Annotated in this window: 53 protein-coding genes, 2 rRNA genes and 1 pseudogene (2 of these 56 running past the window's edge); 25 read left to right on the top strand and 31 right to left on the bottom strand. The window is 67.9% G+C overall.

Annotated features, from left to right (window positions below; all coding sequences use genetic code 11):
- Together IGS68_RS02990 and IGS68_RS02985 are read right to left on the bottom strand one after the other, a co-directional pair.
- Window positions 1-277: the 5' portion of a carboxymuconolactone decarboxylase family protein gene (locus IGS68_RS02990; RefSeq protein ID WP_201077208.1), read on the bottom strand. Its footprint begins 254 nt before the window's first position; 277 of the gene's 531 nt are visible here — the first part of the coding sequence; the start codon lies at window positions 275-277; the stop codon falls past the left edge of the window.
- Between the two features lie 117 nt (window positions 278-394).
- Window positions 395-934, bottom strand: a complete 540-nt coding sequence (locus IGS68_RS02985) for a peroxiredoxin (protein WP_201077207.1) — start codon at window positions 932-934, stop codon at window positions 395-397.
- 110 nt (window positions 935-1,044) lie between these two features.
- Here IGS68_RS02985 and IGS68_RS02980 point away from each other — a divergent pair, with 110 nt between their 5' ends.
- The gene (locus IGS68_RS02980; protein WP_201077206.1) at window positions 1,045-1,965 is read left to right on the top strand and encodes a LysR substrate-binding domain-containing protein; all 921 of its coding nucleotides are present in this window, start codon (window positions 1,045-1,047) and stop codon (window positions 1,963-1,965) included.
- 40 nt (window positions 1,966-2,005) lie between these two features.
- Here IGS68_RS02980 and IGS68_RS02975 read toward each other — a convergent pair whose 3' ends face one another.
- Window positions 2,006-3,364 (bottom strand): TldD/PmbA family protein, encoded by a 1,359-nt coding sequence (locus IGS68_RS02975; RefSeq protein WP_371821879.1) that lies wholly within the window; start codon window positions 3,362-3,364, stop codon window positions 2,006-2,008.
- Between the two features lie 281 nt (window positions 3,365-3,645).
- Here IGS68_RS02975 and IGS68_RS02970 point away from each other — a divergent pair, with 281 nt between their 5' ends.
- A complete protein-coding gene (locus IGS68_RS02970) occupies window positions 3,646-3,837 on the top strand; it encodes a hypothetical protein (protein WP_201077202.1) in 192 nt (63 codons plus the stop codon).
- Between the two features lie 255 nt (window positions 3,838-4,092).
- On the opposite strand, the pseudogene IGS68_RS02965 reads toward IGS68_RS02970, so the two are convergent.
- The 4 genes and pseudogenes from IGS68_RS02965 to IGS68_RS02950 form a co-directional block, all read right to left on the bottom strand.
- Window positions 4,093-4,655: pseudogene (locus tag IGS68_RS02965) on the bottom strand (DDE-type integrase/transposase/recombinase); the annotation flags it as partial.
- Window positions 4,637-4,810, bottom strand: a complete 174-nt coding sequence (locus IGS68_RS36250; RefSeq protein ID WP_371821904.1) for a CcdB family protein — start codon at window positions 4,808-4,810, stop codon at window positions 4,637-4,639. The gene IGS68_RS36250 and the pseudogene IGS68_RS02965, both read right to left, overlap by 19 nt.
- A 96-nt stretch (window positions 4,811-4,906) precedes the next feature.
- A complete protein-coding gene (locus IGS68_RS02955; protein WP_201077200.1) occupies window positions 4,907-5,158 on the bottom strand; it encodes a type II toxin-antitoxin system CcdA family antitoxin in 252 nt (83 codons plus the stop codon).
- Between the two features lie 150 nt (window positions 5,159-5,308).
- Window positions 5,309-7,387 carry a sensor histidine kinase gene (locus tag IGS68_RS02950; protein WP_201077198.1) on the bottom strand — a complete coding sequence of 693 codons (2,079 nt, stop codon included), beginning with the start codon at window positions 7,385-7,387 and terminating at the stop codon, window positions 5,309-5,311.
- Window positions 7,388-7,645: 258 nt separating this feature from the next.
- Between IGS68_RS02950 and IGS68_RS02945 the strand changes: the two genes are divergently transcribed.
- Complete coding sequence (locus IGS68_RS02945) at window positions 7,646-8,710, top strand: NAD(P)/FAD-dependent oxidoreductase (protein ID WP_201077196.1); 1,065 nt, start codon at window positions 7,646-7,648, stop codon at window positions 8,708-8,710.
- Between the two features lie 15 nt (window positions 8,711-8,725).
- Window positions 8,726-8,905, top strand: a complete 180-nt coding sequence (locus IGS68_RS02940; protein WP_201077194.1) for a DUF1289 domain-containing protein — start codon at window positions 8,726-8,728, stop codon at window positions 8,903-8,905.
- Window positions 8,906-8,919: 14 nt separating this feature from the next.
- Here the strand turns inward: IGS68_RS02940 and IGS68_RS02935 are convergent, their stop codons facing one another.
- The 4 genes from IGS68_RS02935 to IGS68_RS02920 all read right to left on the bottom strand — a co-directional run bounded on the left by IGS68_RS02935 (window position 8,920) and on the right by IGS68_RS02920 (window position 11,690).
- Entirely contained in the window at window positions 8,920-9,114 is a 195-nt protein-coding gene (locus IGS68_RS02935; RefSeq protein WP_158043779.1) for a hypothetical protein, read from the bottom strand.
- Window positions 9,115-9,213: 99 nt separating this feature from the next.
- On the bottom strand, window positions 9,214-9,666 hold the full coding sequence (locus IGS68_RS02930; RefSeq protein WP_201077192.1) for a ferritin-like domain-containing protein: 453 nt from the start codon (window positions 9,664-9,666) through the stop codon (window positions 9,214-9,216).
- A gap of 84 nt (window positions 9,667-9,750) precedes the next feature.
- On the bottom strand, window positions 9,751-10,335 hold the full coding sequence (locus IGS68_RS02925; RefSeq protein WP_158043777.1) for an ActR/PrrA/RegA family redox response regulator transcription factor: 585 nt from the start codon (window positions 10,333-10,335) through the stop codon (window positions 9,751-9,753).
- 14 nt (window positions 10,336-10,349) lie between these two features.
- The gene (locus tag IGS68_RS02920; protein WP_201077190.1) at window positions 10,350-11,690 is read right to left on the bottom strand and encodes an ActS/PrrB/RegB family redox-sensitive histidine kinase; all 1,341 of its coding nucleotides are present in this window, start codon (window positions 11,688-11,690) and stop codon (window positions 10,350-10,352) included.
- An 87-nt stretch (window positions 11,691-11,777) separates the two neighbouring features.
- On the opposite strand from IGS68_RS02920, the gene IGS68_RS02915 reads away from it, so the two are divergent.
- Window positions 11,778-12,548, top strand: coding sequence for an ABC transporter ATP-binding protein (locus IGS68_RS02915; protein WP_201077187.1), 771 nt, complete (start codon window positions 11,778-11,780; stop codon window positions 12,546-12,548).
- A 5-nt stretch (window positions 12,549-12,553) separates the two neighbouring features.
- Window positions 12,554-13,363, top strand: coding sequence for an ABC transporter permease (locus IGS68_RS02910; RefSeq protein WP_201077186.1), 810 nt, complete (start codon window positions 12,554-12,556; stop codon window positions 13,361-13,363).
- A 6-nt stretch (window positions 13,364-13,369) separates the two neighbouring features.
- Here the strand turns inward: IGS68_RS02910 and IGS68_RS02905 are convergent, their stop codons facing one another.
- On the bottom strand, window positions 13,370-13,582 hold the full coding sequence (locus tag IGS68_RS02905) for a DUF1127 domain-containing protein (RefSeq protein ID WP_201077185.1): 213 nt from the start codon (window positions 13,580-13,582) through the stop codon (window positions 13,370-13,372).
- A 95-nt stretch (window positions 13,583-13,677) separates the two neighbouring features.
- On the opposite strand from IGS68_RS02905, the gene gcvA reads away from it, so the two are divergent.
- Entirely contained in the window at window positions 13,678-14,583 is a 906-nt protein-coding gene (gene gcvA, locus IGS68_RS02900; RefSeq protein WP_247881148.1) for a transcriptional regulator GcvA, read from the top strand.
- Window positions 14,584-14,839: 256 nt separating this feature from the next.
- On the top strand, window positions 14,840-16,516 hold the full coding sequence (locus IGS68_RS02895; protein WP_201077182.1) for a methyl-accepting chemotaxis protein: 1,677 nt from the start codon (window positions 14,840-14,842) through the stop codon (window positions 16,514-16,516).
- Window positions 16,517-16,535: 19 nt separating this feature from the next.
- Here the strand turns inward: IGS68_RS02895 and IGS68_RS02890 are convergent, their stop codons facing one another.
- Together IGS68_RS02890 and cobT are read right to left on the bottom strand one after the other, a co-directional pair.
- Entirely contained in the window at window positions 16,536-16,958 is a 423-nt protein-coding gene (locus IGS68_RS02890) for a DUF2141 domain-containing protein (protein WP_201077180.1), read from the bottom strand.
- A gap of 2 nt (window positions 16,959-16,960) precedes the next feature.
- Window positions 16,961-18,013 carry a nicotinate-nucleotide--dimethylbenzimidazole phosphoribosyltransferase gene (gene cobT, locus IGS68_RS02885; RefSeq protein WP_201077178.1) on the bottom strand — a complete coding sequence of 351 codons (1,053 nt, stop codon included), beginning with the start codon at window positions 18,011-18,013 and terminating at the stop codon, window positions 16,961-16,963.
- Between the two features lie 131 nt (window positions 18,014-18,144).
- On the opposite strand from cobT, the gene cobS reads away from it, so the two are divergent.
- Together cobS and IGS68_RS02875 are read left to right on the top strand one after the other, a co-directional pair.
- Window positions 18,145-18,936 (top strand): adenosylcobinamide-GDP ribazoletransferase, encoded by a 792-nt coding sequence (gene cobS, locus IGS68_RS02880; protein ID WP_201077176.1) that lies wholly within the window; start codon window positions 18,145-18,147, stop codon window positions 18,934-18,936.
- A complete protein-coding gene (locus IGS68_RS02875) occupies window positions 18,933-19,547 on the top strand; it encodes a histidine phosphatase family protein (RefSeq protein WP_201077174.1) in 615 nt (204 codons plus the stop codon). Before cobS ends, IGS68_RS02875 begins: the two co-directional genes overlap by 4 nt.
- A gap of 137 nt (window positions 19,548-19,684) precedes the next feature.
- Here IGS68_RS02875 and IGS68_RS02870 read toward each other — a convergent pair whose 3' ends face one another.
- The 6 genes from IGS68_RS02870 to IGS68_RS02845 form a co-directional block, all read right to left on the bottom strand.
- On the bottom strand, window positions 19,685-20,671 hold the full coding sequence (locus IGS68_RS02870) for a cobalamin biosynthesis protein CobD/CbiB (RefSeq protein WP_247881147.1): 987 nt from the start codon (window positions 20,669-20,671) through the stop codon (window positions 19,685-19,687).
- A 34-nt stretch (window positions 20,672-20,705) separates the two neighbouring features.
- Entirely contained in the window at window positions 20,706-21,263 is a 558-nt protein-coding gene (locus tag IGS68_RS02865; RefSeq protein ID WP_201077172.1) for an ankyrin repeat domain-containing protein, read from the bottom strand.
- Window positions 21,264-21,371: 108 nt separating this feature from the next.
- Entirely contained in the window at window positions 21,372-22,550 is a 1,179-nt protein-coding gene (locus IGS68_RS02860; protein ID WP_201077170.1) for a multidrug effflux MFS transporter, read from the bottom strand.
- 62 nt (window positions 22,551-22,612) lie between these two features.
- Window positions 22,613-23,314, bottom strand: a complete 702-nt coding sequence (locus IGS68_RS02855) for a M48 family metallopeptidase (protein ID WP_201077168.1) — start codon at window positions 23,312-23,314, stop codon at window positions 22,613-22,615.
- Entirely contained in the window at window positions 23,311-24,528 is a 1,218-nt protein-coding gene (locus tag IGS68_RS02850; protein ID WP_201077166.1) for a multidrug effflux MFS transporter, read from the bottom strand. The genes IGS68_RS02855 and IGS68_RS02850 overlap by 4 nt, the downstream gene beginning before the upstream one ends.
- Before the next feature lie 29 nt (window positions 24,529-24,557).
- Window positions 24,558-25,340 (bottom strand): terminase small subunit, encoded by a 783-nt coding sequence (locus tag IGS68_RS02845; protein ID WP_201077164.1) that lies wholly within the window; start codon window positions 25,338-25,340, stop codon window positions 24,558-24,560.
- 273 nt (window positions 25,341-25,613) lie between these two features.
- Here IGS68_RS02845 and IGS68_RS02840 point away from each other — a divergent pair, with 273 nt between their 5' ends.
- Window positions 25,614-25,895 carry a hypothetical protein gene (locus tag IGS68_RS02840; RefSeq protein WP_201077162.1) on the top strand — a complete coding sequence of 94 codons (282 nt, stop codon included), beginning with the start codon at window positions 25,614-25,616 and terminating at the stop codon, window positions 25,893-25,895.
- 197 nt (window positions 25,896-26,092) lie between these two features.
- Here the strand turns inward: IGS68_RS02840 and IGS68_RS02835 are convergent, their stop codons facing one another.
- Window positions 26,093-26,938 (bottom strand): hypothetical protein, encoded by an 846-nt coding sequence (locus IGS68_RS02835; RefSeq protein ID WP_201077160.1) that lies wholly within the window; start codon window positions 26,936-26,938, stop codon window positions 26,093-26,095.
- A 311-nt stretch (window positions 26,939-27,249) separates the two neighbouring features.
- On the opposite strand from IGS68_RS02835, the gene bla reads away from it, so the two are divergent.
- On the top strand, window positions 27,250-28,146 hold the full coding sequence (gene bla, locus IGS68_RS02830) for a class A beta-lactamase (RefSeq protein WP_247881146.1): 897 nt from the start codon (window positions 27,250-27,252) through the stop codon (window positions 28,144-28,146).
- Between the two features lie 23 nt (window positions 28,147-28,169).
- Here bla and IGS68_RS02825 read toward each other — a convergent pair whose 3' ends face one another.
- On the bottom strand, window positions 28,170-28,370 hold the full coding sequence (locus IGS68_RS02825; RefSeq protein ID WP_247881341.1) for a HigA family addiction module antitoxin: 201 nt from the start codon (window positions 28,368-28,370) through the stop codon (window positions 28,170-28,172).
- 786 nt (window positions 28,371-29,156) lie between these two features.
- Between IGS68_RS02825 and IGS68_RS02820 the strand changes: the two genes are divergently transcribed.
- The gene (locus IGS68_RS02820) at window positions 29,157-30,419 is read left to right on the top strand and encodes an IS110 family RNA-guided transposase (protein ID WP_201070323.1); all 1,263 of its coding nucleotides are present in this window, start codon (window positions 29,157-29,159) and stop codon (window positions 30,417-30,419) included.
- Window positions 30,420-30,650: 231 nt separating this feature from the next.
- Here the strand turns inward: IGS68_RS02820 and IGS68_RS02815 are convergent, their stop codons facing one another.
- The 3 genes from IGS68_RS02815 to acnB form a co-directional block, all read right to left on the bottom strand.
- A complete protein-coding gene (locus IGS68_RS02815) occupies window positions 30,651-31,070 on the bottom strand; it encodes a hypothetical protein (RefSeq protein WP_201077156.1) in 420 nt (139 codons plus the stop codon).
- Between the two features lie 276 nt (window positions 31,071-31,346).
- Entirely contained in the window at window positions 31,347-34,055 is a 2,709-nt protein-coding gene (gene acnA / locus IGS68_RS02810; protein ID WP_201077155.1) for an aconitate hydratase AcnA, read from the bottom strand.
- A gap of 258 nt (window positions 34,056-34,313) precedes the next feature.
- Complete coding sequence (gene acnB / locus IGS68_RS02805; RefSeq protein ID WP_201077154.1) at window positions 34,314-36,902, bottom strand: bifunctional aconitate hydratase 2/2-methylisocitrate dehydratase; 2,589 nt, start codon at window positions 36,900-36,902, stop codon at window positions 34,314-34,316.
- Window positions 36,903-37,200: 298 nt separating this feature from the next.
- Here acnB and IGS68_RS02800 point away from each other — a divergent pair, with 298 nt between their 5' ends.
- The 8 genes from IGS68_RS02800 to IGS68_RS02765 all read left to right on the top strand — a co-directional run bounded on the left by IGS68_RS02800 (window position 37,201) and on the right by IGS68_RS02765 (window position 45,386).
- Window positions 37,201-38,031, top strand: a complete 831-nt coding sequence (locus tag IGS68_RS02800; RefSeq protein ID WP_201077153.1) for an ABC transporter ATP-binding protein — start codon at window positions 37,201-37,203, stop codon at window positions 38,029-38,031.
- Entirely contained in the window at window positions 38,031-39,983 is a 1,953-nt protein-coding gene (locus IGS68_RS02795) for a long-chain fatty acid--CoA ligase (protein ID WP_201077152.1), read from the top strand. Before IGS68_RS02800 ends, IGS68_RS02795 begins: the two co-directional genes overlap by 1 nt.
- A gap of 322 nt (window positions 39,984-40,305) precedes the next feature.
- Window positions 40,306-41,199: a branched-chain amino acid ABC transporter permease gene (locus IGS68_RS02790; RefSeq protein WP_201077151.1), complete on the top strand. Its 894-nt coding sequence runs from the start codon at window positions 40,306-40,308 to the stop codon at window positions 41,197-41,199.
- Between the two features lie 16 nt (window positions 41,200-41,215).
- Window positions 41,216-42,283 (top strand): branched-chain amino acid ABC transporter permease, encoded by a 1,068-nt coding sequence (locus IGS68_RS02785; RefSeq protein WP_201077149.1) that lies wholly within the window; start codon window positions 41,216-41,218, stop codon window positions 42,281-42,283.
- A gap of 76 nt (window positions 42,284-42,359) precedes the next feature.
- Window positions 42,360-43,628 (top strand): ABC transporter substrate-binding protein, encoded by a 1,269-nt coding sequence (locus IGS68_RS02780; RefSeq protein ID WP_371821902.1) that lies wholly within the window; start codon window positions 42,360-42,362, stop codon window positions 43,626-43,628.
- Between the two features lie 133 nt (window positions 43,629-43,761).
- The gene (locus IGS68_RS02775; RefSeq protein WP_201081028.1) at window positions 43,762-44,544 is read left to right on the top strand and encodes an ABC transporter ATP-binding protein; all 783 of its coding nucleotides are present in this window, start codon (window positions 43,762-43,764) and stop codon (window positions 44,542-44,544) included.
- A 9-nt stretch (window positions 44,545-44,553) separates the two neighbouring features.
- Window positions 44,554-44,874 (top strand): hypothetical protein, encoded by a 321-nt coding sequence (locus tag IGS68_RS02770; protein ID WP_201077145.1) that lies wholly within the window; start codon window positions 44,554-44,556, stop codon window positions 44,872-44,874.
- Window positions 44,875-44,912: 38 nt separating this feature from the next.
- Window positions 44,913-45,386, top strand: coding sequence for a hypothetical protein (locus IGS68_RS02765; RefSeq protein WP_201077144.1), 474 nt, complete (start codon window positions 44,913-44,915; stop codon window positions 45,384-45,386).
- Window positions 45,387-45,391: 5 nt separating this feature from the next.
- Here the strand turns inward: IGS68_RS02765 and IGS68_RS02760 are convergent, their stop codons facing one another.
- Complete coding sequence (locus tag IGS68_RS02760) at window positions 45,392-45,628, bottom strand: hypothetical protein (RefSeq protein ID WP_201077143.1); 237 nt, start codon at window positions 45,626-45,628, stop codon at window positions 45,392-45,394.
- A 155-nt stretch (window positions 45,629-45,783) separates the two neighbouring features.
- Between IGS68_RS02760 and IGS68_RS02755 the strand changes: the two genes are divergently transcribed.
- The 3 genes from IGS68_RS02755 (at window position 45,784) to IGS68_RS02745 (ending at window position 49,944) form a co-directional block, all read left to right on the top strand.
- A complete protein-coding gene (locus IGS68_RS02755) occupies window positions 45,784-47,019 on the top strand; it encodes a phenylacetate--CoA ligase family protein (RefSeq protein ID WP_201077142.1) in 1,236 nt (411 codons plus the stop codon).
- Window positions 47,020-47,108: 89 nt separating this feature from the next.
- Window positions 47,109-49,412 carry a histidine kinase dimerization/phosphoacceptor domain -containing protein gene (locus IGS68_RS02750; protein ID WP_201077141.1) on the top strand — a complete coding sequence of 768 codons (2,304 nt, stop codon included), beginning with the start codon at window positions 47,109-47,111 and terminating at the stop codon, window positions 49,410-49,412.
- Window positions 49,413-49,419: 7 nt separating this feature from the next.
- A complete protein-coding gene (locus IGS68_RS02745) occupies window positions 49,420-49,944 on the top strand; it encodes a response regulator (RefSeq protein WP_201077140.1) in 525 nt (174 codons plus the stop codon).
- A gap of 160 nt (window positions 49,945-50,104) precedes the next feature.
- On the opposite strand, the gene mtnA is transcribed toward IGS68_RS02745, so the two are convergent.
- From mtnA to IGS68_RS02730, 3 genes are all read right to left on the bottom strand, one after another.
- On the bottom strand, window positions 50,105-51,193 hold the full coding sequence (gene mtnA, locus IGS68_RS02740) for an S-methyl-5-thioribose-1-phosphate isomerase (protein ID WP_201077139.1): 1,089 nt from the start codon (window positions 51,191-51,193) through the stop codon (window positions 50,105-50,107).
- Window positions 51,194-51,236: 43 nt separating this feature from the next.
- Window positions 51,237-51,569 (bottom strand): hypothetical protein, encoded by a 333-nt coding sequence (locus IGS68_RS02735; protein WP_201077137.1) that lies wholly within the window; start codon window positions 51,567-51,569, stop codon window positions 51,237-51,239.
- Between the two features lie 71 nt (window positions 51,570-51,640).
- The gene (locus IGS68_RS02730) at window positions 51,641-52,246 is read right to left on the bottom strand and encodes a transcriptional regulator (protein WP_201077135.1); all 606 of its coding nucleotides are present in this window, start codon (window positions 52,244-52,246) and stop codon (window positions 51,641-51,643) included.
- 394 nt (window positions 52,247-52,640) lie between these two features.
- Here IGS68_RS02730 and IGS68_RS02725 point away from each other — a divergent pair, with 394 nt between their 5' ends.
- Window positions 52,641-53,240 (top strand): phasin family protein, encoded by a 600-nt coding sequence (locus tag IGS68_RS02725; RefSeq protein WP_201077134.1) that lies wholly within the window; start codon window positions 52,641-52,643, stop codon window positions 53,238-53,240.
- 124 nt (window positions 53,241-53,364) lie between these two features.
- Here the strand turns inward: IGS68_RS02725 and rrf are convergent.
- Together rrf and IGS68_RS02715 are read right to left on the bottom strand one after the other, a co-directional pair.
- Window positions 53,365-53,479 (bottom strand): 5S ribosomal RNA (gene rrf, locus IGS68_RS02720).
- Between the two features lie 105 nt (window positions 53,480-53,584).
- A 23S ribosomal RNA gene (locus tag IGS68_RS02715) occupies window positions 53,585-55,312 on the bottom strand; it runs 1,036 nt beyond the window's last position.

Genomic DNA, 55,312 nt, shown 5'->3' with positions numbered 1-55,312 from the left:
TTGCGGACAGGTGGACGAAGCGATAGTAGATATTGTTCATGCCCATGATCGCCGCGGCGGCCTTGGCACCGTTCAGCGCCGCCGGCTCGAGGTGCTGCCCGGCGTCGGCGACGATGGCACGGATCACTTCGGGCTGGCGCGATGCGAGGGCGGACGCGACGGCGGTACCCCAAGCCTGCTGCGGTGTCAGGTTGGGCGTGTTGAACACGCCGGACAGGTTCAGCTTCAGGTCCTTGGCGTAGTCGGGCAGCTTGCCCTTCAGCGCATCGATCGACATGGCAGGCAATTCCTAAGTGCGGACAGGTGAATGCAGATCAGGCCGGTACGGGAACCGGCGCCGGCACGATGGGCGCCCTTCGGCGCCCACCATGGCGAGTCCCTTCGGAAAGCGGGATCAGGCGGCCTGCAGGGTGTCCTGGCCCTTCTGCCAGTTGCAGGGGCACAGCTCGTCCGTCTGCAGGGCGTCCAGGACGCGCAGGACTTCCTGCGGGTTGCGGCCGACCGACAGGTCGTTGACCGAAACGAAGCGGATGATGCCCTCGGGGTCGACGATGAAGGTGGCGCGCAGCGCCACGCCCTCGGCCTTGTCCAGGATGCCCAGCTCGGTGCTCAGCTCGCGCTTGATGTCGGCCAGCATCGGGAACGGCAGGTCGCGCAGGTCGTCGTGGTGGACGCGCCAGGCGTGATGCACGAACTCGCTGTCGGTCGAGGCGCCGAGGACCTGGACGTCACGGTCGGCGAACTCGCCGTTCAGCTTGCCGAACGCGGCGATCTCGGTCGGGCACACGAAGGTGAAGTCCTTCGGCCAGAAGAACACGACCAGCCACTTGCCCTCGAAGGAGCGGTCGGTGATCTGGGCAAAGGCTTCCTTCATATCGGTGGAAACGACGGCCTTGAGGTCGAAGGCGGGAAACTTGTCGCCGACAGTAAGCATGAAACTCGCTCCGTATGCTGCAGTGCACTAAATTCGAACAGTTCCAAAACTGGCGGCAGCCCTATGATAAATCCAATCGCATTTTCCGAACGCAGTGATAGGAGAGGCCGATGAGTCAGGCCGTCACGCTCAAGCACCTGCGCTATCTGGTGGCGGTCGCGGACACCCTGCATTTCGGCCGGGCGGCGGATGCGGCCAACATCAGCCAGCCCAGCCTGTCGGCCCAGATTCAGCAATTGGAAGAAGCACTTGGCACCCAGCTGGTAGAGCGCACGAAACGCCGCGTGATGCTGACCCCGATCGGCACCGAGGTTGCCGAAAGGGCGCGCCGCATCCTCGCCGAAGTGCGCGACCTGGCCGACAGCGTGCAGGGCGTGGCGGCTCCGCTGGCGGGCGACCTGCGACTAGGTGTCATACCCACGGTCGGCCCCTACCTGCTCCCCAGGGTCCTTCCTTCGCTGCGCCGCACATATCCGGACCTGCGACTCTATCTCCGGGAGGACCAGACCGGGCGACTCGTGGAACGGCTCAAGGGCGGCGACCTGGACACGCTGATGCTCGCCATGCCGGTGGCCGAGCCGTCCTTCGAGGCCGAACCCCTGTTCGACGAGACCTTCGTGGTCGCGCTGCCCGCCGGCCACCGGCTGGCGGCGCGCAACCAGGTCAGCGAATCGGACCTGGCCGACGAGCAGGTCCTGCTGCTGGAGGACGGCCACTGCTTCCGCGACCAGGCGCTGGCGGTCTGCGGCCATGCCAGGGCGCGCGACCGCGAGAGCTTCGCCGCGACGTCGCTGGACACGCTCCGCGAGATGGTCGCGAGCCGCATCGGCATCACCCTGTTGCCCGCGCTGTCGGTGACCGGCGCCTCCGCGCCGAACGGGTCGGTGGAGATCCGTCCCTTCGCCCCGCCCTGCCCGTCCCGCCGAATCGCCCTGGTCTGGCGGCGCGAGGCCGCCCGCAGCCGCGAGTTCAGGGAATTGGCTCAGTTCCTGCGCGACAATCTGCCGCTGGGTGCCCAACCGGTCGGCTGACCGGGCCCCCGCTTCGCGGCGGAGGCCCGGCGGGACCTGATCAGGTCCCGGCGACGGTCATGCCCTCGATCCGGATCGTCGGGGCGTCCATGCCGTAGCGGAACTCAAGGTCGCTGGCCGGCTCCAGGACCTTGAACATCTCCTTCAGGTTGCCGGCGACCGTCAGCTCGCTGACCGGATAGGCGATCTCGCCGTTCTCGATCCAGAAGCCGGCGGCTCCCCGGCTGTAGTCGCCGGTGATCCCGTTGATGCCCATGCCCATCAGTTCGGTGACGTAGAGGCCCTGGCCGATGTCGGCGATCAGCTCCTCCGGCGAGCGGGTGCCCGGCGCCATGTAGAGGTTGCTGGGCGAGGGCGACGGCGGGCCGGAGGTGCCGCGCGAGGCGTGCCCGGTCGAGGTCAGGCCGAGCTGCCGGGCCGAGCGCAGGTCGAGCAGCCAGGTGGTCAGCCGCCCCTCCTCGATGATGTTGCGCCGGGAATTGGCGACGCCCTCGCCGTCGAACGGCTTGGAGCGCAGGCCGCGCCGGACGTGCGGGTCGTCCACGATGGTGATCTCGGGCCGGAACAGCTGCTCGCCCATCTTGTCCTTCAGGAAGCTGGTGCCGCGCGCGATCGACGGCCCGGTGATCGCCCCGGACAGGTGGCCGATCAGGCCGCGCGATACCCGCGGGTCGTAGACCACCGGCACCTGGCAGGTCCTGACCTTGCGCGGGTTCAGCCGGCGCACCGCCTTCTCGCCGGCGCCCCGGCCGATCTCCTCCGCCGAGGCCAGGTCCTCGGCGAAGACCTTGGAGCTGTACTCGTAATCCCGCTCCATCCCCGTGCCCGTCCCGGCCAGCACCGACACCGACAGGCTGCGGCGCGAGATGGAATAGGCGCCGGCAAAGCCGTTGCTGGCGGCGATGGCGACGTGGGATCGGCTCCAGCTCGCCTCCGCCCCTTCGGAATTGGTGACGCCCTGGACGGCCAGGGCGCTCTCCTCGGCGATCCGCGCCTGCTCGATCATCTGCTCGGCCGACGGCTCGGTCGGGTCGTCCATCTCCAGGTCGGTCGGCCAGCCGCGGGCGAGCTGGTCGGGATCGGCGAGGCCGCTGAAGGGGTCCTCCGGCACGTTGCGGGCCATGGCGACCGCCCGCTCGACCAGGGCCGCCAGCGTGTCGGCGCTGCGGTCGGTGGTCGAGACGATCGCCTGGCGCTTGCCGACGAAGACGCGCAGGCCCAGGTCGCCGGCTTCCGCCCGCTCCAGCCGCTCCGGCTGGCCCAGCCGCTGCGACAGCGACAGGGAAGCGCCGTCGAACAGCACCGCGTCGGCGGCGTCGGCACCGGCGGCCTTGGCCTTCCCGATCAGGTCTTCCAGCAGCGAGAGGGAGGCGTTGTGGGAATCAGCAGGCATCGACATCTCCGGTCCATTTCATTTCGCGCACGCTCTTTCGGACGTCCCTATCAAGGTGGGCCGTGTCGGCGAAAGATGGCAGGGGAGAGATGGGCCTGTCCCGCATTTTTCGCACCCCGCCTGCGGCGGCCGCCGGCAGGCATCCAGGGAACGCAGGGCTGATCTACATTTCTGGTATACAAAATACGGCATACCGTATTTGACATCCAAATCGATCGGAAGCATCTTCCTTCCAACGCAACCCAGCAGACACCCTGCCGCACTTCCTACCGAACCGGAGCCGATCCATGCTGACTGGGACCAATTTCGAAGCCATCGCCATCCTCGCCCTGGTGGCAGTCGTCCACACCGTGGTCAGCATGGTCATCACCCGCAAGCTGACCGGCTCCGAGCAGGTTTCCACCCGGCCGGCCGCTTCGATCATCCAGGGTGCCGTGGCACCGACGCCGGCCAACGACGGCCTGCGGAACGCCGCCTGATCCGGGACCGACGCAGGCCGAACAGCCCCGTCGGACCCCATCGGTCGAAAGTAGGATGGGAAAAAACGGTGTTTGCGCTTGCGATGTACTGAACCGTACATTACATTTTGCACTGCAGCAGAGATGTTGCGACGCCTCTTTGGGCGTTTCCTCCCTAGACTTCGGGCCGCCTTCATGGCGGCCTCTTTTTTGTCCGTTTGGCGGGACAGACGAAAGTGAACCGCACCGAGTTTTCCGGAGGCAATCTGGCTTGAGTCACGCCGCCCTGGCGATGTCCTCGGTTTGAGCATAGTAACGCGCTTCGGCCTCGGCGGGCGGGGTATTGCCGATGGGCTCGAGCAGGCGGCGGTGGTTGAACCAGTCGATCCGTTCCAGGGTGCGCCATGGCCCGCGGCGCCGGATCACCTCGGTCTTGTAGAGGCCGTTGATCGTCTCGGCCAAGGCATCGTACCGCCTGCGGCGGTAGCTGAAACTCCATAGGAGTCGCCGACGCTTCCCACGGAGGGCTCGACGCCCGCGTCGGTGAGACGCCCGGTGTACTTGATAGCGACATATTGCGACCCGCGGTCGGAATGATGAATGAGACCGCTGCCTTTTGCAGGCCGGCGGTCGCGGAGCGCCTGCTCAAGGACATCCAGCACGAAGCCGGCGTGAGCGGTGCGCGACACCCGCCAGCCGACGACCCGCCGGGCACAGGCGTCGATGACGAAGGCCACGGAGACGAAGCCCTGCCAAGTCGCCACATACGTGAGATCCGCGACCCAAAAGGCGTTCGGGCAGGACGCCCGGAACTGGCGGTTCATCCGGTCGGCAGGGCACGATATCCAAGCGTTGCTACCGGGCTTTTCAGTGCAGAGATCGGGACGGCAGTGATGTACTGGGTGACCATGACGACTTCAAGATCCCCAATGACAAACACTGGGTTCAGCCGCTTTGCTGGTTTCGGAGCCTGCTGTCTTTCCATCAGAGGGATGATTACTCTGGTGTTCAGGCTGTCCGATACGTTGGCCTGGATGTCGATCAGGTATCCGGATACCTTCAGGATTCAGATAAACATCGTATCAATCAATCAGAATTGCCGGTATTTCGCAAGCGGCAGCCCATGCTTCTCGACATCCTCATTCGAACTGACCAGTGCTTCCCGGTTTTCTTCCACCCAAAATTCAGCCCGCTTCTCAGCAATCGCCTGCATGAGACCGAACTCGGCGGCACGGGACACATTCACCTGAAGTTCCTTGGGTTCCTTCAATAGCATTTCGTCGATCGAAACGTTGGTCGCCCACTTCGGCGTTTCGGCGAGATAGCGCGTTGCCTTGCCCATTTATCCCTTCATCAACGGCGGCGACTTTCACCACGAAGGCACGCCGGAATCAATGCGCATGCTCATGTTGCCTTTGCGACGGCGCTCCGGACCAGCCCCCCGCTCGGCAACGGCTGTCCGACCGGCCGGGCGACTTCATCGTCACCGACGTCAGGCGACCTTGCGGATCACCCGCTCGGACGGCAGGCGGACGGTCACCGTGGTGCCCCGCCCCGGTTCGCTCTCGATCGACAGGGTCCCGCCGTGCAGCGCCGCGAGCGACCGGGCCAGCGGCAGGCCGAGGCCGGTTCCCTGCGTCTTGTTGCTGAGGGAGCTGTCGATCTGGCCGAAGGGCGCCAGGGCCTTCTCCATGTCTTCCGGCGCGATGCCGATGCCCGTGTCGGCCACGGCGACGGCAAGGCCGCCGTCCGGCTCGATGTCGGCCGAAACACGCACCCTGCCGCCCTTGGGCGTGAACTTGACCGCGTTGGTCAGCAGGTTGGCGATGATCTGCTTCAGCGCCAACTCCTCCGCCCGGACGGGCGGCAGGTCCGGCGGCAGGTCGACCGCGACCGCGACGCCGCCGAACTGGGCGCGCGCCTCGACCAGCCGGACGCAGTTCCGGGCGACCCGGCCGATATCGACCACCGCGTCCTGAAGCTCCTTCTTGCCGGCCTCGATCTTCGACATGTCCAGGATGTCGTTGATCAATGCCAGCAGCTGCGTGCCGCTCTCATGGATGTCGCGGGCATACTCGACATATTCGGGGCGGCCCGCCGGACCGAACATCTCGTTCTTGATGATCTCGGAGAAGCCGATCACGGCGTTCAGCGGGGTGCGCAGCTCGTGGCTCATGTTGGCCAGGAACTCGGACTTGGCGCGGCCGGCGAGCTCCGCCTCCTCGCGGGCGAGCCGCTGAAGCTCCTCGGCGGCACGGCGGTCGGTGACGTCCTCGACCTTGCCCTCGTAGTAGAGCAGCCGGCCGGCGGCGTCGCGCACGGCGCGGGCGGTTTCCGAGATCCAGATGACGCTGCCGTCCTTGCGGCGGATCTCCGACTCGAAGCCGTGGATCGTGTCGTACCGGTCCAGCAGGCGGGCGAACTGGTCCCGGCGCCTCGGATCGACGTAGAGCTGGTGACGGATGTCCTGCAGGGCTTCCAGCACCTCGCCGGGCGTCCCATAGCCGTAGATCCGCGCCAGGGTAGGATTGGCGCTCAGCATCCGCCCCTCGGGCGAGGTCTGGAAGATGCCCTCGGCGGCGTTCTCGTAGATCTCCCGGTACTTGCGCTCGCTCTCGCCCAGCGCCGCGGCAGTCCGCTCGTTCTCCCGGATGCGGTGCTCGAGTTCGCGGTTGATCCGCTCCAGGCGCCCGGCCAGGGCGCCGACATCGGCGGCCCGGCGCTGCGACGCCGTCAGATAGGCCGCCAGCATCGCGGTCAGCACGAGCCCGCCCAGCAGCGCTCCGGCCGGGGCCAGGGCCAGCGCCGGCGGCAGGCCGAGCATGACGGCCCGGAATTCCGCGATCCAGATACGGTCGGCGACCACGATGCGGGTGCTTCGGACCACCGGGCCGACGAGGGTCAGCAGGCCTAGGCTGGGCGCGTAGTCACGGCTGTAGAGCGGCTCTTCCGGATGCTCCGGGTCGAACACCCGCAGCGAGAGCGGCATCGATCCGTTGCCCTGCTCGCCCTGGACCTCGCGGAAGAGCCCACTGAGGGTGGCCAGGGCCACGGCGGCTCCGTTCACCGCCCCGTCCTCCCGCCGCCGCGTCGGCACCGCGACGGCCAGCCGGTAGCCGGTCCCGTCCGTGCCTTCCAGGTCGCGGACCACGCCGGTCGCCATGGGCAGCCCGGCCAGGGCAGCCGAGGCGAGGCCGCGCAGGTCCGAGCTGGCCTCCACCGCGAGTTCCTCCGCCCGGCTCCCCGGGGTCGCGATGGCGTAGCGGGCGACGATGCGGTCACCGGCCGGCGGCGTCCAGAACAGCAGGTCGACGCCGTCGCGTTCGGGCAGGATATGGTCGATGAAGCCGGCGAACTCCCCGGACGTCACCATGCCCGACGCGCTGAACAGGGCACTGGTCGCCCTGACGGTATCCTCCAGCACGCGGACGCGGCGCTGGATCGTCTCGGACATGTGGACCGCCTGCACGTCCAGGATCTCGGCGATCTGGGCGGCGGTCTGCTGGCGCACCACCTGGAACATGGAGACCGACAGCAGCAGCCCGCACAGGACGACGCAGGCCAGCGTCATCCGGCGGTCGTGCCTGCGGCGTTCCGGAGCCAGATCCGGAGCCCGGTCCCGGACCCTGGGTCCTCCCGCTGTTTCCGCGCCCACACGTCCCAACACCGACCTGCCAGCAAATAGTTACAGATGCATTTTAGCGGTATTATCTCCGAATCAGCCTAACTGACAATGGCCCATCCGGCATGTGCCATCCGTAAGCCTGGATGAATAGCCGCACCGGGCTACTTCTCATCCCCGATGGCAAGGAGCGTCGAGGAGGCATCCATGGGCGACGGGACGGTGATCGGGTTTCCGGGGGGATCCGCCCGGGGTGGAATTCCCCGGGTCGCCGTGATCGGAGCCGGGCTTTCCGGCCTGGCCTGCGCGGAGCGGCTGATCGGCCGGGGCTGGCCGGTGACCGTCTTCGACAAGGGGCGCGCGCCGGGGGGCCGGATGGCGACTCGCCGGGCGGACGCCGGCGGCGGTGCGGAAGACGCCGGCCCGCGGTTCGACCACGGCGCCCAGTACTTCACCGCCCGGGACCCCCGCTTCCGCGGCCGGGTGGACGGCTGGGTCGCCCAAGGCGTCGCCGCGCCCTGGACCGGGCGGATCGTCCGGATCGGAAAGGACGGCAATGTCGAGGAATCGCCGGGCGAGCGCTTCGTCGGCACGCCGGGCATGACCGCTCCCGCCCGCCTGCTGGCGCGATCGGTCGCTCCCCGCAGCGGCGTGCGGGTAGCGGAGGTAATTCCGGGAGACGACGGATGGCGGCTGCGGGACGAGGCGGGACGGGACCTGGGAAGCTACGGCCGGGTGGCGGTCGCCGTGCCCTCGCCCCAGGCGGTGCCCCTGCTGGCCGAGGCGCCGGATCTGGCCGCGGCGGCGGCCGACGCGGTGATGGCGGGATGCTGGTCGGTGATGGCCCGCTTCCCGCAACCGCTCGGGCCGGACTATGACGGGGCCTTCGTCACGGACTCTCCGCTGTCCTGGATCGCCCGCGACAGCTCCAAGCCGGGCCGGGATGCCGGAGGGGGCGAGACCTGGGTGCTCCATGGCTCGCCCGAATGGTCGCAGCGCCATATCGAGGACGACCCGGCCGAGGTGATCGCCCGGCTGACGGCGGCGTTCCGGGAGCTGGCGGGAATCGGGCCGGCCGAGGCGGACCATCTCGCCGCGCACCGCTGGCGCTTCTCGATCCCGGTCCGGGGACTGGATCGGGAATGCCTGTACGATCCGGAGCGCGGCCTGGGCGCCTGCGGCGACTGGTGCCTGGGCGGCAGGGTCGAGGGCGCGTTCCTCAGCGGCCTGGCCCTGGCCGATCGGATCCTGGCGGACGCCGGGCCGGTCTGATACCGTCCCGCCGCCATGTCATTCGATGAAAACTACGTTCCGTCACCCTGCACGCGGGTCTGCGTGATCGATCCGGCCTCGGGCTTCTGCCGGGGCTGCCTGCGGACCCTGGACGAGATCGCCGGCTGGGGATCCAAGCCGCCCGGTGAGCGCCGCGAGATCCTCGCGGCGCTGGAGGAGCGGAGGCGGCGCTAGGGCCGTCCGGAGCCTCAGGCGTCCGGCCCGCGCTCCGCCAGGTCGAACTGTGCGGTCGGCTCCGTCTCGACCAGCCCGGCTATGGTCTCGTACGCCTGGGCGTTGGTGTCCATCTGTTCCCTGATCGGATCGTTCTGCTCCCCGACATGCCGGAAGAAGGATGCGGCATCCCTCAGCAGCTTGGCGGCGATCTCGGCGTTGGTTGCCATCGGCGGTCTCCTGGTGTGAGGGGTCTGGACGAAAGGCGTATTCGGTCTCCAACACGCCCCCGCCCGTTCCGTTGCGACCGCCCGCTCCGATTCGACGGCTCAGGAAGCCTGCTTCGAGCCCTGCTTGACCGTCGCGAGACGGTCGCGGTCGGAGCGGATCCGCGCGAGATGCTGGCTGATCACGCTGGCGAGATGGGTGGGAAGATCCTTGTCGAGCGCCTGTTCGTACCGGCGGGCCGCCTCGGTCTCGCCCCGCTCCACCTCCTGGATGATCGCAGCCGGGTCACGGCCCACGACGGCGGACTTGAGGTCGACGAAGAACCGGTGGGCGCCTCCCAGCATGGTCCCGCTGGCCTCCGGCGCCCCGCCCTGCTCCGCCACATGCTTCTGGAGGTCGCGGACCATGGCGCCCCGCTGGGCGGAGAGATCGTTGAACAGGGTCTTCAGATCGGGGTCCTGGGCATCCTCGGCGGACTTCCGATACCCTTCGTGGCTGTCCTCGGTGATCTGAATCAGGTCGTTCAGGGTATCGACGATCTCGTCCTTGGTCATGGCCAGCTCCACCGGTGTTTCACACCGGCGATAACGGGAAGCTCACTGACTTGGTTCCCATCCCCGGACCAGCGGCCGGCCGCCTCATCCCCGGGGGGCGTGCTTGTTCAGGATGCGCTGCAAGGTGCGGCGATGCATCTTCAGGCGGCGCGCCGTCTCCGACACGTTGCGGTCGCACTGCTCGAACACCCGCTGGATATGTTCCCAGCGGACCCGGTCGGCCGACATGGGGTTGTCCGGCGGCGGGGGCAGCGGACGGCCGTCCGCCAGCAGCGCCGCCTCCACCGCGTCGGCGTCGGCCGGCTTGGGCAGGTAGTCGACCGCCCCCGCCTTGACCGCCGCGACGGCGGTGGCGATGTTGCCGTAGCCGGTCAGGACCACGATCCGGCTGTCCGGACGGGCGTCGCGCAGGGCGGCCACCACGTCGAGCCCACTGCCGTCGCCCAGCCGGAGATCGACCACGGCGAACACGGGTGCCGATTCCTGGGCGACCTCAATCCCCATCGCGACGCTGTCGACCGCGACGACGTCGAAACCGCGTTTCTCCATCGCACGGGCCAGGCGGTTGCGGAACGGGGGATCATCATCGACAACCAGGAGGCTGCGCGAGGCGTCACCGGAGAAAGTGAGTTTGGCTGCTTCGCCTGTCGGACCGATGTCGGAAGTCATTCGCGTTCCCGTCCTCAGCCTTTCGTGTCGAAAATCGGTGGATTCCACCGTACGACAACTTGCGCCCCGCCGCTACGACTATTGGCAAACATGACTTCCGCCCCGGTACGCTCCAGCAGGGTCTGCGCGATGAAGATGCCCAACCCCATATGCGAGCCGCCCTCGGCCCGGCCGCCCTCGACGCGGGTGGAGATGTAGGGCTCGCCTATCCGGTTCAGCAGGCTCTGGGGAAAGCCGGGGCCGTCGTCGCCGACGGTGATGGTCAGCGCCTCCTCGTCCCAGCGGGCGCGCACGGTGACCGTGGACCGGGCGAACTGGGTGGCGTTCTGGATCAGGTTGCCCAGGCCGTGGATGATCTCCGGGCTGCGCCGGATCATCGGGACGGGCGGGCCGGCCACCGGCTCGGTCTCCAGCAGGTACTTGATGTGGCCCAGCCGGTGCGGCGCGCCGGCGGCCTCGATCAGCGCCGGGACGGTCAGCCGGTCGAACGGCTCGCCGCCCTCCGCCTCGGGCTTGCGGGACAACTCCGCGAGGATGTCCCGGCAGCGCAGGCTCTGGCTCTGCAGCAGGGCGATGTCCTCCGCCAGCGGGCTGTCCGGCGGGATCTCGCTCGCCAGTTCCTTGGCGACGAGGTGGATGGTGCCGAGCGGGGTGCCCAACTCGTGGGCCGCCGCCGCCGCCAGCGCGCCCAGCGCCGACAGCCGCTGCTCGCGTTCCAGCGCCATCTGGCTGGCGGCCAGCGCGTCGGAGATCGAGCGCGCCTCCTGCGCGACGCTCCAGACATAGGCGGTGATGAAGATCGCGGACAGCGACAGCGACAGCCAGATGCCGAGCAGGTACAGCGGCGGCAGCCCGACCGCGCCGTTGGCCCAGGGCAGCGGGAACTGCCACAGCGCCAGCCCGGTCAGGCAGCACAGCGCCAGCACGGTCAGCGCGATCACGCTGACCCGGGACAGGATCGTGCCGGCCACGGTCAGCGGCGCCAGGATCAGGATCGCGAAGGGATTCTGGAGGCCGCCGGTCAGGTAGAGCAGCAGCGTGAGCTGGAGCGTGTCGTATCCCAGGTACAGGGCGGCGTCCCTGTCGGCCAGCCGGGGGCGGGTGCCGCGCTGGGCCTGCGCCGCCAGGTTCAGCAGCACCGACGCCCCCATGGCGGCCAGCGCCGGCCCGAGCGGCAGCTTGAAGCCGAAGCCGAAATGGACGGACAGCACCGCGGTCAGCTGTCCCACGACGGCGATCCAGCGGATCAGGATGAGGGTCCGCAGGGTCACCCGGCCGTCGATCGCCGTGGCGATCGGCGTGACGACCGGGGGAGAGGCTGGACCGGAACGCGGCGGCGGTGCGGCTTCGATCATGATGGGCTGCCGGGTGTCGGGCTGGGACGGGGGGCACGGTGCCGAGGGGGTGGTCAGCGGCCGAGCGCTCCGCCATATAGCCTGCTTATGTCCCAGCCTGTCATCAAAGTCGATCACCTGACCAAGCGGTTCGGCGCCATCACGGCGGTCGACGGCATCGGCTTCGCCGTGCCGGCCGGCACCGTCGCCGGCCTGCTCGGCGGCAACGGCGCCGGCAAGACCACGACCATTTCCATGCTGCTGGGCCTGCTGCTGCCCACGTCGGGCACCATCGAGGTCCTGGGCGAGGACATGCTGCGCCACCGTCACCGGGTGCTGCCGCGGATGAATTTCTCGTCGCCCTATGTCGACTTGCCGCACCGGCTGACCGTCGCCGAGAACCTGACGGTCTACGGCCATCTCTACGGCCTGGCGGGCGGGCTTTCCGGAGTCCGGCGCCGGGTCGCCGAGATCGCCGAGGCGCTCGACGTCGCGCGCTTCCTGAAGAAGCCGACGGGGCAGCTCTCCGCCGGGCAGAAGACCCGCGTGGCGCTCGCCAAGGCCCTGCTCAACCGCCCCGACGTGCTGCTGCTGGACGAGCCGACCGCTTCGCTGGACCCCGACACCGCCGACTGGATCCGGACATACCTGGAGACCTACCGCCGCGAGACCGGCGCCACGATCCTGCTGGCCTCGCACAACATGCTCGAGGTCGAACGGCTCTGCGGCCTGGTGCTGATGATGCGCGGCGGCGCCATCGTCGACCGCGGCACCCCGGCCGAGCTGCTGGAACGCTACGGCCGCGACACGCTGGAGGACGTCTTCCTGGACATCGCGCGCGACCGCCGCCGGGGCGGCGTCGCCGACGCGGCGGAGTGAGCGCGATGGCGGGTTCCGCGGGAGGGTCCGTCCGCCGGGTCTCGGCCATGGTGCTGCGCTACTGGTATCTGCTGCGCGGATCCTGGCCGCGCCTGCTGGAGCTGGCCTACTGGCCGACCGTGCAGATGATCCTGTGGGGCTTCATCAGCCAGTTCATGGCGACCAACAGCACCTGGGTGGCGCAGGCCGCGGGCGTGCTGATCGCCGCCGTGCTTCTGTGGGACGTGCTGTTCCGCGGCCAGCTCGGCGTATCGGTGTCGTTCCTGGAGGAGATGTGGTCGCGCAACCTGGGCCACCTGTTCGTCAGCCCGCTGAGGCCGGGCGAATGGGTGGCGGCGCTGATGACCATGAGCCTGATCCGCACGCTGCTGGGCACCATCCCCGCCGGCCTGCTGGCGATCCCGATCTTCGGCTACTCGATCTTCGACATGGGCCTGCCGCTGGTCGGGTTCTTCGCCAACCTGATCGTCATGGGCTGGTGGCTCGGGCTGCTGATCGTGGCGCTGATCCTGCGGCACGGACTGGGCGCCGAGAGCCTGGCCTGGGTCGCGGTCTTCCTGCTGGCGCCGGTCAGCGCGGTCTATTACCCGGTCGCCGTGCTGCCGGGCTGGCTCCAGGCGGTTGCCTGGGCGCTGCCCTCGGCCCATGTCTTCGAAGGCATGCGGGCGCTGATGTTCGAGGACGCGATCCGCTGGGACCACCTGGCCTGGGCCGTCGGGCTGAACGCCGCCTACATGGCCGCGGCGGCGGCCGTCTTCCTGCATTATTTCAACGTCGCCCGGGTGCGCGGCTCGCTGCTCCAGACCGGGGAGTAGGGTTTCTCATTCCCGCCAGAACGGTTTGGAGACCTCCGCCAGGGCCTGCTGCTCGGTCAGGCCGATGTCGGACAGCAGGTGGCGGTCCATGCGGGCGAGGTCGCGGCGGGTCAGCGCGCGGCGGCGCCACAGGGCGGGCAGCTCCACAAGGCTGGCCAACGGCATGGCGGGGAGCGCGACGGGCAGCGCCGGCGCATGCCTGGTTTGAGTCCTGATCATGGCAGCCTCCTCGGCGTGCGGTGCGGGGTTTCTTCGATAGCCATGATCTATGGCGCCGGGCGCTTGCGCACAAACCATGAGTTCTCATACTCTGCATGAGCGAAACTCATGCATGGGCCGCCATGTCCCGCCGCCTGCCGCCGCTCAATTCGTTGCGCGCCTTCGAGGCCGCGGCCCGCCATCTCAGCTTCACCGTGGCCTCGGAAGAGCTGCACGTGACCCAGGGCGCGGTCAGCCGGGCGGTCAAGGGGCTGGAGGACCATCTGGGCGTGACGCTGTTCCAGCGCCTGCCCCGCGCCCTGGCCCTGACCGACGAGGGCAAGGTGCTGCTGGCGGGGGTGACCGAGGGGCTGGACCGGATCGCCCAGGCGGCGGCGCGGGTCGAGGCGCGGGCCCACGACCTCCAGGTCAAGGTGCCGCCGACCTTCACGATCCGCTGGCTGATGCGCCGGCTGATCCGCTTCCAGACCAGCCGTCCCGACATCCGGGTCAGGCTGAACACCGGCTGGGAATGGGTCGATTTCGACCGCGACGATTTCGACGCCGGCATCGTGTTCGGGGTCGGCCCCTGGCCGGGGCTGCGCGCCGACCCGCTGTTCGAGGAACGGCTGACCGCGCTGTGCGCGCCGTCCCTGCTGGACCGGCTGAAGGCTCCCGCCGACCTGGCGCGCTGCACGATCCTCCACCCCGACCCGCACCAGAGCGAGTGGCGGGCCTGGCTGGAGCTGGCGGGCATGCCCGACCTGGACGTGGACCGCAACTGCCAGATCTTCGACACCCAGGACCTGGCGATCCAGGCCGCGGCCGACGGACACGGCGTCACGGTGGCCGACCTGTCGCTGGTCCAGGACGACATCGCCGCCGGCCGCCTCGCGGTGCCCTTCCCCGGCTTGGAGGCACGGCTCGGCAGCTATCAGCTCGTCAGCCCGAAACACTTGGCCGACCGCCCGGCGCTCGCGGCGTTCCGCGACTGGCTGCTGGAAGAGGCGCGCGGGGTATGACGCATTTTGCGAATCCCCGTCGCTTCTCCTTGGCGATCTGCAAAGGACGCGCAGACCAGCGCCTATGCCATCGAACATAGGCGCCGGGCGGTGGCGGCAGGAAACGCCCGGCAAGCGCGGGAGGCGTCGCCCACCCGAAAGTGGTATTCGAAGTTCCCGATCCTGGCACCCCGCATGCTTGAGGAGGTGCATGACGGACCGAAGGCGGTAACGGGCATCGGCCGGATCAAGTTCTGCAAGCCTCGTCGGGAGCATCATGAAAAACTGGACCTTGCGCGCGCAGATGCGCGCCGCCCTGGCAACCCTCGCGTTGCTCGTCATCGCGCTGGGGATCTTCTCCCTGGACCGGATGGCGGCGGTCAACGACCAGTCGACGCTGATCGCCCGCACCTGGATGGTGCGGGCCAACCTGCTGAACGCGGCCAACACGGCGACCTCGGACTACCGCATCGCCGAGGCGACGCACATCCTCTCGAAGTCCGATGCCGCCATGGCGCAGGCCGAGCGCGACCTTGATCGAATCAGGAAGGACATCGACCAGCGGTTCGACAGCTACCTCAAGTCCGACCTCCATCCCGAGGAACGCGAGATCATCAACCATGTGGTCGGGGAATGGCGGGAATACCTGGAGAAGAGCCGGGAGGTGATCACGATCTCCCGAAGGAACGAGAACGAGGCGGCCGCCCAGCATTTCATGTCGACCAAGACCACCTTCGACGACTTCTCCGAGGGTCTCCTGAAGCTGGTGACGCTCGACACCCGGTTCGGCGAAGAGGCGAGCGTGGAAGGCGACGCCATCTACGCCTTCTCCCGCGCCGTCGTGGTGTCGATCCTGGTGCTGGTGATCGCCGCCCTGGCCGGCGTCGTCCTGTTCTTCGAGAAGGCGGTCGCCGCCGCCATGGTCCGCATCACCGGGACCATGACCCGGCTGGCCGCCGACGACCTCGCGGTCGAGATCGCCGGCCGCGAGCGCAGGGACGAGATCGGCGCCATGGCGAAGGCCGTGCAGGTGTTCAAGGAGAATGCCGAACAGCGGCGCTTGCTGGAGGCCCGCGAACGCGAGGAGCAGGCCGCCCGGCAGAAGCGGATGGAGACGATCGATCGGCTGATCGCCGGGTTCGACAGCTCCATGGGCAGCATCCTGAGGACCGTCTCGTCCGCCGCGACCGAACTGGACAGCACGGCGCAGAGCATGGCGGCCATCGCCGAGGAGACCAGCCGCCAGGCCGGCGCGTCCGCCGCGGCGGCCGAGCAGACCTCCGCCAACGTCCAGACCGTCGCGGCGGCGGCCGAGGAAATGGCCGGGTCGCTGCAGGAGATCTCCCGCCAGGTGTCCCGGTCCACCGGCATCGCCAACCAGGCGGTCGCCGAGGCGGAGCAGACCAACGCGACCATCCAGGGGCTGGCGGAAGCCGCCAACCGGATCGGCGAGGTGGTCGACCTGATCGCCGACATCGCGAGCCAGACCAACCTGCTGGCGCTGAACGCGACGATCGAGGCGGCCAGGGCCGGCGAATCGGGCAAGGGCTTCGCGGTGGTGGCGTCCGAGGTGAAGAGCCTGGCGACCCGCACGGGCAAGGCGACGGAGGAGATCTCGGCCCAGATATCGTCCATGCAGGCGGCCACCGGCGGCGCGGTCGGCGCGATCCGGGGAATCGGCACGACCATCGGCTCGATCAACGAGATCACCACCGCGATCTCGGCGGCGGTCGAGGAGCAGACCGCCGCGACCTCCGAGATCTCCCGCAACGTCACCCAGGCCGCGGCCGGCACCCAGGAGGTATCGTCCAACATCGTCCAGGTGACCGAGGCGTCCGGCCAGACCGGGACCGCGGCGACCCAGGTCCGGAGCGCCGCGGGGGAGCTGTCGCAGCAGTCGGAACTGCTCCGGGCCGAGGTCGAGCGGTTCCTGGCCGGCATCCGCGCGGCGTAGCCGCCGGGACGGCCGGGGATCAGCGGCGCAGCGTGACCGAGGTCTCCACGGTCCCGGCGCCGACCGTGACGGCCATGTCGGCGAAGTCGGGCGGCGCGAAGTTCACCTTCGCGTCGTTGCCGAAGCCGAAGGGCTCGGTCGGGACCCCCAGCAGGTTCGAATCGAGCTTGCCGTTGCCGTTGATGTCGTGGATCGCGGCGATGCCGTAGCGGCCCGGCGCCAGGTCGCGGAACACCACCACCACGTCGCCGATCCTGGCGGGAGCCGCCTCCCCGAAGGTCCGCTCCCGCTTCTCGAAGGCTTCGGGCGTGGCGTAGAGGCCGACCTTGACGTCGCCGTCGGCGGACGGAACGCCGCGGACCGTGACCCGCAGCTCGGAAGCCGACGCGCCCGCGGCCCACAGGGTCGCGGCCGCGGCCGCCAGCAGGGCGGCTTTTCCCATGATCAGTGGACCTGGCCGGCCGACGGCCCGGACGACTGCCCGCTCACCCCGGCCTCGGCGAAGGTGGCCATGCCGGTATGGCACTCCACCGCCGCCTTCAGGATGGGGATCGCCAGGGCGGCGCCCGATCCCTCGCCCAGGCGCATGCCGAAGTCGAACAGGGGCTGCTTGCCCAGCTTCCCGATCAGCAGGGCGTGCCCCGGCTCGGCCGAGCGGTGGGCGATCAGGCAATGGTCGAGCGCGCGGGGGTCCAGCTTCGCCAGGACGGCCGCCGCCGCGGTGCAGGCGTAGCCGTCCAGCACCACCGGCGTGCGGGCCATCCGGGCCGCGGCGACGGCGCCGGCGATGGCGGCCAGCTCGTAGCCGCCCAGGCAGCGCAGCGCCTCCAGCGGATCGGCGGAGGCGCCGGGGTTGGCGGCGAGCCCGGCGGCCACGGTCTCGACCTTGAGCGCCAGCCCGGTGGCGTCCACCCCGGTGCCGGGGCCGACCCAGTCGGCCGGGTCGCCGCCGAACAGCGCGGTGCAGAGCGCCGCGGCGGAGGTGGTGTTGGCGATGCCCATCTCCCCCAGGCAGATCAGGTGGAGCCCCTGCTCCACCGCCATCATGCCGTAGGCCATGGCGCGGGCGCAGCCTTCCTCCGTCATGGCGGGGCCGGCGGTGAAGTCCTGGGTCGGGCGCTCCAGGTCCAGCTCGTAGACCCGCAGGTCGGCGTCGGCCACCTCCGACAGCTGGTTCACGGCGCCGCCGCCGTCGATGAAGTTCTGCACCATCTGGGCGGTGACCTCCGCCGGATAGGCCGAGACCCCGCGCGCCGCGATGCCGTGGTTGCCGGCGAAGACGCTGACCCGGGGCCGGCGCAGCTCGGGCGGATGCTTGCCCTGCCAGGTCGCCATCCACTGGGCCAGCTCCTCCAGCCGGCCGAGCGAGCCGCGCGGCTTGGTGAGCTGGTTCTGCCGGGCCAGCGCCGCCGTTCCCGCTTCCAGGTCGGGGCCCGGCAGGTCGCGGATCAGGGAGCGGATCTCGTCGAAGGTGACGGCGGGTTGCGGATTGGCCATGGCGCTGTCTCGGCTTTGCGGAAACGGGGTGCGGGAGAGGTGTGGGGCACGATTCGGGCGGCACCTTGGCAGGAAAGACCGAGCCGGTCAAAAGCCTTCCGAACGGACCTGACCTGCCTTATACCGCCCCCATGTCCAAGAGTTCCCAAACCACGGCGTCCGCCCGGCCGAGCGACGAGATCGCCGCCGCCCTCATCTTCCTGACACGGCTGCCGGTCCGGTTCGACGGCCCCATGCCGGCGGACCTGCACGGGCGGGCGCTGGGCTGGTATCCCGTGGTCGGCGCGGGACTCGGGCTGGCGTCGGGCGCCGTCTATGCCGCCGCGACCCTGGTGGGCCTGACCTCCCTGGCGGCGGCACTGCTGGCCCTGGGCTTCCAGATCGCCGTGACGGGGGCGCTGCACGAGGACGGGCTGGCCGACGTGGCGGACGGCTTCGGCGGGGGGCGCGACAAGACGTCCAAGCTGGCCATCATGCGCGACAGCCGCCTGGGCAGCTACGGCGTGCTGGCGCTGCTGTTCTCGGTCGGGCTGCGCTGGTCGGCCCTGGCGGCGCTGGCCGACCCGCTGGCCGTCGCGGCGGCGCTGATCGGGGCCGGCGCGCTGTCGCGGGCGGTGGTGCCGGCCGTGTACGGCTATCTCGACCCTGCCCGGACCGACGGGCTGGCCGCGGGTCTGGGACCGCCGCCGGGAACCCGGATCGCCATGGCGCTGGCGCTGGGATCCTGCCTGGCCGGCCTGGCCCTGGGACCGGCGGCGCTTCCGGCGCTGGCGGCGGCGATCGTCGCGGCGCTGGCGATCGCCGAACTGGCGCGGGCGCAGGTCGGCGGCCATACCGGCGACGTGCTGGGCGCCTGCCAGCAAGGGGTGGAGATCATCGTGCTGCTGGTCCTGGCGACGGTGCTGCCATGGACGCTGCCATGAACCCCGTCACCCGCTGGTGGCTGGTGCGGCACGCCCCCGTGCCCAACCCGGAAGGCAGGATCCACGGCCAGCTCGACCTGGAGGCGGACTGCGGCGACGCCCCCGCGTTCGAGGGGCTGGCCCGGTTGCTGCCGTCCGGCGCGGTGCGGATGGTGACGACGCTGTCGCGCACCTGGCGGACCGCGGAGGCGATCTGGGGCGCCGCGACGGACATGACCGTCGAGGCGGGGCTGCTGGAGCAGGATTTCGGCGCCTGGCAGGGCTTCAGCCACGGCGAGCTGGCGGCCATGGACGCGGGCGGGCGGGTCGCCCGGTTCTGGGAAGCCCCCGCGACCACCCGGCCGCCGGGCGGCGAGAGCTTCGAGCAGGTGGTGAACCGGGTCGCCCTGGCGCTGGAGCGGAACTCGGAACTCCATGCCGGGCGGGACGTCGTGGCGGTCTGCCACGCCGGCTCGATCCGGGCGGCCCTGGCGGTGGCGCTGGGAATCGCCCCGGCGGCGGCGCTGTCCTTCCAGGTCGATCCGCTGTCGGTGACGCGGATCGACCATATCCCGCTGGACGGGGCGAAGGCGGTTTGGCGGATCGTCGGCGTCAACCGGCCGCCCCTTTAGAGCTGTGCCCGATCAGGTCGATCCGCCTGGGGCAGCCGATCAGATGCGTTGCGCCATGGCCGCAACCTGCGATCGACGGCCCGCATCACCTCCGCCCTGCTTCGAACCGTAGCGGCGAGTGGAAACCGCTCCAGGGTTCAGAAGGAATGCAGCGCGGCGGCGGCGGCGGCGGCAGCGGCGAGGCCGGCCAGCAGGAGGCAGGCGACGGCATAGAGCGCCAGGGCGGGCCTGATGTCGGCCGGGACGGCGCGGGCGCGGCCCTCGCCGATCCAGGGGGCGCGGACCATCACCTCCCCTTCCCGGCGGGGACCGCCCAGCGACAGGTCCAGGGCGCCGGCGATCGCCGCGACCGGGGCCGGCGCGGCAAGGGCGAGGGTGCGGGCCGCCTCGCCGGTGCGGGTCCGGGGCACGAACGGGCAGGCCAGAACCAGCAGCAGGCCGGTCAGGCGCGTCGGAACCCAGCCGAGCGCCGCGCGCAGGCGCGCCGTCGCCAGCCCGAACCGGTCGTGCCGCGGCCCGCGGTCGCCGATCGCCCGGTCCAGGGCGTCCACCGCCGTCCACAGCAGGATGCCGGGCAGGCCGGCCAGGGCGTACCAGAAGGCGGGCGCCACCACCCGGCCGTCCAGCGCGCGGGCCGCCCCCTCGACCGCGGCCCGGACGACGCCGTGCTCGTCCAGGCCGAGGGCGTGGCGGTCGGTCAGGTCGCGCACGGCGTCGCGCCCCGCCGGCAGCCCCTTCCATTCCAGCGCCCGCATCGTGGTCCGCAGCCGGTTCCACGGCCGCCGGACCTGGAGCGCGCCGGCGACGAGGGCCAGTTCCACCGCGTAGCCGTAGGGCAGCGGGCGAAGCGCCACCGTCAGGGCCAGCCCGGCGGCGAGGGCCAGGACGGCGAACAGGACGGTGACCAGCAGGCCGCGGACGAGTCGGGTCCGGGGGCTCCGGTTGAGCCGGTTGAGCCGCCGGTCGAGCCAGCCGGCGGAGTTCAGGGCCAGCCGGCGCGGCAGGCCGAGCACCCCGTCCACCGCCGGCCAATCGCCGGCCAGCGCCGCGAGCGCCAGCGCGATCGGCAGGAGGAGCAGCGACTCGGCGCCGCCGGGCATCGGCCCGAAGGTCGGGAAAGGCATGGCGGGCCGGCGGCGTTCTATGGAGCCGCGGAGGTCAGCGGGCGCCGGCCTGGCGCAGCGCCGCGACGACGCGCTGGTTGCGCCCGTCCTGCGCCCAGTCGAGCGCGTTGCGCCCGGTGAAGTCCGCCTGGTCCGCCTTCGCCCCGGCGGCGAGCAGCTTCTGGACCGCCTCCAGCTTGCCGGTGCGGGCCGCCTCCATCAGCGGGGTGGCGCCTTGCCGGTTCTCCTGGTCGATCCGGGCGCCGCCCTTGATCAGCAGGTCGATCACGACCGGGTCGCCCTGCCCCGCCGCCCAGAACAGCGCGCCGTTGCCGCTCTTGTCGGCCTGGTTGGGGTTCGCCTTGTTCTCCAGCAGGAGCCGGACCATGTCGGCGTTGGATGCCGCGACCGCGTAGATCAGCGGGGTCTTGCCGTTGCCGTCGGCGGTGTTGGCGCTGGTGCCCTTGACCAGCAGCGAGCGCATGGCCTCGTAATTGTTCTCGACCGCCGCCTTGATGATCGGGGGTGCCTGGAACAGCACGGTCTGCGCACCCGCCGGGGCGGGAATCACGAAAGCGAGAGCGAGCAGGCACGCGGCCAGTATCTTCTTCATGGCGTGTTCTTCCGTCGCTGAAGGGGTACCGCTGTGCGGCCGGCGCCGAGTGTAGCCAATCCGCCCGGCCGTCCGCCACCACCGATCGCCACCACCGATTTGCGGAACCTATCGGCGGATCAGGAACCGGTAGGAGGCCGCGGCCGCCAGCGCGCCCGCGCAGACCGAGGCCATCATGGGGACCTGGGTCCCGTCCTGAAGGGACCCGACCAGGATGCCGGACGCCGCCGCCAGCCCCATCTGGGTGAAGCCCATCAGGGCCGAGGCCGTGCCCGCCATGGTCGGGAACGGTCCCAGCCCGCCGGCCTGGGCGTTGGGCATCAGCAGCCCGGCCCCGATCATGAAGCCGAACATGGGCGCCAGGATCGCGGCGGTATGGTCCACCCGCGCCAGCGCCAGCGCCAGCCCGGCGAGGCCGCACAGGCCGGAGAGAGCCGAGCCGGCGCCGATCAGCCGGTCCACCCCCAACCGCCGGGTCAGCCGGCCGGCGCTGAAGGTGCCGATCATGAAGCCCACGACGATCACCCCGAAAGCCATGCCGTAGCGTTCCGGCGACAGGCCGAACTGCTCGATCAGCACGAAGGACGAGCCGGAGATGAAGGCGAACATCCCGCTGTAGATCGCCGCCAGGCACAGGGTATAGCCGGCGAAGGTGCGGCTGCGCGCCAGCGACGCGTAGTTGGAGACGAGCCGGCGCGGCATCAGCGCCGTGGGATCGCGCCGGCGGTTGGTCTCCTCCAGCATCGTCCAGACGGCGGCCAGGATCGCGAGGCCGAAGACGGTCAGGAACACGAAATTGGCCCGCCAGCCGAACAGCCCGGTCAGGTAGCCGCCAACCGCCGGCCCGATCGCCGGGGCGAGCGCCATGGCCATCGCCATGTAGGCCAGGACGGATGCCGCCCGCTCCCGCCCGTAGACGTCGCGCACCACGGCGCGCCCCAGGACCGGGCCGCAGCATGATCCCAGCGCCTGGAAGAAGCGTGCCGCGATCAGCTGTTCGATCGAGTCGGCCAGCGTGCAGGCGGCGCTGGCGACCACGAAGACGGCGATGCCGCCGATCAGCACCGGCCGCCGGCCGAACCGGTCGGACAGCGGCCCGTAGACGAGCTGGGACACCGCGAAGCCGACGAGAAAGACGCTGAGCGTCAGCTGGACCGTCGCGATGTCGCTGCCGAACACGCGGACCAGCGTCGGCAGCGACGGCAGGTAGAGGTCGGTGGAGAGCGGCCCGAACGCGACCAGCAGGGTCAGCAGGACGGCGATCGCACGGCTGTCGGAGCGGGGCATGGCGGCCTTGGGGGCAGGGGTCAGGAACCAGAAGTCGGGAAACGGAAGCCGGGGGATTCGGGTCAGCCGAAGCGCAGCAGCGAGGCGCCGTTGGCCTTGAGCCAGGCGCGCGGGGCCTCGACCTCGGGCGTCAGGGTCGCGACCAGCGCCCAGAAGCGGCTGCCGTGGTTCATCTCCCGCAGGTGTGCGACCTCGTGGGCCACGACATAGTCGAACACTTCCTCGGGCGTCAGGATCAGCCGCCAGGAGAAGGACAGCCGGCCGGAGGAGGCGCAGCTTCCCCAGCGGCTGCGGGTATCGCGCACGGTCACCGCAGCGACGCGCTTGCCGATGGTCGCGGCCTTGGCCCGCGATCGGCGGGCCAGCTCGGTCCGGGCCTCCTGCATCAGGAAATCGCGCACCCGGCGGGCGATGAACTCGGGCTCGCCGCCGACCCGGATCTCCCCGGAGGCCCGGTGCGTGGCGCCCCGATAGCCGGCGGCGTGGCGGATCACGTGGTCGGTGCCCAGCACCGGGACGACCGAGCCCTCGGCGAAGGGCCGGCGCGGCGGCATGGCGGCGAGCCGGCCGCGCACCCATTCGGCGTGCCGCCCGACGAAGCGCGCGGCCTCCGCCTCGCTGACCCCGACCGGGACGACGACCTGGATCACGTCCCGGCCGGGATCGACGCGGAGCGTCAGCCGGGTCGCCCGCGCGCTCTCCCGCAGTTCCAGCGCCGCGGCCGGCAGGCCGGTGACCGCCAGCGGGCGCGCCCGGGCGGTCATGGCGCCGCTCCCGGGCCGGCCGGGGGCTCCGCCCGGCGGAGCCAGACCAGCCGCCAGTAGAGCCCATATCCGACCAGGGCGAAGGCCAGCAGCGCCAGCCCCGGGGCCAGCGCCGTCCCGTCGCCGAGGCGGGCCACCGCGATGCTGCCGGCCGTCCCGACCGCCATCTGCATGAAGCCCATCAGGGCGGACGCGGCCCCGGCGATCCGGGGGAACGGGCTCATGGCGCCGGCCATGGAGTTGGGCAGCGCGATGCCCATTCCCATGGTCCAGAGCGCCATGGGGCCGATCACGCTGGCGACGGTGACGACATGGACGAGGCTGAAGGCCAGCATCAGCCCGGCCCCGCCCAGGACCAGCGCCGTGCTGATCATGATCATGCGGTCGATGCCCAGGCGCCCGACCAGCCGGTTGGCCGCGACTCCGCCGATCAGGTAACTCACGACGGTGATGCTGGTGGTCCAGCCGTACTGCTCCGGCGACAGGCCGATCAGGTCGATGAAGATGAAGGGGGCCACGGCGTAGAAGGTGAACAGCCCGCCCAGCGTCACGGCGCCGACCGCCATGTAGCCGACATAGCCGCCGTGCCGCATCAGGTCGGCATAGTTGGAGGCCATGCGCGACGGGCGCAGGGCCTGGTAATCGGGCACGGGGTTCGTCTCCGGCATGCGGAAGGCGACGACGACCAGCAGCGTCAGCCCGAAGGCGCCGAGCACGGCGAAGATCGCGTGCCAGTCGAACCAGACCTGGAGATAGCCGCCGAGCACCGGCCCGATCGCCGGCGCCACGGCCAGCGCCATGCCGATGAAGGACAGCACCCGCGCCGCCTGTTCCCGGGTATAGATGTCGCGGACCATGGCGCGGCCCAGCGCGGGGCCCGCGGCGGCGCCCAGCGCCTGGACCAGCCGGGCCGCGATCAGCGTCTCGATGTCGCCGGCGAGGCCGCAGCCGACCGAGCCCGCGATGAACACCGCCAGCCCGAGCAGCAGCACGCGCCGCCGGCCGAACCGGTCGGACAGCGGCCCGTAGATCAGCTGGCCGACCGCGAACCCGGTGAGATAGATGCTGAGGGTCACCTGGACCATGCCCGCCGTGGTGTCCAGCGCCTGGGCGATGGTCGGCATGGACGGCGCGTACATGGACATGGTGAGGGGGCCGAGCGCGGTGATCGCGGTCACCAGCAGCGTCATGGCGGAGGATCGGGTATCGGGCATGAAGGCTGTTATAGAGGGGCCGGCGGGTTTTACCAATGGCCGTGCCGGTCGCCGCCGGAGGGGGCAGCCATGCCGAAGGATCCCTTGAGGTGCGCGGCCAGATCGGACCAGGACAGGCCGGCGATCTCCTCCGGAAGGTCGTCCAGCAGGTCGGCCGGAAGCTGGTCTGCCGAAAGTCCGTCCAGGAAGCCGGCCAGGATGTCGGGCGGAAGCTCGGCCTTCAGCGCCTCGACGAAGCCGGCGGGCAGGCAATCCTCCGGGTCGCTGTCGGCAGGCGGCGAAAGGTCATCATCGGTCACTGTGGCGTCGGTCACCGCGGCATCGGGTGCCGCGGCGTGCTGGGGCACGGGGGCGGGTTCCGGGGCGGAGTCGAGGCCGTCCATCCACTCCGCGGGGTCGGGAGCCAGTGTCTCCGTGCCGGCATCCGGGGAGAAGCGGTGATCGTGGAAGTGATGGGCGATGCTCCGGTCCTGGATCACGCCGAGCAGCTTCAGGCGGAACTGGATCGCGCGCAACGCCAGCGCCGCCCGCCCCTTCTCCATCGCGTCGGCGATGATGGCGGCGACCAGGTCGGCGGCGCGGTCGAGTTCAGCCTGGTGCATCGCGCGTCGCCCGGCGCGGATCCGGTCGATGCGGACGCGGATCTCCGGCTGGCTCATCAGGAAATGGCCGCGCTGCTTCGCCCCCTTCGGCGAGTAACCCGCCCGCCGGGCCGCCTCCGCCGCGGCGACACCCGCGGCCATGGCCTGGCAGAAGAGTTCCTGGCGGTCGCCGAGACGGTTGGCGGGAGAGGAAGCGGCGGGTTCGGTCATGGCGGCGCGCCTTCGAGGGGGGAGCAGATAACGGAATTTTATCCTATTGTCTGCACAGTTTCAAGGTTTCTGACGATGCTGTGCGGACAATCCGCCTAGCGGTGATGGATGACAGTATTGACGGGTTATGGATATGGGCCGTTGGTGCGGACGAGGGATATCGGGGTCAGACCACCATTTCCTAACGGCTTTCCATAAATCCAACATTCGGAGGAAATGGTGGTCTGACCCCGATATCCCGGCTTCGGCCGGCCAGCGGTGCATGTCCAGGCCTTGCCCGCCCCGGGACGGGCCGGCGACCGGACGGATGCCGCCCCGGCACTGCGGCGCCTCCTTGAGTCGCGGGCGATCGCGATCCGCTGCTGGCAGAACGGCGTGCCGATCTTCGACGAGACCGGGATCGCGTCCATGCGCCGTTTCGAAGGCGGCATCCAGATCGACAAGCCGGACGGCACCACCATCAGCGTCGTGAACGGCGGCATGGGCGGGTGCCATGCGGACAGAGGCTTCGTCTGCGTCACGCGGTACGGGCCGGCATCCGCCCTGAGCCCCTAGAGCTGTGCCCGATCAGGTCTATCCGCCCCGGGGCAGCCGATCAGATGCGTTGCGCCATGGGCGCAACCTACGACCTTCGGCCCGCATCAGCTCCGCCCTGCATCGAGCCGTAGGTTGCGCCCATGGCGCAACACAGTGCGGCCAGTGGAACGGCAGGCTGCGAGGACCGATACGGTTCAACCCGATCGGGGACCGCTCTAGGTGCGCGCGATACGCAGATATTCCCGCACCCGCACGTCCCGCCAGCCGTCGTCCCGATCGCAGCCGGCGGCGCGGACCCATCGGCAGGCGTCGAGCGACTCGGCCCTGCCGTCGGCGGTACGGGCGCGCAGGTCGGGGGGAACCGATGCCAGAAGAGCCGAGGCAACGTCCGCCGGCGGGGACGGGCCGTCGCGGAGCCAGTCCTCCGCCTGCCGGAACCCGTCGCGGCACATCAGGGCGATCATGTAGTCGCAGGCCGACTGCATCCCCGGCCGGAGTCGGCCGGGGCTGGCCGAGATCATCGGCAGCAGCGGGGCGAGCGACGGGACCAGATGGTTGGCATAGATCGTCGCTCCCCAGTAGGACTCGGCCGTGACCCGGAAATGGCCGATGTCGCGCACGGGGACCAGCCCGCATTCCGCGACGGGCAGGATCTCGACCTTGGGCTTGGTCACCACGACGGTGTCGTTGGAGACATCGACATACAGGCCGCCGAACTGGATGGCGTTCTGGAAATACCGGTCGCGCAGGACGCCCCAGACGGTACGGACCATGCCCCCCTGCGCCACGAAACCATGGAGGACCCTGTCCACATCGGTCGCCGGTTCCTTGAGCCGCCGGGCGAGGCGGGCGAACAGGTCCCTGGTGATCTGCTCGCACCGTCCGTAGGGGTAAGGCTTTCCGGCCGCCGGAGGGAGCTTGGACGCCAGGGCGGCGTCGGTTTCCGCCCGCAGCGCCAGGAAATAGTCCATCAGCGCGCCGGTGTGGCCCGAAAGGTGGTCGTCGGTCAGCGCGGCCTGCCGTTCGTCCACGGGGGCGATCTGCTGGGGAAGGAGCGGCATGGATATCCCGGTGAAACCTGGAATGGGGCGTTCGGGTGCGAGGATAGCGCGATGCCGACGGCGGCGAAACGCCGGCAGACGTCCGAACCGGGCGTGCCAGCGACAGGCCGCTCCCTTTTCGGAGGCATCGCTCACTTTTGGATCGGCTGCGTTGATCCGGGATCGCCGGGGGCCAAGAGGCGTCGGTCGGCCGGATCCTCACGGGTGTTTGCCGTATCCCGCTTTGTCGGATAGCTTCCCGCGCGTCGGCAATTCAAAGGTGCAGGAATGCCGGTTGGCAGCATCGATGCGGTATGGAGTGCGGTATGCGGATGACGGTGACGCGGCGCGGCTTTTCGGCGATGGTCGGTTCCCTGCTGGCCGGAGGCGCGATCATGCGTCCGGGCATCGTCCCGGCGGCGGCGGGGTCCGGCGGCGACCTGGCCGGAAAGCTGGCCGAGGTCGAACGGAGGCTCGGCGCCCGGTTGGGGGCGGCCATCCTCGACACCGAATCGGGGCGCCGCTGGAGCCATCGCGCGGACGAGCGCTTTCCCCTGTGCAGCACCTTCAAGGCGATCGCCTGCGGGGCCGTGCTTGCGAAGGCGGATGCCGGCCGGGAGGACCTGGAGCGGCGCATCCGGTTCGAGGCCGCCGACGTCGTGACATATTCTCCCGTGACCCAGGACAGGGTCGGCGGCGCCGGGATGACGCTCGCGGAAATCTGCGAGGCTGCCATGACCCGGAGCGACAACACGGCCGGCAACATCATCCTGGACAGCCTCGGCGGGCCTTCCGGCGTCACGGAGTTCGCGCGGTCCCTCGGGGATGACGTGACCCGGCTGGACCGGCGGGAGACCGACCTGAACGAGGCGACGCCCGGCGATCCCCGCGACACCACGTCGCCGGCCGCCATGGTCGCCAACCTGGAGTCGCTCGTCCTGGGGAATGTCCTGTCCCCGCCGTCGCGCGACCGGCTGACGGCGTGGCTCGTGTCCAACAAGACGGGGGACGCGAAGCTTCGCGCGGGCCTGCCGAAGGACTGGCGCATCGGCGACAAGACGGGCGGAGGCGATCATGGTACGATGAACGACGTCGCCGTGATCTGGCCGCCGAACCGCAAGCCGACGATCGTGAGCATCTACATGACGGAGACGAAGGCCTCCTTCGACGACCGCAACGCGGCCATCGCGGAGATCGGCCGGGCGTTGAAGATCGCGCTCGGGGCTTGAGCCCATCCTTCCGCCGGTTGGGCTCAGCCGTTGTCCGATTCGGTGCCGGTCACCATTCCGAAATAACGGCAGAGGCGCAGGTCGGTTTCCGCGGTTACGTCGCACCGGCCGGCGATCATGTCGTTCAGGCTCTCTTCCGAAATTGCCGTGGCAGAGGCCAACTCGGCGGGAGTGATCCCGATCGCATCAAGGAAATCCTCCTTGAGGATCATGCCGGGCGTCACGTTCTGCAATCGATCACGGCTGTCCGGCACGTTTACTGGGTACTGCTCACAAGCCTGAACTCAAGGCGGAACTACCCCTTTTTCGTCATGGCCGGACTTGATCCACGGGTGTCCGGCACGGTACTTGCTAATCAGCCATTGAGAACATTTCTAGTGACCGTTTTCTCCTTCAGTTCGTCATCCACGAGCTTGACCCGCGGATCTCAAGGCACGGAGGCTCCGATGCTTCCCGTGAAAGATGGCCGGATCAAGTCCGGCCATGACGAAAATGGAGTAACCTTACCTCAAACTAAACCTTTCGTAGCGTGAGCAATCGCTGTGCCGGACAGCCGTGGACTTGATCCGGCCATCGTCTCACAGGTCTCACGGGGGCTCCGTGGCTGGAGATGCCCGTATCAAGTCCGGGCATGACGATAATGGGAAGATGAAGTATCCTGAGCATCAGCTTGGGGTTGATCAGCAATCATCGTGCCGGACAGCCGTGGCAATCGATCAGTCATGGTAATCGACAACCTCCACGTTCCAGGCATTTCCGTCCCGCCAAGCTGGGGCCTTAGCCCCCTGTACCCTTCACGGGTCGAATGGTCAGCGGTATCATAGCGCCGTTGACTGATCGGGCCGATCCGCCGGGAGCAACCTTTTGCCCCCTGTGTCACGAACACCTGGGGGGGACGCGTGCCCCGGCGGCAGGCCGCGGCTGAGGCCCAGTGGGGAGTCAGCGCCAAGCGAGCGCCAGTACAGGGGTGGATCCAGGCTGCGGCGGCCCATTTGGATGGGAGCCCTTGAATGAGTGAGATGTTCGACTGGTATGTCGGCATCGACTGGGCGAGCGAGGTTCATCAGGTCTGCCTGGTCGATGATCGTGGCGTGGTACGCGGGGAGCGCGCGGTGCGCCACAGTGGCGAGGAACTGGCCGGTCTGGCGGCTTGGCTGATCGAGACCACGGGCGCCGCTCCGGAACGCATCGGCATTGGCATCGAACTGCCCCACGGTCCGGTCGTGGAGAGCCTGATGGAACGCGGCTTCGCGGTGCACGCCATCAATCCCAAGCAACTCGACCGCTTCCGGGACCGATTTTCAGTTTCCGGAGCCAAGGACGACCGGCGCGATGCCCGGGTGTTGGGCGACAGCCTGCGCACCGATACCCGCTGCTTCCGGCGCCTGAGGCGGGATGAGCCCAGAATGATCGAACTGCGCGAACGGCTGCGCATGACCGAGGAGTGTAAGCACGAGCGCGTTCGCCTGACCAATCGGATGCGCGAGCAGCTCTGGCGCTATTACCCGCAGATTCTGGACCTATCCGACGATCTGTCGGCGGCATGGTTGCTGGATCTTTGGGCGCTGGCGCCAACGCCGGCCAAGGCGCGCCGGGTGCGCGAGAGCACGATCGCCAAGCTGCTGAGGAAGCATCGGATTCGCCGGCTCGACGCCGCCGAAGTGGTGCGACGCCTGCGTCGTCCGGCGCTGACGGTGGCGTCCGGCACGGTCGAGGCGGCGAGCGCCCATGTCGGCGCTTTGCGCGACCGGCTGCGCCTCGTCAACCGCCAGATCTCGGCGGCCGAGCGGCGGGTCGACCAGATCCTGACCGAGTTGGCGGCCTCTCCAGAGGAACCGGAGGCGGTGCCGGGGCAGCCGCCACAGCAGAGCGACGTGACGATCCTGCGCTCCTTGCCGGGGGTTGGGAGGATCGTCTGCGCCACTCTGCTGGTCGAGGCCGGCGAGCCCCTGAAGGCGGGTGACCATCAAGCCCTGCGGGCGCTGGCCGGCGTGGCGCCGGTGACCCGGCGTAGTGGCAAGAGTTGCATCGTGCTGATGCGTCAGGCCTGTTGCCAGCGTCTGCGCGACGCAGTCTATCATTGGAGCCGTGTCGCGGTCCAATGCGACGCCACCTGCAAGGTGCGCTATCAAGCCCTGCGCAAAGCCGGCCACAGTCATGGCCGGGCGTTGCGCACGGTCGGCGACCGGCTGCTGGAAACCGCTTGCGCCATGTTGCGTGGCCGCGGCTTGTACGACCCGCAACGCGCCGGGCGGACACGCCAAGCCGCCTGAAGCAAGCCTCTGAAACTGGGCGGAGGTGATACTGTCCCTTACATCCGATGGAGGCGGCGCTTCCGGCGGAACGGCACGAGTCAAGCCCGTGCCGCCATCGGCGGTGACCCGCAGGGTCAGGCTTGACGCGTGTCGGGCCGTCGGGAACCATAATCATCGGACGTAAGGGGCACCCCCAGACACTACTCGGATCATTGACAAGCGGTGGGGAGTCCCTTCGCCGGGTCGGGGTCAGTCGTCGTCCGGTTCGGTGCCGGTCAGCAGGGCGTGGATGCGGCGGCCCAGGGCGGTCAGGTCGTTGCCCTTGGCGTCGAACAGGGCGTGCAGCCGCGCCATGCCCGTTTCGTCCGGGGTGAAGGCCGCGACGCCGCCGGGCAGCGACTCCGAGTAGTTCCAGGTGAAGGCAGGGGCCGCGGGGTCCCACACTTCGGTGCGCTCCGGGCCGTGCGGCCGGGCCACCCAGGCGCGGGAGCCGGCCGCTTCGGCCTTGTAGCGGACGCCGAAGAAGCGGCTGCCGGACAGGGCGCCGACCGCGGCGACGGCGAAGGGGAGATCGGCAGCGTCGGGAAAACGCTCCGCGGTCATGCGGGAGATCGTTTCGGCGAACCGGCGGCGCTTTTCCTCCGCCGGCATACCGTCGAGGACGGGCATGGCTTTTGCTCCTTGCCTAGGGGGGCGACGTCATGGGCATCCCGGCATGAGCCCCATGCAGGGGAGAGTCAATGCGGCAACTTGGCCGCGACCTCATGCGGAGGGGGGCGTCCCGCCGCCCTTGGTGCGCGGGACGCGCACCCTCCAGGCTATCGGTGCGGAGTCATCAATGGTCATCGTCAAATCGCTCGATCTCGGACTTGAACCATGCAAAAAGCCCCGCGGCTTGACGCCGCGGGGCTTTTCCAAGTCGATGCTTCGGCCGAAGCCGGAAGCTTACGCCGCCTGCTTCATCATGCTGCGCAGCACGTACTGGAGGATGCCGCCGTTCTTGTAGTACTCGACCTCGTCCAGGGTATCGATGCGCAGGGTCACCTGGATCGTCTGGGACGTGCCGTCGGCGCGGGTGATCTTGACGTCGATGTCCTTGCGCGGGGTCAGGCCCGCCTCGACGCCGGTGATGTCGAAGATCTCCGTGCCGTCCAGCTTCAGGCTCTGGCGCGACATGCCGTCCTTGAACTGCAGGGCGAGGATGCCCATGCCGATCAGGTTGGAGCGGTGGATGCGCTCGAAGCTCTCGGCGAGCACGGCCTTGACGCCCAGCAGGCGGGTGCCCTTGGCCGCCCAGTCGCGGGACGAGCCGGTGCCGTACTCCTTGCCGGCCACGACGACCAGGGGCGTGCCCTCGTCGGCATAGCGCATGGCGGCGGTGTAGATCGGCATCACCTCGCCCGAGGGGATGTGCCGGGTGACGCCGCCCTCGGTGCCGGGGACCATCTCGTTCTTGATGCGGATGTTGGCGAAGGTGCCGCGCATCATGACTTCATGGTTGCCGCGGCGGGCGCCGTAGCTGTTGAAGTCGGTCGGACGCACCTGGTAGCCCAGCAGGTATTCGCCGGCGGGGCTGTCCTTCTTGATCGAACCGGCCGGGGAGATGTGGTCGGTCGTGATCGAGTCGCCGAGGAGCGCCAGCGGACGGGCGTCGTGGACGTCGGAGACCGGCTGCGGCTCCGGCTTCATGTCCTCGAACAGCGGCGGCAGCTTGACGTAGGTCGAGCCCTCGGTCCAGCTGTAGGTCTGGCCGGTCGCGGTGGCGATGCTGCGCCACTCCTCCGGCCCGGCGAACACGTCGCTGTAGCGGCTGCGGAACATCTCCGGCGTCAGGGACGCCTGCATCAGGTCCGCGATCTCCTTGTTGGACGGCCAGATGTCCTTCAGGTAGACCGGCTGCCCGTCGCTGCCCGTGCCGATCGGGTCGTTGACCAGGTCGACCTTGACGTTGCCGGCCAGCGCGTAGGCGACGCAGAGCGGCGGCGAGGCGAGGTAGTTGGCGCGGGTGTGCGGGTTGACGCGGCCCTCGAAGTTGCGGTTGCCCGAGAGCACCGCGGCGACCACGAGGTCACCCTCCTCCACCGCGGCGGAGATCGCCTCCGGCAGCGGGCCGGAGTTGCCGATGCAGGTGGTGCAGCCGTAGCCGACCAGGTTGAAGCCCAGCGCGTCCAGGTGCGCCTGGAGGCCGGCGGCCTGGAGATAGTCGGTCACCACCTGGCTGCCCGGGGCCAGCGAGGTCTTGACCCACGGCTTGGTCGTCAGGCCCTTCTCGACCGCCTTCTTGGCGACCAGGCCGGCGGCGATCAGCACGCTGGGGTTGGAGGTGTTGGTGCAGGACGTGATCGCCGAGATGACGACGTCGCCCTGTTTCAGGCTGTAGTCGGCGCCCTTGACCGGGGTCGCCTTGTCGATGTCGGAGGCCGGGACCTTGAAGGCCGCGGTGAGGTCGCTGGTGAAAGCCTGGGACAGGGCCGACAGCAGCACCTTGTCCTGCGGGCGCTTCGGGCCGGCAAGCGACGGCTCGACCGAGGCGAGGTCCAGTTCCAGCACGTCGGTGAAGACCGGCTCCGGCGAGCCCGGCTCGGCCCACATGCCCTGGGCCTTGGCGTAGGCCTCGACCAGCGCCACGCGGTCGGCGTCGCGGCCGGTGAAGGTCAGGAACTTGATGGTCTCGGCGTCGATCGGGAAGATGCCGCAGGTGGCGCCGTATTCCGGGGCCATGTTGGCGATCGTGGCGCGGTCGGCCAGCGGCAGGTCGGCGAGGCCGGGGCCGAAGAACTCGACGAACTTGCCGACGACGCCCTTCTTGCGCAGCATCTGGGTGACGGTCAGCACCAGGTCGGTGGCGGTGGTGCCTTCCTTCAGCTTGCCGGTCAGCTTGAAGCCGACGACCTCGGGGATCAGCATGGAGATCGGCTGGCCGAGCATGGCCGCCTCCGCCTCGATGCCGCCGACGCCCCAGCCCAGCACCGCGAGGCCGTTCACCATGGTGGTGTGGCTGTCGGTGCCGACGAGGGTGTCGGGGTAGGCGACGGTCTTGCCGGTGCCCTGGTCGGTGTCGGTCCAGACGGTCTGGGCCAGGTACTCGACGTTGACCTGGTGGCAGATGCCGGTGCCGGGGGGCACGACGCGGAAATTGTTGAACGCGGTCTGGCCCCAGCGCAGGAAGGCGTAGCGCTCCTGGTTGCGCTCGAACTCCAGCTCGACGTTCTTCTTGAAGGCGCCGGGGCTGCCGAACTCGTCCACCGTGACCGAGTGGTCGATCACGAGGTCGACCGCGCAGAGCGGGTTGATCCGCGATACTTCGCCGCCCAGCGTCTTCACCGCCTCGCGCATGGCGGCGAGGTCCGCCACGGCGGGGACGCCGGTGAAGTCCTGCATCAGGACGCGGGCGGGACGGTAGGCGATCTCGGTGTCGCTGCGCCGGGTCTTCAGCCACTCCGCCACCGCCTTGACGTCGTCGACCGACACCGTGCGCCCGTCCTCGAAGCGCAGCAGGTTCTCGAGCAGGACCTTGAGCGAGAAGGGAAGCGTGGAGAGATCGCCGAGGCCGGCCTGCTCGGCCGCCTTCAGGCTGAAGTAATCGTACGACTTGCCACCCACGTCGAGGGTGCGGCGCGTCTTCAGCGTGTCATGACCGGTGAATGTTGTCACGGGAACTCCTCCATTGCTTTGCAACCGGCGGAGGTTTGGATCGACATGTGACCGAAACCTTATTTTGCGTTGCAATGATTTAGCGCAGAATCTGCACGCTGGCAAACGGCAGCGGTGTGCGAGTGGTATTACCAGCGGAGCGATGGCGAGGGTTTCCGCGCTTGGGGACGCGGCGGCGCATGCCTGCGGGCTCCCGGAAAAACAAGGCCCCCGCCGGTTTCCCGGCGGGGGCTGCTGCTGCGTGCGTATCCGATCCGGTCAGGCGACCGCGACCGTGTCCGCGATCTCTCGGAAGGCGGGGATCTGGTCGAAGTTCATGTAGCGGTAGATGTCGGCGGCCTTCTGGTTGACGATGCTGACCTGCTCCATGTACTCGGCCACGGTCGGGATCCTGCCCATCAGCGCGCACACCGCGGCCAGCTCGGCCGAGCCGAGATAGACGCGGGTGTCGATGCCCAGGCGGTTGGGGAAATTGCGGGTCGAGGTGGACATGGCCGTCGAGCCCTTGCGGATCTGCGCCTGATTGCCCATGCACAGCGAGCAGCCCGGCATCTCCATCCGCGCGCCCGACTTGCCGAGGACGCTGTAATAGCCTTCCTCGTTCAGGATCATGGCGTCCATCTTGGTCGGCGGCGCGATCCACAGCCGGGTCGGGATGTCGGACTTGCCGTCCAGCACCTTGCCGGCGGCGCGGAAGTGGCCGATGTTGGTCATGCACGAGCCGATGAAGACCTCGTCGATCACGTCGCCCGCGACCTCCGACAGCGGCTTGACGTCGTCCGGATCGTTCGGGCAGGCGACGATCGGCTCCCGGATGTCGGCCAGGTCGATCTCGATGACGGCGGCGTAGTCGGCGTCGGCGTCGGGCTGCAGGAGCTGCGGATCGGCGATCCAGGCCTCCATCGACTTGATGCGGCGCTCCAGCGTGCGGCGATCCTGGTAACCGTTGGCGATCATCCAGCGCATCAGCGTGATGTTGGAGCGCATGTACTCGATGATCGGCGCCTCGTTCAGGCGCACCGTGCAGGCGGCGGCGGACCGTTCGGCCGATGCGTCGCTCAGCTCGAACGCCTGCTCGACCTTCAGGTCGGGCAGCCCCTCGATCTCCAGGATGCGGCCGGAGAAGATGTTCTTCTTGCCCTTCTTCTCGACCGTCAGCAGGCCCTGGCGGATGGCGTAGAGGGGGATCGCGTTGACCAGGTCGCGCAGCGTGACGCCCGGCTGCATGGTGCCGGTGAAGCGCACCAGCACGCTTTCCGGCATGTCCAGCGGCATCACGCCGGTGGCGGCGGCGAAGGCGACGAGGCCGGAGCCGGCCGGGAAGGAGATGCCGATCGGGAAGCGCGTGTGGCTGTCGCCGCCGGTGCCGACGGTGTCGGGCATCAGCAGGCGGTTAAGCCAGGAGTGGATGACGCCGTCGCCCGGCCGCAGGGACACGCCGCCGCGGGTGGCGATGAAGGCCGGCAGCTCGTGGTGCATCTTCACGTCCACCAGCTTGGGATATGCCGCGGTGTGGCAGAAGGACTGCATCACGAGGTCGGCGGAGAAGCCCAGGCAGGCCAGGTCCTTCAGCTCGTCCCGGGTCATCGGGCCGGTGGTGTCCTGCGAGCCCACGGTGGTCATCCTCGGCTCGCAATAGGTGCCGGGGCGGATGCCCTGTCCGTCCGGCAGCCCGCAGGCGCGGCCGACCATCTTCTGGGCCAGCGAGAAGCCCTTGCCGCTGTCGGCCGGGGCCGACGGCAGCCGGAACAGGGTGGACGGCTCCAGGCCCAGCGCCTCGCGGGCGCGGGCCGTCAGGCCGCGGCCGATGATCAGCGGGATGCGGCCGCCGGCCCGGACCTCGTCGAAGATCACGTCGGACTTGACCTTGAACTCGGCGATCACCTCGCCGTCCTTCAGGGCCTTGCCTTCATAGGGGCGCAGCTCGACGACGTCGCCCATCTCCATCCGGGAGACGTCCAGCTCGATCGGCAGCGCGCCCGCGTCCTCCATGGTGTTGTAGAAGATCGGCGCGATCTTGCTGCCCAGGCAGACGCCGCCGAAACGCTTGTTCGGGACATAGGCGATGTCCTCGCCGGTCCACCAGAGCACGGAGTTGGTGGCGGATTTGCGCGAGGAGCCGGTGCCGACCACGTCGCCGACATAGGCCACCAGATTGCCCTTGGCCTTCAGCGACTCGAGCTGCCTCACCGGGCCGCGGGCGCCGGGCTCGTCCGGCTCGATGCCGGGGCGGGGGTTCTTCAGCATGGCGAGCGCATGCAGCGGGATGTCCGGGCGCGACCAGGCATCGGGGGCCGGCGACAGATCGTCGGTGTTGGTCTCCCCGGTCACCTTGAAGATGGTCAGGGTGAGGCTTTCCGGAACCTCCGGACGCGAGGTGAACCACTCGGCATCGGCCCAGGACCGCATCACCGCCTTTGCATTGGCGTTGCCCTGGTCGGCCAGTTCCTTGACGTCGTGGAAATAATCGAACATGAGGAGGGTCGTCTTCAGCCCCTCCGCCGCGGCCGCGCCGCATTCGGCGTCGGCCAGCAGGTCGATCAGCGGCTTGATGTTGAAGCCCCCGAGCATGGTGCCGAGCAGTTCCGTCGCCTTGACCCTGGAGATCAGCGCGCAGGACTCCTCCCCCTTGGCGACCCGGGCCAGGAAGGCGGCCTTGACCTTGGCGGCATCGTCGACGCCCGCCGGCACGCGGTAGGTCACCAGATCGACCAGGAACCGCTCCTCGCCCGCGGGAGGCGTCTTCAGCAGGCCGATCAGTTCCTCGGTCTGCCTGGCGGACAGCGGCAGCGGCGAAATCCCGAGCGCGGCACGCTCAGCGACATGCTGGCGATAGGCTTCAAGCACGGCTAGATCCTCTCGTTTCAGGTTTATTGCAGGACTTTCAGTCCCTTTGGGTCGATGCTTGCCGGTTGTTTTGCCGGGCTCTTGCCGGATGCGCGATGAGGCTCTTTGCCGCTGCGCCTCATTGTCCCAAACCGGGCAGGCGCGGTTTTCCGGCGGGGACCCTCTGCGCCCGTACCGGGAACTTCCGGGCGCAAGCTATTCATCTTGAATTTACGAAGCCGGTATCGCACCTTGCTGCGCAAGGGTCGTACGAACGAAAAAGGTACGCCCAATAAGAACGTGACAGGGAGGACGCGCGGTGAAAGCCGATACGCCCATTTTCGAAGCCCGACATGTGTCGCTGCGGTTCGGCGGTGTCCGCGCCTTGACGGATGTGAGCTTCTGCATCGACAAGGGCGAGCTGTTCTCGATCATCGGTCCCAACGGGGCCGGCAAGACCTCCATGGTCAACTGCATTTCCGGCCGGTACAGCCCGACCGAGGGCCAGATCCTGTTCAAGGGACGGGACATCACGCGGATGACGCCCAACCACCGGGCCGAGATCGGCATCGGCCGCACGTTCCAGAACCTGGCGCTGTTCGGGCACATGACGGTGCTGGACAACATCATGGTCGGGCGCCACCACCTGATGAAGAACAACTTCCTGACCGGCGCGCTGTACTGGTTCACCGGCGCGCGGAAGGAGGAGCTGGAGCACCGCCGCGAGATCGAGGAGATCATCGATTTCCTGGACATCCAGCATGTCCGCAAGGCGGTCGCCGGCACGCTTTCCTACGGGTTGCGCAAGCGCGTCGAGCTGGCCCGCGCCATGGCGCTGAAGCCGGACCTGATCCTGCTGGACGAGCCGATGGCCGGCATGAACCTGGAGGAGAAGGAGGACATGGCCCGCTACATCGTCGACCTGAACGAGGAGTACGGCATGACCGTCGTGATGATCGAGCACGACATGGGCGTGGTCATGGACATCTCCCACCGGGTGATGGTGCTGGATTTCGGCAAGAAGATCGCCGAGGGCTATCCGGAGGAGGTCCTGGCCAACGCGCATGTCAAGCGGGCCTACCTGGGCGAGGCCGACGACGTGCTGAGCGACGAGGACGACGTGGCCGTGCCGGCCGGGAAGGTGGCGTGATGAACGCCGGAACCGTCAACGGGCTGCCCGACCTGTCGCTGTTCGACACCTTCCCGAAGCTGCTCCAGGTCCATGCGCGCAACCATCCGGACGAGGTGGCGCTCCGGGTCAAGGATCTGGGGATCTGGCACAGCCTGAGCTGGAGCCAGTACCAGGCGCGGGTCAAGGGTTTCGCGCTGGGGCTTCACCACTACGGCGTCGGCCGGGGCGACGTGGTCGGGATCGTCGGCGACAACCGGCCGGACTGGGTCTGCGCCGAGATCGCCGCCCATGCCGTGGGCGCCATGAGCCTGGGCATGTACCGGGACGCCCTGGACGAGGAGATCGCGTATCTCGTGACCTACAGCGACGCCAAGGTGGTGTTCGCCGAGGACGAGGAGCAGGTCGACAAGCTGCTGGAGCTGGGCGACAGGATCGCCACGGTGAAGCTGATCGTCTACAGCGACCCGCGCGGCATGCGGAAGCATTCCGACCCGCGGCTGGTCTCCGTGACCGAGCTGATGCACCACGGCGACGCGGTCGCGTCGGAGTTTCCCGCCCTGTACGACGAGATGGTGGCGGCCGGGCGCGGCGAGGACGTGGCGGTGCTGTGCACCACCTCGGGCACGACGGCCAACCCCAAGCTGGCGATGCTGCCGGCAGGGCGGGTGATCCGGCATTGCGCCAGCTACCTGGACGTCGATGCCAAGGGGCCGCGGGACGAGTATGTCTCGGTGCTGCCGCTGCCCTGGATCATGGAGCAGGTCTATGTGCTGGGAAAGGCGCTGCTGAGCCGGATGACCGTGAACTTCGTCGAGGAACCCGAGACGATGATGCACGATTTCCGGGAGGTCGGGCCGACCTTCGTGCTGTTCGCCCCGCGCGTGTGGGAGCAGATCGCCGCCGACGTGCGCGCCCGGATCATGGACGCCTCGCCGCTCAAGCGGCGCCTGTACGAGTACGGGATGAAGGTGGGGCTGGAGGCCCTGGACAAGGGCAAGCGGTCCCGGCTGGCCGACCTGCTGCTGTTCCGCGCGCTGCGCGACCGGCTGGGATTCTCCAACTTGAGATCGGCCGCGACCGGCGGCGCGGCGCTGGGGCCGGAGACCTTCCGCTTCTTCATGGCGATGGGCGTGCCGCTGCGCCAGCTCTACGGCCAGACCGAGACGCTGGGGGCCTATACGATCCATGCCCACGGCGACGTGGACTTCGACACCGTCGGCAAGCCGTTCGGCAAGGACATCGAGGTCCGGATCGACAACCCCGACCACAACGGCGTCGGCGAGATCGTCACCCGGCACCCCAACATGTTCGCCGGCTATTTCCGCAACGAGGCGGCGGGCGCGGCCGATATCCGCGACGGCTGGATGCATACCGGCGACGCGGGGTACTTCGACAAGCGCGGGCACCTGGTGGTGATCGACCGGATCAAGGACATCGCCACCACCGGGCGGGGCGACCGGTTCTCGCCGCAATACATCGAGAACAAGCTGAAGTTCAGCCCCTATGTGGCCGAGGCCGTGATCCTGGGCGACCAGCGCGACTATCTCGCCGCGATGATCTGCATCCGCTTCCCGATCGTGTCCAAATGGGCGGAGAAGAACCGCATTTCCTTCACGACCTACACCGACCTGTCGAGCCGGCCGGAGGTCTACGAGATGATCCGGCGCGAAGTGGAGACGGTCAACGCGACCCTGCCCGAAGCCCAGCGCATCGCCAAGTTCCTGCTGCTCTACAAGGAGCTGGACGCCGACGACGGCGAGCTGACCCGGACCCGCAAGGTGCGCCGCGGCGTGATTGCGGAGAAGTACGGGACGATCATCGACGCGATCTATGCCGGGCGGCCCAGCATCGACGTGGACACCACCATCGCCTTCCAGGACGGCACCAGGCAGCGCATCCGGACGGTCCTGAGGGTGGTCGACCTGGTGCCGGGAAGCAGCGCGCCGGCCTCTCCCAAGCGGGCGGCGTGATGGGGAGGCGATTGCAATTTCGGGGGAGTTCGGGTAGAAAGAGGCTGCCGGGAGGTGTTGACTCCACCCCCCGGCGCCTCCTAGGCCCGGGTCACGAGAAGACGGATGGAAATCCGCCAGATCCTGACGTCGAGCCACAGGAGAATGGATGCCTTTCTCATCCTTCCACTCCTGAGTTGGCCGGCCGGGCCTATTCCCGGCCGGCACCTCGGACCGTACCCCATACGATAGAGTTCTTCGATAGCGCGCGTGCGGCGATAGTGTCGCAACCGATCGCGCGCGATTCCAAAAACAAGAATGCGGCTCGGGAGGGAACCTCGCCATGAACTGGGACCTGCTGTTCCAGCTCGTCGTCAACGGCATCATCGTCGGCGCGCTGTACGGCGTCGTGGCCATGTCGTTCGTGCTGATCTACAAGGCGAGCCAGGTGGTCAACTTCGCCCAGGGCGAGTTCCTGCTGATCGGAGCCTGGGCCTGCTGGTGGCTGCTGACCACATACCAGATCCCCTTCGTGTGGGGCTTCCTGATCACGCTGGCCTTCATGATGGCGTTCGGCGTCATCCTCCAGGTCGTCGTGCTGCGGCCCATGATCGGGGAGCCGATCATCTCGGTGATCATGGTCACCATCGGGCTGTCGATCTTCTTCCAGGCGCTGATGAAGTGGATGTTCGGCGTGTTCGCCAAGCCCTTCCCGCCGATCTTCGAGACCCAGTCGGTCAGCGTCTTCGGGCTCCAGGTGCAGAGCGTCTACCTGATGAGCCTGATCATCTCGGTGATCATCATGGCCGGGTTCGGCTACTTCTTCAAATTCTCGAAGATGGGCCTCGCCATGCGGGCGACCGCGTTCAACCAGCAGGTGGCGCAGTCGCTGGGCATCTCGGTGCGCAACGTCTTCGCGCTGAGCTGGGCGATCTCCGCCATGGTGTCGGCGGTGGCCGGCGTGGTGGTCGGCACGGTCAACGGCGTGTCGTCGGCGCTCTCCTTCTTCGGCATCAAGGTGTTCCCGGCGGTCATCCTGGGCGGGCTGGACAGCATCGTCGGCGCGGTGATCGGCGGGCTGATCGTCGGGCTGCTGGAGAACGTGGCGCACTTCTTCGACAGCCAGTTCCTCAACTGGGGAAACATGTACGAGATCGCGCCCTTCTACGTCCTGATCATCATCCTGATGATCAAGCCCTACGGGCTGTTCGGCACCAAAGACATCGAACGCGTCTGAGCGGAGCGCCCGAGACATGACGACCCTGATTCCCTGCGGCGACTTCAAGACGACCTACTCCGCCGACACGACCATCTTCCCGACCACCACCAGCCGCAACATGGTGATCCTGGGCATCGCGGTGCTGTGCCTGGCGCCGCTGGTGATGGACCGGTACCTGCTGAGCCTGCTGATCCAGATCGGATACCTGGGCATCGCGGCGCTGGGGCTGAACATCCTGGTCGGGTTCACCGGCCAGATCTCGATCGGGCACGCGGCCTTCTTCGGGTTCGGGGCCTTCAGCTCCGCCTGGCTGGTGTCGAACTTCGGCGTGCCGGTGTTCTTCGCGATCCCGCTGGCCGGCGTCATGACGACGGCGGTCGGCATGGTGTTCGGCCTGCCGGCTGCCCGTCTGAAGGGGCTCTACCTGGCGATCGCCACGCTGGCGGCGCAGTTCATCCTGCAGGACTTCTTCGCCCGGGCCTCCTGGTTCTCGGGCGGGGTAGCCGGCACGCTGACCGAGCCCTTCTCGATCTTCGGGGTCACCTTCGACACCGACGAGAGCTATTTCTACGTGGTGCTGGCCTATGTGGTCGTGATGTACATCCTCGGCACCAACCTGATGCGCACCCGCGACGGCCGGGCGCTGGTGGCGGTGCGGGACCATTACCTCTCGGCGGAGATGATGGGCATCAACCTGACCAAGTACCGGACCCTGTCGTTCGGCATCTCGGCCTTCTATGCCGGAATCGGCGGCGCGCTCTACGCCCACTATCTCCAGTTCGTCTCGGTCGAGGGTTTCACGATCCTGTTCTCGATCCAGTTCCTGGGCATGATCATCATCGGTGGCCTGGGCTCCATCATGGGATCGCTGATGGGCACGGCCTTCATGGTGCTGCTTCCGGAAAGCATGCAGTGGCTGACCGACGCGCTGGCCGGAAGCGCCATCGACCGGGCGCTGGACCTGAGCAACAGCCTCGCCTTCCTGCGCGAGATGGCGATCGGCGCCGTCATCATCCTGTTCCTGATCTTCGAGCCGGACGGGCTGGCCCACCGGTGGCACCAGGTCAAGGCGTACTGGAAGCTCTATCCGTTCTCCCACTGACCGGGCCCGGACAACCGAAATCAACAACCATAATCAACAACCACAAGAAGAGTATGAGGAGGCTGACCCCATGAACATGAAGAGCGTCATCCTGGCCGCGACCGCGGCGATCGCCCTGGCTTCCCCGGCCTTGGCCCAGGTCAAGGTCGGGCACCTGGCCGACTACAGCGGCGCCACGTCCGACGTGGGCGTCCCGTTCGGCCAGGGCGTGGCCGACGCGCTGGCCTACATCAACAAGACCGGCGGCGCCGGCGGGACCCAGATGGGCGTAGAGACCTTCGACTACGGCTATCAGGTCCCGCGCGCCATCTCGCAGTACAAGAAATGGTCCGGCCGCGACAAGGTCGTGGCGATCCAGGGCTGGGGCACGGCCGATACCGAGGCGCTGATCACCTTCATCGCCAAGGACGAGATCCCCTACTTCTCCGGCTCCTACGCCGGGCAGCTGACCGATCCCAACGGGTCGGGCGAGAAGTCGACCAAGGCGGCGCCGTTCAACTTCTTCTACGGCCCGTCCTACTCGGACTCGCTGCGCGCCATGCTGCAATGGGCGGCGGAGGACTGGAAGGCCCAGGGCGGCTCGGGCAAGCCCAAATACGTCCACATGGGCGCCAACCACCCCTACCCCAACGCGCCCAAGGAAGCCGGCGAGGAGCTGGCGAAGGAGCTGGGCTTCGAGGTGCTTCCCGCCGTCCAGTTCGCGCTGACGCCGGGCGACTACACCGCCCAGTGCCTGACGCTGAAGGACAGCGGCGCCAATTATGCCTACCTCGGCAATACGGCGGGATCGAACATCTCGGTGCTGCGGGCCTGCGACACGGTCGGCGCCAAGGTGCAGTTCATGGGCAATGTCTGGGGCATGGACGAGAACGCCATGAAGGCCGCCGGCAAGGCCGCCGACGGCGTGGTCTTCCCGGTCCGCACCGGCGTGGTGTGGGGCGGCGAGGCGCCGGGCATGCAGACGGTCCGGGAAATCTCCAAGGTCTCCGACGCGTCGGGCAACGCCTATCGCCCCGTCCACTACATCAGCGGCATCTGCTCCGCCTACTATATGAAGGAGGCGATGGAGTGGGCCGCCAAGAACGGCGGCATCACCGGCGCCAACATCAAGCAGGGCATGTACCAGAAGAAGGACTGGGTGCCGGCCGGCATGGAGGGCGTTTGCGTCCCCTCGACCTGGACGCCGGACGACCACCGCGGCACCACCACCGTGGCGATCTACCGCGCCAAGGTCGGCGGCGCCACCGAGGCTTCGGTGGACGAACTGGTGAAGGCGGGAACGATCAAGCTGGAGAAGGTCACCAGCGTCGACCTGCCGCGCAAGAAGGAATGGCTGGGCTGGTAAGCCGCATCCGGCCCGACCTCCGCCGGGACGGCCCGTCCGTCCCGGCCTCCTTCACTTCTGGATTGAGGCCATGACCGCCGTCATCGACGCCAACACCGCCCCCACCCCGGCCGCAGCCGCGGGCAAGCCGGCCCTGCTTTCCGTCAACAATATCGAGGTCGTCTACAGCGACGTCATCCTGGTCCTGCGCGGCCTGAGCCTCCAGGTGCCGGAAGGCGAGATCGTGGCCCTGCTGGGCGCCAACGGGGCCGGCAAGTCCACGACGCTGAAGGCCATATCCGGCCTGCTGAAGACCGAGGACGGCGCGGTCACCCGAGGCGACATCAGCTTCAGGGGTGAGCGGATCAACGGAATCGATCCGGACCAGATCGTCCGCCGCGGCATCTTCCAGGTGATGGAGGGCCGCCGCATCGTCTCCGACATGACCTGCCTGGAGAATCTCCGCCTCGGCGCCTTCACCAGGCGCGACAAGGGGGTCAAGCAGGACATCGAGATGGTCTACGAGTATTTCCCGCGCTTGAAGGAGCGGACCGGCCTGGCGGGCTATCTCTCGGGCGGCGAGCAGCAGATGCTGGCGATCGGCCGCGCGCTGATGGCGCGGCCCAAGCTGATCCTGATGGACGAGCCCTCCATGGGCCTGTCGCCGCTGCTGGTGAAGGAGGTCTTCTCGATCATCCGCCAGATCAACCGCGACCTGGGCGTCACCATCCTGCTGGTCGAGCAGAACGCCCGCATGGCGCTCCACGCCGCCAGCTACGGCTACATCATGGAGTCAGGCAAGGTCGTGCTCGACGGCACGGCGGAGGAACTGGTCAACAACGAGGACGTGAAGGAATTCTACCTCGGCGGCGGGGGCGAGGAACGGCGCAGCTTCAAGAACCTGAAGAGCTACAAACGCCGCAAGAGATGGCTGTAGCGAGGCATCATGACACCAGCCCTTGATGACGGCCTTCCCGCATGCTATACCTCTTTCGATTTTGCAGCCTGCGATTCGCGGGCCGCGACTCTTGATGGAACGACTGACGTGACACCGGACAACCCTACGCTGGAAGAAGCCTTGCGCGACTTCGACGACGGCCTTGAAAATCCGGAACTCAACGCAGTCTGGGACTGGCGTTTGCCCAACGATGCGCCTGCGTTCAGCATCGATGAGTATCGGGAATTCCTTGAGTCGTCATCGACCGAGTATGGCGAGTTGATCCGCACCGCCATTGAACAGATGGGCAAGCGCGGAGCGGCCCGTTGAGCGATGGGGAAGGCATCCTACGCCGACCCGATGAGGTCATGCGGGACAAGTTCACGGCCATCAAGCTGACCTACGACTTCCTGCGGGAGCAGATCTGGCTTCCTCATGGGCTGACGGGATTGTCGCTCAACCATACGATCCTGATCGATGTCGTAAGGCTCTATTGGGAGGACCTGAGCCGCTTCAAGGAGTTTCACCGGATCAAGCGCGCAGAGGAACCGAAGCAGGCGAGCTTTTCCCTGAAATGGATCATCAAGCTGCGCCCGGTTGTCTTCTTGGGAACACCGAACAAGGCGGCGCACCGCGATTACCTTCTCCTGAACGAAATGCTGGGGCTGACCGTGGCGCTCCAGGTCCTGAAGATCCCCGGACCGCGGATTTCACCGGACACTTTCGAAGCGACCTTGTACACGCTCAGGCACGGCAGCTTCGAGGAGGACCATTTCCTCCTCTGGTGCGACCTGCTGTGGCGGCTGCAAAGCATGAAGGTACCGCTTCAGAAGGCGCTCTGAACCATTCAGTCCGCGCACTCCGCCTGACCGTACAGCTCCTGCCCGGCCAGCCAGCGGCGCTGGAAGGTGGCGGCGTCGTCGGGATGCTGGAACTCCAGGCCGAACTTGCGGCGGCCCAGCCCGTCGGTCGTGTTGAAGCTGAGGAAGCGGCCGGTGATGCTCTGCTCGGCCCATTGCAGGATGGCCTTGCGGGTCGGAAGGTCGGGGACTTCCGAAAACTGAACCGTCGTCCAATCTCCCATGGCACCCTCCGACATGTGACCACAACCTAGTGTGGAACCATACGATCAACCCGGGATCACGGTAAAGAGAAAACAGGTGCGACTTTATGAATAGTATGCGACACCCCGGTAATAGGCAGCGCTCGTAAAGCTTTCATCGAATAAGAGGGCACCCGATGGCCAACAGCTTCCATGACGATCTGGAGACCCGCTCGGCCGACGAAAGGGAGGCGTCGCTGCTGGCGGCCTTGCCGGAACAGATCCACTTGGCCCAGCGCCGTGCCCCCGCCTATGGGCGCATCCTGGGCGGCATCGACGCCATGGCGGTGACGACCTGGGAAAGCCTGGCCTCCCTGCCGGTCACCCGCAAGTCGGACCTGACCGAGCTTCAGGGCCGGGAGCCTCCGTTCGGCGGGTTCAGCGCGGTGGCTCCGGGCGAACTCGCCCGCATCTTCGCGTCGCCCGGCCCGATCTTCGATCCGGAAGCCCGCCGGACGGATTACTGGCGCTTCGCGCGGGCGCTGTTCGCCACGGGGTTTCGCGCCGGCGACGTGCTGCACAACTGCTTCTCCTATCACTTCACCCCGGCCGGCTCGATGTTCGAGAGCGGAGCCCACGCGCTCGGCTGCGCGGTGTTTCCCGCCGGTACCGGCAATACGGAACTGCAGGTCCAGGCGATCGCCGGCGTCCGGCCTACGGGCTACGCCGGTACGCCCGACTACCTGAAGGTCATCCTGGAAAAGGCCGACGAACTGGGGGTCGACCTGTCGTTCCTGCGGCTCGGCCATGTCACCGGCGGCGCGTTCATGCCGGACGTCAAGCGCTTCTACCGGGACCGCGGCCTGGAGGTCTTCCAGAGCTACGGCACCGCCGACCTGGGCCTGGTCGCCTACGAGACCGCCGCCCGCGACGGCCTGGTGCTGGACGAGCACGTGATCGTCGAGATCGTGCGTCCCGGCACCGGCGACCCGGTGGCCGAGGGCGAGGTCGGCGAGATCGTCGTGACAGTGCTCAACCGCGATTATCCGCTGGTGCGCTTCGCGACGGGCGACCTGTCCGCCTTCATGCCCGGCACCAGCCCGTGCGGGCGGACCAACCGGCGCATCCGCGGCTGGATGGGCCGCGCCGACCAGACCACCAAGGTCAAGGGCATGTTCGTCCATGCCGGGCAGGTCGCCGAGGTCCTGAAGCGGCACCCGGAATGCCGGCGCGGCCGCCTTATGGTCGACCGGGCGGAGGGTACCGACATCATGACCCTGAAGGTGGAGGCGCCGTCCGACGCCGACGCCGGCTCGATCGCGGCCAGCCTCGCCGCCGTGACCAAGCTGAAGGGCGCCGTGGAGATCGTGGAGCCCGGCAGCCTGCCCAACGACGGCAAGATGATCGACGATCTGCGCAAGTACGAGGGGTAGGCCTTTGGACAGAGCGGACGCCTTGGTTTGAACATTGAGGTGCATGGCGTGTTATTGTAAATCGCGCTTAGAACCCTGTCCGGATGAGCATGTACTCCTCTCACCGCCCTGAAGCTTCCGGTGCCGCCAGCCGGCCTTCCCCTGAACTCGACCGGAACGGAGCCCGTACCCTGGTCGAACGGCTGGCATCCGCAGAGGGTGTCGACCTGACCCCATGCGAACGCGAGCCGATCCACATTCCGGGCGCGATCCAGCCACACGGTGCCCTGCTGGCGCTGAACCCCGCGGACCTGTCGCTGGCCGTCTACAGCGCCAACGCGCCGAACCTGTTCGGCGTGCCGCCGGGCGAGTTGCGCCACCGGCCGCTGGTGGAACTGGCCGGCGCCGACCTGGTGGGCCGGATCCGCGAAGCCCAGGGCGCGGGCGATCTGGACGGAGCGAACCCCCTGCGCCTTGCCGCGGCCCTGCCGGGGGGCGGCGCTCCCCTGGACTATGCGGTCCATGCCCACGGCGGGTTCGTGATCGTCGAGGCGGAGCCGGCCGGCGATCGCGACGCGGTCCCCGCCATGCTGCCGCGCACCATGGTGCGCCTGCGCGACGTCAGGTCGCTCGCGGAGTTGGGCCGTCTGACGGTGACGGCGATCCGCGACCTGACCGGACTGGAGCGGGTGCTGATCTACCGGTTCGACCCGGAGTGGAACGGGGAGGCCATCGCCGAGGACAAGGCCGCCGATCTGGAGCACTCCCTGCTGGGCCTGCACTTCCCGGAGTCGGACATCCCGCGCCAGGCGCGGGAGCTCTATGCGCGCAACCACAGCCGCTTCGTCCCGGACCGCGACTCCGACCGGGTGCCGCTGCTGTCGGTGGGTTCGCGCGACGGGGCGCAACCGCTGGACCTGACCTTCGCCCGGCTGCGCGCGCTGTCGCCGGTCCACCTGGAGTATCACCGCAACCTGGGCGTCAACGGCTCCATGTCGGTTTCGGTGATGAAGCACGGGCGGCTCTGGGGGCTGGTGATCGGGCACCACCGCGAGCCGCTGCTGATACCTCCGGGCGTCCGGACCGCGGTCACCCTGCTGGTCGACGCCTTCGCCATGCGATTGACCGAGGTGGAAACGACCGCCGACTGGGACGAACGCCAAGCCCATGTGGAGATCCACGCCCGGCTGTTGGAGCAGATGGCCGGCGCCGACGATTTCGCGGCGGCGCTGACCCATGGACCGGTGACGCTGGCCCGCCTGTTCGACGCGGGCGGCGCCGCGGTGATCCGCGACGGGCAGGTCCAGCTCGTCGGCGAAACGCCTCCGCCCGAAACCGTCCTGGAGATGGCCGAGGCGCTGCGCCGTCGATCGGACAGCGGGCACCCGGTCGGGACGGACCATATCGCCGGCATCTCTCCCCGGTTCGCGGAGCATTCGAACATAGCCAGCGGCGCGCTGGCGGTATTCCTGGGACCCGACCTCGCGAACGCGCTGATGTGGTTCCGGCCGGAAGTGACCAGGACGATCGCCTGGGGCGGCGACCCGAACAAGCCGGTCAGCGTGGACGCGGAGAAGACCCGCATCCTGCCACGCCGCTCGTTCGAGCGCTGGACCGAGCGGATGCGCTGCTATTCCCAGCCATGGCCGTCCTGGACGCTGGAGATCGCCCACAGCCTGGGCCACGCGATCGACGAAGTGATCGTCCGCCACCAGCGCAAGCTGGCCGAACTCAACGCCAAGCTCCGCGAGATCGAGGCGCTGGCGGCCGAGAAGGACGGGCTGCTGGTCCAGAAGGATATGCTGATGCGGGAGGTGAACCACCGCGTCAAGAACAGCCTCCACATGATCGCCAGCCTGCTCTCTCTCCAGGGCGACGGGATCGACGATCCGGATACGAGACGCCAGTTCGCCGATGCCCACAACCGGGTGTCCACGGTCGCACAGTTGCACCAGCGGCTCTACCAGACCGACAAGCTGCAAAGCGTCGAGTTCGACCAGTACCTGTATGGGCTGTGCGACGATTTGTCGAACTTCATGCTGTCGGAAGGCGAGGAGTATCAGCTGCAGGTCGATGCGGACCCCGCCGAGCTGTCGACCGACCGCGCGATCCCCCTGGCCCTGATCGTGAACGAATTGGTCACCAACGCCTTCAAGTACGCCTATCCGCCCGGAGCGGACGGCACGATCCGGGTTTCCTTCACCCGGCAGGAGGGGGGCGGGTATCTGCTGACCGTGGCCGACCACGGCGTCGGACTGCCTGGCGATTTCGAGCCGTTGAACGGCGGCCTGGGAATGACCATAGTCAGTTCGCTATCGCTCCAGTTGGCGGCCAAGTTCTCCTACGGTGCGACCGACGAGGCGGGAGGCGCTCGATTTACCGTTTCCCTGCCGCCTACTAGACATGATACGTGAGCGTACCTTGGCAACCACACGCTTCAAGCGGGGGTTCGAACTGATGCAGCCGGCGATCGACTATCGGGTCAGCGGACTGGGCAGCCTGGGCGGCGGCTCCACGCCGCCCGTTGCCGGGCGGAACGACGGCAGCCGGAAAGCCGGCACGGGGCTCCAGTTGCTGCTGGTCGAGGACGAGGCGATAACGGCGCTGGCCTTGAAGCGTCTGGTGGCGCGGCTGGGCTATGGCGTGTGCGGCGTGACGGCGACGGCCGAGGACGCCATCCGTCTTGCCGGAGAAGTCCTTCCCGACATCATCCTGATGGATATCCGGCTGGCCGGTGAGAAGGACGGCATCTGGGCGGCGCGGGAGATCAGGACCCGGTTCGGCATCGGCTCGATCTTCATGACCGCCAACAACGATCCGGCGACCCGCGCGCGGGCCGAGGGAGCCCTGCCGCTGGGCTTCATGGACAAGCCCTATTCGCCCATGACGGTGAAGACCGCGCTCCGCACCGCGGCCGAGCATCTGGGACCGATGACCCGGAACTGATGCTCCGGCATCGACGGTGGGCGCCGACGAGGGATGTCGGGGTCAGGCCGCCGTTTCCCGCAAGCTCTCCAGAGTTTCGACGTCGAAGGGAACTGGCGGCCTGACCCCGATATCCCGCCCCCGGCCGATCAACGTCCGAAACTCCGCGACTTCCGGCGCTTCAGGATGCGGGGAACAGGCTCAGCAGACCCTCGCGCGAGGCCGGGCAGACGCCGCGTTCGGTGATCAGCCCGGTGACGAGCCGCGCCGGGGTGACGTCGAAGGCGTAGTTGGCGACCGGGCTGCCTTCCGGCGTGATGGTCACCGTCTCGATCCTTCCGTCCGCCGTGCGGCCGGTCAGGGCCGAGACTTCGGATCCCTCCCGCTGCTCGATCGGGATCTGCCTGACGCCGTCGTCGATGGTCCAGTCTATGGTCGGGGACGGCAGCGCCACGTAGAACGGAACGCCGTTGTCGTGCGCCGCGAGGGCCTTCAGGTAGGTCCCGATCTTGTTGCAGACATCGCCGCTGGCGGTGGTCCGGTCGGTTCCGGTGATGCACAGATCGACCATGCCATGCTGCATCAGGTGGCCGCCGACATTATCGACCACGACCGTGTGCGGCACGCCGTGATGGTTCAGTTCCCAGGCGGTCAAGCTGGCGCCCTGGTTGCGCGGCCGGGTCTCGTCGACCCAGACATGCAGGCGGATACCTTCCTCGAACGCTTTGTAGATGGGAGACAGCGCCGTGCCCCAGTCCACCGTGGCGAGCCATCCGGCGTTGCAGTGGGTCAGGACGTTGACCACCCTGCCACCGGCCTTCCGCGCAGCCTGCCGGATCAGGTCGGCGCCGTGGGTGCCGATCGACTCGTTGAACGCCGCGTCCTCGTCGCACAGGGCGGCGGCCTCCGCATAGGCGGCCACGGCGCGGTCGGCGGGAGCCAGTTCGGCGAGACGCCTGCGCATCCTCTCCAGCGCCCAGCGCAGGTTGACCGCGGTCGGACGGGTCGCCAGCAGGCGGTCGGAAGCCCGGGACAGGGACTGGTCGTCCGGCGCCTCGCGGGCCGCCAGGGCCATGCCGTAGGCCGCTGTCGCCCCGATCAGCGGCGCGCCGCGCACCAGCATCGCGCGGATGGCATGCGCCGCCTCCTCGACCGTCGTCAGGCGGGCGATCGCGAAGTCATGGGGAAGGCGCGTCTGGTCGATGATCTCCACCGACCAGCCGTCGTCGGCAAGCCAGATCGTCCGGTATGGTCTGCCGTCGATTTTCATTTCCGTCCCCTCCCCCGTGACTTCGCGCCATTCCGACCAGAGGTCAGGCGTCGATCAACCCGCGGTCCCGGGCAAGCAGCATGATGCCCACGTCGCGCCAGCACCCGACAAGCTCGGTCTTGCCGTTGTTTCCATCGCCCGGGTCGCGGCGGACATCGTAACCGCGCTCCAGGCAGAATTCGACGACCTTCTCGCGCCCGACCTGACTGTCGAAATCATCGGCCGCTTGTTCCCAGGCGTCGCTGGCGCAGTCCGGACAAGCCGAGAAGAGGTCCTTCAGGACCCGTTCCAACCGCTCCTCGTAGGCCGCGCTGAACCGGTCCAGACCGGGGTCTTCAAGCTCCTGGGTATGTTCCGCAACCCGAATGACCTGCATGCGTTCTTTCCTCGTACCATCAACAAAGCTCGGATCACCGGCAAGAACGGGACGGGGTCGGATTTGTTTCCTCAGACTTTGTGCGGCTGGGCCGAACGCAGTTCATGATAGCGTCTGATGAAGGCGGCCATGGCATCGTCGGGGCCGAGGGGCACGATGGGGTCGGGAGCCGGGGCAGGAAGATCCCGCCAGTTGACCCGATGGGGAGCGCAGAGGTCCCGCAGTTCCGTCGCCAGGCTGCGCTGGTCGGCGAGCTTCACGGCGTCGTGCTGGGGGTGACTGAAACCGAAGCGGGCGGCGAGCGCCGCCTTCAGCGGCTCGATGGCGGCCTTGATGGCATCGCGGCCGATGCGGACCTTCCACGGCGTCGGCCAGTCGCCGGTGAAAGCCTCCTCACTGTCGTGCATCAGGGCCTCGTACTCGAACCCTTGGGGCGCCAGCTCGCTCGCCAGGACGCAGTGCTGGGCGACGCTGTAGAAGGCCCGGGTATTGCCGACGAACCGGCATTGGTAGGCCAGCGGCCGGGCGATGTCCTCGATCTCGAAACGGCTGAAATCCGGTTGCTCCAGATCCAGGGTGCGGCCCGAATAAGTGAGCATCACCGCCGTGGCTTCGGGGATGTCGAGCAGGTCGAGCTGGTCGGGATCGGATGAGCGTCTCGGACGGCGCGTCGTCATGGCATGAACCTTCAGCGGATGGATGCCCCCAGGCTAACCGTTCGGGGTTTCCAGGCCAACGGTGGATGGGAGACATTCCGAACCGCGGAGCCTGGACCGAAAACCGGGATATTTGTGGAAAATGTTCTTCCGGTTTCGACAGTCGGCATGACGGCAGGCTCTCGGTCATCAAAAGGATAATCTTCCGATTTCCGGCGAATGACGATGTACCGCAAGTCTATACAAATCGATATATTAACATATGAGCCCAGTTTGTCACACGAGGACTGCTCCAATATTCTCATCGGGCTGCACGAGTCATGATAATCTGGCGTCGCCACCCGGATACAGCCGCGTATACCGGGCCGCCAATGCCCAAGAAACGCAGAAAATCAACCGGCTAAGGAGTGAGGAGATGGCTGCGGATAAGGAAAGCGCTGCGACCGTCGCAGAGGCCGAGGAGACAAGGATAATCGACGCATCGAGGAACACGCTCCGATCCGTGAAAGAGGCGGGGAAGGAAGCGGGTGACAAATCGATGGAATCCGCGATCCAACTGGTCGAGGAATCGACCGCCCGGATCGGCAGGATGCTCGATTTTTCGCTGCGGGTGTCCGAGGAAGCCACGAGGCAGGCCACCTTCAACATGGACGTGCTGATGAGATGCGGAACCATCGTGACGGAGGGCTGGCAAGCCATCCTGCATGAATGGATCGACACGACGCGCGAGACCGCTCAGAAGAACATGAGCGACCTGGAAGAACTGATGAATTGCCGGTCCGTCGATGCGCTTCTGTCATGCCAGAGCAGCATCCTCCGGAACCGGATCGAAACCCTGCATGACAGCAATGTCCGAATCTCCGAAGTGTCCACGCAGGTCGCGAGCGACACGGCGAAACGGATCAGCGAACTGACGAGCAGCATCGGCAACGGCCTGTCCGTGATGGACGAAGCCGGCCGGAACCTGCGCAAGGCCGGCGAGGAAATGTCCCGGATCGACCAAAGCGCGGATTGACGCGGCAACCCGAATCCTCGAACGACATCAGCGCCGCCCGGGTAACCGGGCGGCGCTGAGCGTATCCTGCATGGGAGAATTCGTGACGGTTTGCTTGTCCTTGAAGCGCACGGGCGATTGGTGGACCTGGCAGCGACCTACTCTCCCACGTCTTGAGACGCAGTACCATTGGCGCGGAGGGTTTTCACGGCCGAGTTCGGGATGGGATCGGGTGCGGGCCCCTCGCTATGACCACCAGGTCGACCAAGCGCCCGGGTGCTTCGAGGTAAGTGATGAGGATGTGTGATGCGTCTTCGACGGATGCTTGTTGTGCGGGCTTGCTGCTGCGCATGACGCGCGCAGTCGGGATCAAGCCGGTCGAGCGATTAGTAAGGCTTAGCTTCACGCGTTGCCGCGCTTCCACACGCCTCCTATCGACGGGATGGTCTGTCCCGGCTCTAAGGGGAGTGCTTGTTTCGAGGGGGGTTTCCCGCTTAGATGCTTTCAGCGGTTATCCCGTCCGCACTTAGCTACCCGGCGATGCGGCTGGCGCCACAACCGGTACACCAGAGGTGCGTCCATCCCGGTCCTCTCGTACTAGGGACAGCGCCTCTCAGCACTCCGACACCCACGGCAGATAGGGACCGAACTGTCTCACGACGTTCTAAACCCAGCTCACGTACCACTTTAATCGGCGAACAGCCGAACCCTTGGGACCTGCTCCAGCCCCAGGATGTGATGAGCCGACATCGAGGTGCCAAACCTCCCCGTCGATGTGGACTCTTGGGGGAGATCAGCCTGTTATCCCCGGCGTACCTTTTATCCGTTGAGCGATGGCCCTTCCACGCGGGACCACCGGATCACTATGGCCGACTTTCGTCTCTGCTCGACTTGTCGGTCTCGCAGTCAGGCTGGCTTATGCCATTGCACTCGTCGAGCGATTTCCGACCGCTCTGAGCCAACCTTCGCGCGCCTCCGTTACTCTTTGGGAGGCGACCGCCCCAGTCAAACTCCCCGCCATGCAGGGTCCCGGCTCCCGGTTCAGGGAGCGCGGTTAGATGCCAGAGATCCCAAGGGTGGTATTTCAAGGATGGCTCCGCGCAAGCTGGCGCCTGCGGTTCATAGCCTCCCACCTATCCTACACATGGGAACCCTGGCACCACTGCAAAGCTGGAGTAAAGGTGCACGGGGTCTTTCCGTCTGACCGCGGGTACTCCGCATCTTCACGGAGAATTCAATTTCGCTGAGTTGGTGTTGGAGACAGCGGGGAAGTCGTTACGCCATTCGTGCAGGTCGGAACTTACCCGACAAGGAATTTCGCTACCTTAGGACCGTTATAGTTACGGCCGCCGTTTACCGGGGCTTCAGTTCGGAGCTTGCACCCCTCCCTTTAACCTTCCGGCACCGGGCAGGCGTCAGACCCTATACGTCGTCATGCCAGACTTCGCAGAGCCCTGTGTTTTTAGTAAACAGTCGCCACCCCCTGGTCTGTGCCCCCCGCCCCGCTTGCGCGGGAACGGGGCCCTCTTCTCCCGAAGTTACGAGGGTAATTTGCCGAGTTCCTTCAACACCATTCTCTCAAGCGCCTGGGTATGCTCTACCTGTCCACCTGTGTCGGTTTCGGGTACGGTCTGTATGGCAGGGCTGTTTCCAGGAACCCCTCCAGCGCACGGCCAATCCGATAAGGCCGTACGCACTTCGGGATTCGTCACCTCTGCCAGGCCCTGGAATATTAACCAGGTTCCCATCGACTACGCCTTTCGGCCTCGCCTTAGGGGCCGGCTCACCCTGCGCGGATTAACCGTGCGCAGGAACCCTTGGACTTCCGGCGAGAGTGTTTCTCACACTCTTTGTCGCTACTCATGTCAGCATTCTCACTTCCGATACCTCCAGATGGCCTCGCGGACATCCTTCGCAGGCTTACGGAACGCTCCGCTACCGCGCTGGGATCGAAGATCCCGGCACCCGCAGCTTCGGTGGGTGGCTTGAGCCCCGGTACATTTTCGGCGCAGGCCGGCTTGTCTAGACCAGTGAGCTATTACGCTTTCTTTAAAGGATGGCTGCTTCTAAGCCAACCTCCTGGTTGTCATGGC

The sequence above is a fragment of the Skermanella sp. TT6 genome, assembly GCF_016653635.2.
Classification (GTDB): Bacteria; Pseudomonadota; Alphaproteobacteria; order Azospirillales; family Azospirillaceae; genus Skermanella; species Skermanella cutis.
Note: the sequence above shows the minus strand (reverse complement) of the source record. Positions and strands in the feature narration are given on the sequence as shown.

Bases quoted from the DNA above. Each gene is read 5' to 3' on its own strand.
- IGS68_RS02985 (WP_201077207.1), bottom strand. From the start codon at position 934: ATGCTTACTGTCGGCGACAAGTTTCCCGCCTTCGACCTCAAGGCCGTC.
- IGS68_RS02980 (WP_201077206.1), top strand. From the start codon at position 1,045: ATGAGTCAGGCCGTCACGCTCAAGCACCTGCGCTATCTGGTGGCGGTC.
- IGS68_RS02975 (WP_371821879.1), bottom strand. From the start codon at position 3,364: ATGTCGATGCCTGCTGATTCCCACAACGCCTCCCTCTCGCTGCTGGAA.
- IGS68_RS02970 (WP_201077202.1), top strand. From the start codon at position 3,646: ATGCTGACTGGGACCAATTTCGAAGCCATCGCCATCCTCGCCCTGGTG.
- IGS68_RS02955 (WP_201077200.1), bottom strand. From the start codon at position 5,158: ATGGGCAAGGCAACGCGCTATCTCGCCGAAACGCCGAAGTGGGCGACC.
- IGS68_RS02950 (WP_201077198.1), bottom strand. From the start codon at position 7,387: ATGACGCTGGCCTGCGTCGTCCTGTGCGGGCTGCTGCTGTCGGTCTCC.
- IGS68_RS02945 (WP_201077196.1), top strand. From the start codon at position 7,646: ATGGGCGACGGGACGGTGATCGGGTTTCCGGGGGGATCCGCCCGGGGT.
- IGS68_RS02940 (WP_201077194.1), top strand. From the start codon at position 8,726: ATGTCATTCGATGAAAACTACGTTCCGTCACCCTGCACGCGGGTCTGC.
- IGS68_RS02935 (WP_158043779.1), bottom strand. From the start codon at position 9,114: ATGGCAACCAACGCCGAGATCGCCGCCAAGCTGCTGAGGGATGCCGCA.
- IGS68_RS02930 (WP_201077192.1), bottom strand. From the start codon at position 9,666: ATGACCAAGGACGAGATCGTCGATACCCTGAACGACCTGATTCAGATC.
- IGS68_RS02925 (WP_158043777.1), bottom strand. From the start codon at position 10,335: ATGACTTCCGACATCGGTCCGACAGGCGAAGCAGCCAAACTCACTTTC.
- IGS68_RS02920 (WP_201077190.1), bottom strand. From the start codon at position 11,690: ATGATCGAAGCCGCACCGCCGCCGCGTTCCGGTCCAGCCTCTCCCCCG.
- IGS68_RS02915 (WP_201077187.1), top strand. From the start codon at position 11,778: ATGTCCCAGCCTGTCATCAAAGTCGATCACCTGACCAAGCGGTTCGGC.
- IGS68_RS02910 (WP_201077186.1), top strand. From the start codon at position 12,554: ATGGCGGGTTCCGCGGGAGGGTCCGTCCGCCGGGTCTCGGCCATGGTG.
- IGS68_RS02905 (WP_201077185.1), bottom strand. From the start codon at position 13,582: ATGATCAGGACTCAAACCAGGCATGCGCCGGCGCTGCCCGTCGCGCTC.
- gcvA (WP_247881148.1), top strand. From the start codon at position 13,678: ATGAGCGAAACTCATGCATGGGCCGCCATGTCCCGCCGCCTGCCGCCG.
- IGS68_RS02895 (WP_201077182.1), top strand. From the start codon at position 14,840: ATGAAAAACTGGACCTTGCGCGCGCAGATGCGCGCCGCCCTGGCAACC.
- IGS68_RS02890 (WP_201077180.1), bottom strand. From the start codon at position 16,958: ATGGGAAAAGCCGCCCTGCTGGCGGCCGCGGCCGCGACCCTGTGGGCC.
- cobT (WP_201077178.1), bottom strand. From the start codon at position 18,013: ATGGCCAATCCGCAACCCGCCGTCACCTTCGACGAGATCCGCTCCCTG.
- cobS (WP_201077176.1), top strand. From the start codon at position 18,145: ATGTCCAAGAGTTCCCAAACCACGGCGTCCGCCCGGCCGAGCGACGAG.
- IGS68_RS02875 (WP_201077174.1), top strand. From the start codon at position 18,933: ATGAACCCCGTCACCCGCTGGTGGCTGGTGCGGCACGCCCCCGTGCCC.
- IGS68_RS02870 (WP_247881147.1), bottom strand. From the start codon at position 20,671: ATGCCTTTCCCGACCTTCGGGCCGATGCCCGGCGGCGCCGAGTCGCTG.
- IGS68_RS02865 (WP_201077172.1), bottom strand. From the start codon at position 21,263: ATGAAGAAGATACTGGCCGCGTGCCTGCTCGCTCTCGCTTTCGTGATT.
- IGS68_RS02860 (WP_201077170.1), bottom strand. From the start codon at position 22,550: ATGCCCCGCTCCGACAGCCGTGCGATCGCCGTCCTGCTGACCCTGCTG.
- IGS68_RS02855 (WP_201077168.1), bottom strand. From the start codon at position 23,314: ATGACCGCCCGGGCGCGCCCGCTGGCGGTCACCGGCCTGCCGGCCGCG.
- IGS68_RS02850 (WP_201077166.1), bottom strand. From the start codon at position 24,528: ATGCCCGATACCCGATCCTCCGCCATGACGCTGCTGGTGACCGCGATC.
- IGS68_RS02845 (WP_201077164.1), bottom strand. From the start codon at position 25,340: ATGACCGAACCCGCCGCTTCCTCTCCCGCCAACCGTCTCGGCGACCGC.
- IGS68_RS02835 (WP_201077160.1), bottom strand. From the start codon at position 26,938: ATGCCGCTCCTTCCCCAGCAGATCGCCCCCGTGGACGAACGGCAGGCC.
- bla (WP_247881146.1), top strand. From the start codon at position 27,250: ATGACGGTGACGCGGCGCGGCTTTTCGGCGATGGTCGGTTCCCTGCTG.
- IGS68_RS02820 (WP_201070323.1), top strand. From the start codon at position 29,157: ATGAGTGAGATGTTCGACTGGTATGTCGGCATCGACTGGGCGAGCGAG.
- IGS68_RS02815 (WP_201077156.1), bottom strand. From the start codon at position 31,070: ATGCCCGTCCTCGACGGTATGCCGGCGGAGGAAAAGCGCCGCCGGTTC.
- IGS68_RS02795 (WP_201077152.1), top strand. From the start codon at position 38,031: ATGAACGCCGGAACCGTCAACGGGCTGCCCGACCTGTCGCTGTTCGAC.
- IGS68_RS02790 (WP_201077151.1), top strand. From the start codon at position 40,306: ATGAACTGGGACCTGCTGTTCCAGCTCGTCGTCAACGGCATCATCGTC.
- IGS68_RS02785 (WP_201077149.1), top strand. From the start codon at position 41,216: ATGACGACCCTGATTCCCTGCGGCGACTTCAAGACGACCTACTCCGCC.
- IGS68_RS02780 (WP_371821902.1), top strand. From the start codon at position 42,360: ATGAAGAGCGTCATCCTGGCCGCGACCGCGGCGATCGCCCTGGCTTCC.
- IGS68_RS02770 (WP_201077145.1), top strand. From the start codon at position 44,554: ATGACACCAGCCCTTGATGACGGCCTTCCCGCATGCTATACCTCTTTC.
- IGS68_RS02765 (WP_201077144.1), top strand. From the start codon at position 44,913: ATGCGGGACAAGTTCACGGCCATCAAGCTGACCTACGACTTCCTGCGG.
- IGS68_RS02760 (WP_201077143.1), bottom strand. From the start codon at position 45,628: ATGGGAGATTGGACGACGGTTCAGTTTTCGGAAGTCCCCGACCTTCCG.
- IGS68_RS02755 (WP_201077142.1), top strand. From the start codon at position 45,784: ATGGCCAACAGCTTCCATGACGATCTGGAGACCCGCTCGGCCGACGAA.
- IGS68_RS02750 (WP_201077141.1), top strand. From the start codon at position 47,109: ATGTACTCCTCTCACCGCCCTGAAGCTTCCGGTGCCGCCAGCCGGCCT.
- mtnA (WP_201077139.1), bottom strand. From the start codon at position 51,193: ATGAAAATCGACGGCAGACCATACCGGACGATCTGGCTTGCCGACGAC.
- IGS68_RS02735 (WP_201077137.1), bottom strand. From the start codon at position 51,569: ATGCAGGTCATTCGGGTTGCGGAACATACCCAGGAGCTTGAAGACCCC.
- IGS68_RS02730 (WP_201077135.1), bottom strand. From the start codon at position 52,246: ATGACGACGCGCCGTCCGAGACGCTCATCCGATCCCGACCAGCTCGAC.
- IGS68_RS02725 (WP_201077134.1), top strand. From the start codon at position 52,641: ATGGCTGCGGATAAGGAAAGCGCTGCGACCGTCGCAGAGGCCGAGGAG.